Consider the following 46,531-nt stretch of genomic DNA (forward strand, 5'->3'; position numbering starts at 1 on the left):
AGATTTATAAAAACAGAACTCAATTGGGATGTTAACCCAAATACGTTATCAGTGGCATTAAAGAGAATGGACTCGTCGATTCAAATTACGAAAAACCCAGTAAAGGCATCAGGAAACCTATACAAAAAATCACAGTAGTATTGGTAGTGGTATTAAGCTCGACAATATTTATAACATTCGTTGGCAAGCAAGAAAAGCCTTAGCTATATGTTAATTTTCTAGTACAAAGTATCAAATTTATATCTCTTATTAAAAAACTGATTTTTCCATATTGTCATCATTCGATTTTGGATTTATATGATAAAGCTCTAAATTTACTGCCAGATACCAGAAGACTATCAATTGTACCGCGGCACGCCCTTACCCTAGTGCAAATTTTATGGAAAGAATAGAACAACTAAAAACTCAACTTAAGGAAGCGTCAAAATACGCCAGATCAAGAGCTATTTCGAAGCGCCGGTTAGCGGTAATTCTTATGGATAATTTTATAGAATTACAATTATCGAGCTTAATCAGTGAAATTTTCAGTTCTCCATCCTCTTATATAAAATCAAATAAATACACTGACGCTCAAAAAAAAGTGATACCACGAAACTATGATAAGCTATTAGCCGCATCTGTTAAAGAAAACCTAATCACCGCTAAAGATAAAAATGTGTTGACGTTCTGCCACGACGTGCGAAATAACTTATATCACAAGGGGGGGGATGAAAAATTGCTGGTTGAGGTGGCGATGAGATCTTTACATGAAATAATATGCAGGCACCAACCAAAATGGAAATCGGGACGGAGTATGGTTGTTTATAGTTTTTCCAAAAAAGACCTAAAAAAGAGTAATTTCGACTTTTCTCTTAATTGTAACACTACAGATGATCGGCTCGCTTTTTTACGAACCAGTTTTGTTTTAAATAGTCGTACAAAAAGTGTATCATTTACGCTATCCAAGTTTCTATTGGAAAAGTTGAACTATGTGAGATACGCCTTCTCATATTTAAGCAAGAATTATCCACAACTTCATCCTTATACTAAGGATTGGTCGTTCCAAGATTACCTCTCTACATTCTCGCCTTTTGTCGAAAATTCAGGAAGCACTAATACCTATAAAAACAAAGGTGGTCAAGAGGGGCCCAACGGAAATTTCAATACACTGAATCTTGAATATAATGAAATGCGTTTAGACAGCCTTGAAAAAATTTTTTTAGCAATGAGAGCACTACCGACAGAAGATGCTGTCGAGAGGTTTTGGTCATTAAAAAACGAAATTCGAGGTATGTACGTAGCTTTTTCTTATGGGATGAGAGAACTAGAAGACGAAATTCACAACGAAATACGCAGAATAAAAGGCGGTTGAATAAGGCTTTTTCCACATAGGGTATTTATTAGTTCTAGGTGTGGAATCTTATCAATTATAGTTAACTCATAAAGAATGCAATTTCATTGGACAAAAAGATGACCAAAATCAATTATTATAGTTGAATTAATTCGCGTTATGGATTCTTACAATTTCAGAGTATACGTAAGAAAAATCTATTCTTTAGGCCATAAGCGTCGACATTTTGAGCTGGATCTTTTGCAAAGATATATTTTATTTTGTTTCTATCGCGTATTTAGTGCTATATGGACCGTAAAGAGGTTTAATATTTTGGTATGTACCTCTTTCCCATAATTATTCCTTTTTTTTAAAAAACACTGATATAAACCCGTAATTTTCAATTAAATTTTGGTCGCCGCAACTTTATATAACATCATTGTCAATGAAAATGATTCATCCAGCTTTACTGTCACTTTTTTGTTTGTTTACCTTTCCCCAAGTTACTCTCAGTCAAACCGATGAAGAGATTGACGCCTTTATCCCTGAAGGCTATGTCCTTTTCGAGAAGGTCTACGGCGACCTCAACAAAGACGAACAGGAAGATTGTATCTTAATAGTAAAAGGAACAGACAAAGAAAAATTTACAGAAACTAGGTTTGGGGAAATCGTTGATAGGAATCGCCGTGGCATCATTGTACTCTTTCATAAAAATGACGGATACGAACTGGCTGTAAAAAACTTAGATTGTTTTTCGTCTGAGAATGAAGATGGCGGCGTTTATTTCGCCCCCGATTTGTCGGTTTATATCGAAAAAGGAAACCTATATTTCAATTACGGTCATGGCAGATATGGCTATTGGAGGTATACTTTTAAATTCCAATCTAAAGATTTTGAACTGATTGGGTATGACCAATCCGACGATTTCGGTCCGATCGTTAACAAGGAAATCAGTATCAATTTTTTGACCAAGCGGAAACTGGAACGTATAAATACAAACAAAGATACACAAGTATCTGGAGATGAGGTTTTTGAAGAATCGTGGACTGATATTGAAATGGATCAGCGCATCAAACTGTCAGAAATTGAAGATTTCGATAAGTTGGAAATATAATTTAACACAAGATTGAAAATTTCGCAAAAATATAGGTGAAAACATCTAATGCAAATGGTTTCTCTGACAGAAATCGCTTTTCCGGTATTCATTTTAACCCGAAGCATTATTCTATCATCATCCCCAATCCACTATTGTGTATCGCTAATTGTGTCGCTTTTTATTTTTTTAGTTTGTCAATAATCTGGTTTTCAACAACACTATCATATTCAATGATATATTTCCCCGCATGAGTAACTATCATTAAGTGCTCAGCGTTATCTGTTGTAGAAATAATAGTAACCATCTCATTATTAAATAATGTGAATCTTCCTTTGCGTACAGCGCCGAGCTGGAACCCTTCGATTTTCTTTAGGTGCGTTGGCATGGATATCTTTTCAATTCCTACGATATCTTGGTAGCTGATTTTAGTACCATACGGTCCTGAAATGTGTAGTTGCTCGACTTCAACCTTTATATTAGGTTTACTCATCCCTATTCCAATTGATATCATAACCGCCGATATTACCCCACCCCCTATAAAAATCAGAAGGATAGTGGACTTTCTTGTACTGCCATAAAATTTTAACGAGTTAAATATCAATATAAGAAAACCAAATAATGGGTACATCACGGAGAATACTATCAACCCATTTTCACTTCTCACTACATTGTGAAGAATTAACCCGATAATTAAATAAGACAAGGCAAGCAAGAATAGGAAATTCCTAAAAAATTTTAAAAAGCGGACCAAGTCGAACGTACTTTTTTTACTTTCTGGCAAAGTATTATAGCCCGCTAGAAGATAATGAGCATTTTTACTGTTAACGACGACTGCAGAAAACAGCATTATTCCGGCAAGTATATAGATCAACGTCATTTTAAAATCTCTCTTTTTAACAAAGATTGTTTATTTATATTATTGCATAAACATAGAATTAAAATTATCGAAATCAAAATAATAACGCTACCGGCTAAAAGAATAATGTAGGCTTAAAACATTTAATGGCTCGTGCTACAATATTTTACACGAAAAAATCTCTTTAAATAATTCGCTATCATTTTTCGATCACGTTTTGACGGATTCACTTTTCATTATTTTAGTTTGATTCTCTTCTTATCAGATTATGTTTGTCATGTCAAATCAAACCTTGAAGCTAGTCAATATTTAGACACAGGATGATACTTATATACCTTCACTTTGGTGTCAAAAAAAGCAGACTCTCCTATCTCTGGAAAAGTAGGGTTTGCGATATTCCAGTTTTCACTCTTGACCGTCGCTAGGATTTTTCTTTAAAATCCCCTTTTCAACGCTTTCATTTAGCTGTTCCTTAGCATAGTCCCATAGAAAAGAAGATCCCTTATCAATTACCTTTTTCTTCTCATAAACTTTTTCATAGCCGACATTAAACTCGCGCCACGTCCCCCCGTTATTGGATATATTTTGAAGTAATGGTTCGATACGGTCCATTGCTCTGGCAAATTTCGCTTCTTCGGTCAAACCCGCTTCAAATTCCTCCCAAATCATTATAAACTCTTTTGCCTGATTTTCCGGCAAGAGGCCAAACACCCTTTGTGCAGCCAAACGTTCTGTTTCTGTATTTGTGTGATTTTTTACCTCATCGTAAATGAACGTATCTCCAGCGTCGATTTCCACAATGTCATGAATTAACACCATTTTCAATACCTTAAGAACATCAACTTCCAGGTTCGAATGCTCGGCTAAAACCAGCGTCATCATTGCCAAATGCCAACTATGTTCCGCATCGTTCTCGCATCTGTCGCTATTAAAAAGCTTTGTCCTGCGCTGTATATACTTTAGCTTATCGATCTCCTTAATAAAGTCTAGTTGTTGCCTCAATCTTTCTGTTACCATACGGTGTATCCTATTGTAAATGCAAATATCTTAATATAAAATATTTAAGTCCTAAATTCATATATTCCAGCTTTAAAAACCGACGTTATCCGCGAGGACGGACTCGCCTATACCCCGTTATTTTTTGCCATTTTTTTTCTCAACCATTCCCGGACGGGCTCATCGTACCCTTTTAGGCTCACATATGCCAAAAGCAGGCTCCCTAGAAGAAGGCAAAGTGCATATGGCCAGACTTCAACAATTGTAATCCCTTGGTTGTTACTGATCCATGCAACATAAAAATATACAAGGGGATAATGCACCATATAAAGCGGGTAGGAAATATCTCCTAAAAACCGGCACATCCTGTTCTCGGACTCGGTGAGTTTCACGGCACCCGCGCCAAGATAAACAATGAGCGGAAATAAAAATATGATGCAAACGGACTCGTATATTCCGTTCATCCACAGCTTCTCAGCACCACCGAGGCGAGGCATAAACAAAACGAGCAGGAGTAAGAGCCCACACCATAAAAATGCATTTTTGATTCTTGCGGGCTTTGCCACCCTCGCTAGAAGAAGTCCAGCAAAGAAAGGATACATTGTACGGATAAAGCCGATTCTTACCTGCTCTGCATTGAGCGTCCATCCCCCACTCACATCGCCGTTGGGACTAGTTATTGCCATGTGTGCGAGTACCACGGCAGAGAGGGCCACGAATATGGATAAGGCTTTCGTTGAAAATTTTCTTATCCAGATCGCATAGAGGAAATTGGCAATATATTCAAAAAATAATGACCAGCCAACGCTGTTTAGTGGGTGCATTTCTTGCCATCCCCGTATATCAAGCGAAAGAGGAACAGGGAGTATGGTGTACCCGATTAACATTACCAGTAGCATTTTCCATAGGGGCACAGTATGGATCATAGGCCAGATCGCTGAATCTGTGAAATAGAAACCGATAGCCCCAAGGGTCATTCCCAGTATGACCAGCGGTTGTAGCCGTGCAATCCTTCGTTTAATGAAAGTCCCTATGCTCATCCTTTGCCATCTGTCATCATAGGCTGAACTGATCACAAACCCAGAGAGCAGAAAGAAAAAATCCACGGCAAGATAGCCATGATTGACCAATATATCTAGGTGGCCTGTCGCCAGCGGTTCTGACAAATGAAAGGTAACAACTACAATAGCTGCAATACCCCGAAGGCCGTCCAATACCGGAAAATACGGTCTAGGAGTTAGTTGGTTATTCTGCATCTTCGATATAAAATATTTTTCTTTTAATTTGTAATTTCGTTTGCTATTCCTGCCCTATAGCCTGTTTTACTACGGTTGTTTTACTTCGGCTGCTTAAATACCCTCTAATGGGTTCATCAATCCAGCGTAGCACAACGTGTGCAAACACGATAAGCAGTAGCATTCCAAGCGCGATAATAATAGCTACCTGCGGAGTCGGAGGTGCTTCTGTTTCTACATAGCTCATGAATATCCATATAAAAGGATAGTGTATCACGTAGAGAGGATAAGAAATATCTCCGAGCCATTTGCAAAGATTTTTCGTTCCCAAGCCGATATTTTCTTTTCCTGAGCCAAGGGCTATCAGAACAGGGAAATAGAAAATGACCAGCAGAGGATCTATGATTGGGCTTATCGTTTCGGAGTACGGTATAAAGAAAACAAGAGACAAAGCGATAGCCAGCACCCAGAAAGGTGTACGTTGATATACTGCCCACCGTGTACGAAACAATAATACGCCCGCTGTAAACGAAAAAGAAAGACGGATTCCACCTGCCCAAAAATTATCGCCTCCAAAACCAACAGCTAGATAGCCAGACCTGTACGATTCCAAGCAAAGGATTACAGCCGATATGATCACGATTGCCCAGAGCACACGCTTAGAAACTCGAACCAAAAACAGAGCATAAACAATGTTCGCGATGTACTCCCAGAAAAGCGACCATGTCGGGGGATTGAGATGAAACAAATTGAAGTACCGTTGGGGAACAGCTGGATAAGGAATAAGTAGCAATCCACTTAAGAACATGAACAATATCTGCGTCTCATCAAAAGAAAGGGCTAAACTACTGAAAGGGTCAAACAAAAATGCTAGGAGACCGATAATGGCTCCGATAATAACCAAGGGATGAAGGCGTATCAATCTTCTTTTAAAAAACTCCATCCTTGTCATATTTCCCAACCTGTTGTCATAGGCATAGGCGATGACAAATCCAGATAAACAAAAGAAGAAATCGACGGCTAGGTAGCTGTGAGGAATGAAATTATCCCGGTAGTCAGGAGTGGCAATTTCCATAAAATGGAACAGAACAACTCCGATCGCCGCAATTCCGCGGAGTCCGTCCAGAGCGTTAAAATGCATCTTTGTAGTTGGTGTCGCAGAGTTCTCTTCTTTCATTAAGGACGATTAGAATAAATAAAATTTTTAAAAAAAATAGATAGTCGAAAGATACTGCATCTAACATTGCTTATTGTTACAGCATCGTATCAATAAATCGACAATTTGTATCAAAAGTCTGTTAATAATGATTCTTTTCTGGCCGACTTAAACTGATCGGAGCCGTCATTAAATTATTTCCTATTAGTTTTTTCAGTCACAAGAAGTGCCCCTGCGCAGTTGACAAGATAAGAAACCAAATTTTCTTCTGAGAAAGATAACTCTTGTTTGATTTCTTCGTCATTGCGGTGCGAAATAGACGCCTCAGAATTAATAGAAACACAATTGGCCTAGCATTTCTCTTGTTGTCAAATCCGAAATCTGGTTATCGATCTTTGCCATTCATGAATAAACAAAAGACAACTGCAAAAAGCATCATTACAGGTAATTAGAAAGTACGAAAACGAATCGCATCTGTAGAAACTGTTTTTCGAAACTTTTGTATATTGGTTCCACACAAACATTGTTAGTTGCAATTTGAAATAACACCCTGCAAATGATAGACAATATAAAAATTTTAGACTCCCAAATCCTTTCGGACAATTGGTATGTTCTTAGAAAAATAACTTACGAATATTCGAAACCGGACGGTACAAAGTCAGTCCAAAGTAGAGAAGCTTATGATCGAGGAAATGGCGCAACAATTTTACTCTACAACAAAGAGAAAAAGAAGGTAATTCTCACAAGACAATTTCGACTTCCAACATTTGTAAATGGAAATAAAACAGGAATGTTAATTGAAGCTTGCGCCGGTTTGTTGGACCAAGACAATGCGGAAGATTGTATCAGAAGAGAAACCGAAGAAGAAACAGGATATAAAATTAGAGAAGTACGGAAAATATTTGAAGCGTATATGTCGCCAGGTTCCGTAACCGAGATTTTATATTTCTTTATAGCGGAATATGCAAAAGAAATGAAGGTAACCGATGGTGGTGGTGTTGAACACGAAGAAGAAAATATTGAGGTTTTAGAACTTGATATTTCGCAAGCAATGAAAATGATAGAAACGGGAGAAATTAAAGATGGAAAAACAATTATGTTACTTCAATACTTAAAACTTAACAACATACTTTAAATTATGATGATTCTTATTGCAAGTCCTTATCGAGGAGGAATGTACGACGACCCGGTGCTAGTGAAGAAAAATTTAGACAAACTTAAACCGGTTGGTTTACCGTTATTTGGTAAAGGATATATCCCAACAATTGGAGAATAGGTTGCTTTACCGTTAATGCAGCTAGCAGGCTCGAAAGCAACTGGCGTGCTGAAGAAGTTCTCTTAAGTAAAACTAACCAGGATTGTGCTGATTTTCTCGATTTGTCGGTTTATCACCTTATTATTGTATACAATTGAATCAAACCTTAATAAATGGAACCCGAAATATCTGTCATAAACACCGTCATATTCTTTTTATTAGCAGCACTTCACCTTTATTGGGCGGTTGGCGGGAACAGCGGAATAAACGCCACCATCCCCACAGATGTTAACGGACGTAAGTTGTTTCGTCCAAGTAGGGGTATAACACTTGTCATGGCAATGGGCTTGTCTCTGTTTGGCCTATGTAACATAGCATTTGCCGGTATAATGCACACCAATTTGGATCCACTATATTTCCGCTACAGTATCCTGCTTATCGCCGTCATCTTCTTCTTACGCGCTATAGGTGATTTTCGCTACATAGGTCTCACCAAGCGCCACAAGCAAAGCCTTTTCGCGCTATGGGACACCCGCTTGTACACGCCCCTTTGTCTGATCTTAGCCGCTTCGCATTTTTTCCTCTATATGCATTAGAAACGGATATCGGTTAGCGCTTACCGGTATTGATCGGGGTAAGGGAGACCCGTTCCTGTCTCGCATAGAATCTTTAAACTTCTTAGAAACATAGCCCAATCATAGCTACATTCAGCGAATCCTGGAGTATATTCCCTCCAACCCTCGTGTCCAAGCAATAGCCAGCAGCCTTGACAGTGTGGCTCCAGTACAAAATTAATTATGGTTCCTATCCAGGATTCATAACCTTTGAGGCAACGCCATTTAACATTGCTATAAGGTCTGAGTTCCTCGATTTTCATTTCTTTGAAATAGTCGGAGCCGAAGGTAAACCGTGCAATGCTACCTACTTCCGGCTTCGCCTCGGTTTCAGGTGTCCACCAGCCCGCCAGCCCATCCCGGGTGGTCAAAGCTTTATATACGATTTCCACCGGCGCATTAATGAGTAATCGGTGGTGGATACCGCCCGGTATCGGCTGCGTAGCTGATCCGTGCTCATGCAACAACGACGTCTCCGTGCTTTCATTCTTTATATTGGCGGGCGTGGGGCTGCCGACACCAGTGAGAATAAGGCCTTTCAGACTTTCCTGTATGTAGTGCGTCCAGGCATCGCGGCAAATCTGGAAACATTCATACTCGGGCACCAATCCCAAATGCGTAAATACCAATCGCGTCTTACCATCCTCTTCGGAAATGTCAAAAATAACATTCGTTCCGATCCATTCACCCGGTTCTTCGGTAAATTTAAAATAATTGTCGAGTACCTTCCAGACCACTTTTTTACTGGGAAGCAGCTCAGTTATTTTTATTTTACAACGGTGGACATCCTCGTAGTGATAGCAAAACTCGGCATGTTGCCGAGCGGTTTCTCCCTCGATGTTCTCGGACCACCATCCGCGTACATTATTAACGGCATCGAAAACTTCCTGCGGTGTCGCATCAACTAGGAGAGCCGTACTGAAATCTTGATTTTTCATGGTTTTACTTTTTCGTTATATCACAAAATTAGTAGCTTCGGAAGAGTTCTACAGGGTGCAAAATAGACATTATGGTGGGTTGATTTAGACAACTTCCATTGTTACCTTTACTGAAAGAAATGGAAAACAGCTAAATATACAAATCAGATGAAACATGTAACCATTATCGTTCCTGATGGGGAAGGTAACAACCTAAGTAGTATCGTTGGGGCCTACAAAATATTAACTCGGGCCGACGATTATTGGAAACAATCGGGAAGGAAAAGTGTCTTTAAAATCCAACTAGCGGGTATTTCAGAGACTGTTGCGTTTCACGAGGGCTTATTCACCGTCAAGCCGCATACCCACATTTCAGCGGTTACCAAAACCGACCTGATTATTATTCCATCTTTAAACCATGATTATAGGAAAGCAGTCGAGAGAAATGGGATATTAATTGACTGGATTGAACGTCGGTACAAAGAAGGCGCGCAAATCGCGACAATCTGTACTGGCGCTTTTTTACTGGCGTCCTCCGGCTTGTTGGATGGAAGGACATGCTCGACCAATTGGGCGGTTGCGGATGATTTTAGGACTATGTTCCCGAAAGTAAATCTTCTGCCTGATAAACTGATAACGGATGAATACGGTATTTATACCAATGGCGGCGCCTATTCTTTCCTGAATCTAATGATCTACCTAGTGGAGAAATATTACGATCGGGAGACGGCTATACTCTGTTCGAAAGTCTTCCAAATTGAAATAGACAGACAACACCAATCCCCCTTCATCATCTTCAAGGGGCAGAAGCAACATAGTGATGAGACCATAAAACAAGCTCAGGCTTTTATAGAAAACAACCTGCATGAAAAAATATCTATTGAGCAGCTGTCCGGCACATTTGCTGTCGGCAGACGTAACTTCGACAGGAGATTTATTAAGGCTACCGGTAACACCCCGGTAGAATATACACAGCGGGTGAAAATCGAAGCAGCCAAAAAAGCTTTTGAAATTGGCCATAAAACAATAAATGAGGTTATGTACGAAGTAGGTTATTCGGATATGAAAGCATTCCGCGAAGTGTTCCGAAAAATAACAGGAATGTCACCGCTTGAATACCGAACTAAATACAACAAGGAGGCGATGGGGTAGAAAAGAATTTTATTCCCCATCGCCGACCAATTTAATAAAACACTACCAAGAAACTAAAAGGTACAGTATTCAGGATCGAAGTACAAAACACTTTAAAACAAAAAGCCCGTCAGACTCATTTGGCACCTCTAAAACCAAGCGTATCTTGGTGTTGGCAATTCTATAGAAGATTAAATTACACTAATTAATATTGATACCGAGGGGATAGACCACAGCCAACCTTCCCAGAAACCATGATCCTGTGTGAAGATAAAATATTTATATTTGCCTATGTCTAGGAACACAATTAAATGTTTTGAAAAGATGAAGCTGCTCTATATTTTAATTTTTGTATTCCTAGTTACGCCTCGATGTGCCTCATCGCAGTTCTTGGTTTTAAATAAAGATGATTCCGTTTACAACCTGAAGCATTACGTGCTAAATACTAAAGAACTCTACAATACAGATTTCAATATTGAGGTTTTTAACGTGATATATCCGAAGCAACATAATCAACATGAACGCATATTGTTAGTCACAGTTCTTCCTGATGTCCTAACTGGCGAGCTCTGGGAGGAAATAGAAAGTGAAGATGTTGAAAATAAAACAATAGAGCCTCGCGAGTATTGTCGTAAGATCTTTCCCTTAGGGAGTTTTAACAACGATATGCTTGCTCTAAAAACGTTAAACAAGATCAGGCTCCTTAAGAAAGAGAATAACAAAGTATGGGTATCGAAAAACTGTTTAGTTGAAGCGTTTGAAATTATCCAGAAAGAACCCGTATTTTTCACAAGCTTGTATGGGCAGCTTGTATTAAATCAAGCTACACTATCTATAAAAGAATTTGTTGATCATTATTCACCGTCGACTTCAAAAGACATAGATGGTTCCGCATTATCGTCATTAACTGTACCCGGGCAATCCGCAAATTTAAATGACTGGCGCGTATGGAAAGAATTTCTGTCGAGAAAAGTAACGATAAATGATCGAGAAGTGGGATATCAGTTTTGGACAAGTGCAAAAACAAACGTAGCAGATAATTATGATGTTTCACAGGGTATCGGACGGTTCATCTATGTTCCCACTATGGGCATCGTGGGTGGATCATATGATTTTTATTTTCGGAACCCTCCGGGCATCTATCGCGAACTTGTCGGAAAAAAAGTATATACTCATCAATTAACCAATAAGGAATGGTACCAAGCTGTTTTGAACGAGAAAATTATGACAGCAGAGGGAATAGTTATAGATTAGCCGACAGATCGAATCACGCGTGACCCGGCTTATCTTTTCTGGAGTAATGGCTATCGTAGAAATTAGATAGCAGAGGCTTTTCAACGAAACAATTACGTATAAATTTGGATATAAAAGCAAAGCCTTCAGTTACGCCTTAACTCCGTTTATAAATAAATTCTACTATCTCTATTTGCCGTGCATTTGCAAAACCTTTATTAGTACCGACTTTGACGAAACCACAGTTTTCTAAAACCTTTTGCGAGCCAAGATTATCAAAGGCGACCCGAGCAAAAACCGGCCTGTTGGTCTCTATTGCAAGAAACTCGCTTAATGCTTTGGTTGCAATCCCCTGCCCCCAAAATTTTCTATCAATCCAATAAGTGATTTCTGTCTCTCCGTCCATCACAAATTTCGCAATACTTCCGACAATAATATTGTCAATAAAAATCGTCTGATTGTTAACCGTTTGGTCTCTCAGTAGTTTCGTATATTTTGCTATATATGCACCTTTGTCTGCGGGATCCTTTGGCGTAAATGCAGCCAAGTACTGCCCTTCTTTGTCCAATTGAAATTGAAACAATAACTCCAAGTCCTCGATTTCCGTTTGTCTAAGATTAATATCCGGTTTCATGTTCACAATTTAATCTAGGTTAAATTAGGGTAATTTCACGTCGGTCTAAAATGGCTTATAACCATTTCTACAGTTGCGCGCGGATTACCTGCCTAAGTTACTAAAACAAGCTCATCGAAAAGCATAGGCAGACGATGAAAACTAATTCATTACCTAATCTTAGCAGGGAATCTCCCCAGGTTCTGTATTTGTCTCTTCACAAAAAAGCTTCTTGGTTGATCCAACTTGCTCAATTAGCGCATATTTACTACACGTTTTCCCGTTCCCAAGCACCTGCACGCATTTTTAATATGTTGATTGTTATATTTTTAATAAAAAAATAATAATTTTCCCAATTCACATGTAATACTTGAACAGGGATATCTGTCTCTATATTAACTAAGCGATAATTAATGATGAATCAAGAAACCTTTAAAAATACGGTATTTGTCCTAAAGGATAAACTATACCGATTTGCAAACAGGTTTTTAGAATATCAAGAAGACGCTTACGATCTGGTCCAAGAAGTGATGTTAAAACTATGGGAAAAGAGAGCGCAGTTGCAACAAGTTCAAAACATAGAGGCTTTCGCCATGCAAATGGTGAGAAATATGGCATACAATAAGATTGATAAGTTAGGAAGGCAAGCGAAATACTTAGATCAGCTTCCTCCAGATATTCAATCAGAAAAGTACCCAGAATTAACGAAGGAATTAATCTTAAAACTAATCGATGCGCTTCCGGAAAAGCAAAGGTTAGTGATGTATCTAAGAGACGTCGAAGAACATGAGGTTGGAGACATTGCAGAGATGGCAGGTCTGGAGGAAAATGCTGTAAGGGTCAATTTGTCAAGGGCCAGAACAACAGTAAGATCAAACTTAACTAAAGTTTTTGATTATGAAAAAAGAAGAATTGGATAGGCTAAAGGCAAAGTATTGGGAAGGCAAAACTTCGCTGGAAGAAGAGCGTAGGCTAAAAGAGCTGAACGATGAGAAATTCTTCACATCGCTTCAGAAGCCTGAAACGGAGATGAATTGGGAATTTGATGAATTTATGCAACAGGTGGCTGAGCAGGAAGTCCCCAAATTAAAGAAAGTGGTTCCAATCACGCGTCGCATCATCACGATGACAGCCGTTGCTGCTTCCGTAGTAGTGGGCTTCTTCTTGATTCGTCAAATAGCCGAACCGAACGAAGATATAAGTAAGACGATCACAGCGCAAGTGGAGATCAATAATCAACTATTAGATGTTGAAAACCCTAAAACTGATGACAAAGTCCGCTTAACAGAAGACGATACGCCCGAAATTAATACGCCGCTCCTCAGAGCTCGTGAATTAGAAAACTCGTACGCTGTTTCTGATAAAAGAGGGCCTCAGAAAGCAAAGGAAAGCAGCACACCGGAACATGCCATGGAAGAACAACTGTATGTCGAAATAAATGGTGTAAAGATTTACGATGAAGAACAAGCGATAAAAGTAACCGAAACGGCATTGCAACTTGCGACTTCCAATCTCAAAAAGGGAATGGAAGGAGTTGAGAACATCAAGTATTTAAAAATTGAAATTTAAAAAATAAAAGCTATGAAAACGCTCATGTTAATAATCAGTCTGTTTGCCGCTACAATGGCGCAGGCACAGGTCTCCAAATTGGATCAAATATTCGAGCAATATAAGGAGCAAAAAGGAGTCACATCGATTAAAATTGGCAAGCCCATGTTCAAGATGCTCAACAAAATGAATATCGGTGATGCAGATATAGAGGCCGTCCGCCCCCTTTTAAGCAAGGTAAATTCAATCAAAATGTTGGTATTCGAAGATGCCGGTTCAGCAATTCAGGGCGAAGTTGCTTCCGCCATTGGCAATCTAAAATATGAAGAATTGCTGGTGATAAATTCAGATGGAGATAAGATCACCTTCCTCGCTGAAAAGGTAGATGGCGATTTTCTAGACAATCTTCTATTAAGTATAAACTCCGATGAAGAAACTATTTTTATGATTCTAGACGGATCGTTAAAATATGATGACATCAATGCGTTAGTAAACAACAATTAATATAAACCTAAAATATTAAAATTATGAAACGTCTTATTGGAATTATTTGTGTGGCAGTCCTCTTAATCAGCATGCAAAGCTGCGTTGTGAAAAGAGGAGCAAACATGGACTTTGCAAGAAAATCAGATTTCTCAAAAAACGCTGAGATCGTCTCCATCAACGTACCGGGTATTCTTATGAAAAGTTTTATCCGCGGAGAAATAAAAGAGTTAAAAGAAGATGATCCCGCACTAGCTCTCGCTGTTAAGAAAATCAAAAAAATTAAATTAATGGCCGTATCAGGAGACGGTGGCAGTAACCTTTTTGAGAAGTTCAACACCTACCTTGTCGACAATAATTTTGAGGAACTGATGAGTATCTATAGCGATGGCGCTAAAATATCGATTAATACTAAAACTAAAGGAGACAAAATAAAGACCATTCTTTTAGGTATCACGGATGAGGATGACCATGTCTTCGTTGACCTGAAATCTAACATAGATATGAATGAATTGAACACATTGATTGAACACTATCAGGAAACTAAAAAAGGACAATAAACACTACAGCCAAAAATAGGCGTAGATCGTTAATATAGAAACCCAAACATCCATATTGGAATTGCACGGCCAGACTGTTGGACAATATTATCCGTAACAAGCCGTGCATTCTCTATACTTTGTATCTGTTGGGGTGTTTTATGTTTACCGCCGACTTCGAAGGTGAATTGTCCGTCAGAAATCTAAATTAGTTCGGTCAAGCAAAACGCCTGATAAATCCATTAATTCTTCGATTATTGCACTTTTAAAAGTGCAATACACAAAAGAAAATGCACTTTTAAAAGTGCAGAAAAGCGTATTTCCATACACTCCATTCAAATGGGAAAGTCAACAAGATATTCTTTTGGTTTATTAATAAATTAATAATACTGGGTTAATGATCGAGTAAACGCCGATCCATAGTTTTGCCAAAACAAACTAATTAACCGCATGAGAATACCTCTACTACTACTTTTAATTTTTTCTTGCTGCATTTCCTTCGCCCAAACCACTGTTTTGAAAGGAAAAATTATGGATAGCAATGACAGTTTTTCCTTACCAGGAGCGGCCCTTCGAATTGAAGAAGGTAATAAATACACTGTATCCGATGCCAACGGGAATTTTGAATTTCTAAACCTGCCTGACGGCACCTACACATTAAGCATTGATTATTTAGGATACAAACATTACTCTGCGGCAATTAAAACAACAGCCGAAGTGCTGGAGATTTATTTGGAGCCGGCAAGCAATGCCATCGATGAAATTCAGGTTATCGGCGACATCGCTAAAGGACAAGCCAGAGCCTTGAATCAACAGAAGAACAACAGTAATATTTCCAATATTATTTCCTCTGACCAGGTGGGCCGGTTCCCTGACCAAAATATTGGTGACGCCTTAAAACGTGTTCCTGGTATTACCATGCAGAATGACCAAGGTGAAGCAAGAAATATCATCGTCCGCGGACTATCCCCAGAGTTGAATTCAGTCACCCTAAACGGTGACCGTATCCCCTCAGCAGAGGGCGACAACAGGAACGTCCAGATGGACTTAATCCCATCTGATATGATTTCATCCATCGAGGTAAACAAAACGTTGACTCCAGACATGGATGCCGATGCTATCGGTGGGAGCGTAAATCTTGTGACACGTGCTGCGCCTAATAAGCAACGGATTTCCGCCACGCTAGCTGGCGGATATGCTCCAGTCAGAGAAAAGGTAATTTACAATGGTTCCTTCATTTACGGTAACCGGTTTATGGGCAACAAAATGGGACTAGTGCTTAGTGGAACGATGCAGACAAATGACTTTGGATCGAATAATATTGAGGCCGAATGGGACCAAGATGAGGGTGATGTTTTCTTAAAAGAGCTGCAGATCCGTAAGTACGATGTCACCCGCGTTCGTAGAAGTGTTTCTGCAGCTTGGGACTACGACATCAACAGCAAACATCGGATCGCGTTGAATGCAATGCACAATTGGCGTGACGACCGAGAGAATCGGTTTGCAACAACATTCTCCGACTTAGAATATGACCCTGATACAAAAACATACACGGGTGAAATTGAACGTGAAACTAAAGGAGGTATCGATAACAACCGCAACAAAGGACGTCGTCTAGAACGTCAGTCCGTTATGAACTTCTCGATGCAGGGGGAGCATCTGCTGCTACCTACGTTAGACATGGACTGGGCGGCATCGTATTCTCGTGCGTCGGAATGGCGGCCTAATGAGCGGTATATTTCTTATGTCCACGAAGGTGCTTCGTTAAATGTTGACGCCGCAGACACCTACCTGCCTTTTGTCAGTACCTCAGGCAGCGATCTTTCGGCCTTTGAGTTGAAAGAGATTACAGAAAATGAGAACAACACACATGAAGATGAATTCGGAGCGAAATTGAATTTCCGAATCCCTTTATCTGTAATCGATGGTCAGAAAGGTAGAATTCGTTTTGGCGGTCGCCTGCGAACGAAAACCAAAGAAAGAGAAAATAATTTCTTTGAATACAGTCCTTTAACCGGATTTGATAACATGGCGGAGTTACCATTACAGACCTGGGACGCCAAAAATTGGGACCAGGGCGCGAAATACGCTGCCGGTTCGTTTGTCGATAAAAACTATCTGGGCGGCTTAAACCTAACGGATAAATCGAAGTTCGAAGAAGAGGCGAATCCAAAAGAATACCTTTCACAAAACTACCGTGCTAAAGAGCAGATTTTCGCCGGATATGTTCGCTGGGATCAAAATATTACCGAACACACGGCATTGATTCTAGGTGCTCGAATAGAACATACTAAAATTGACTACACGGGTAACAATGTTGTTGATGAAGAGGAACTAGCCGGGGAAATCAATAACAAAAACAACTATACCAATATTCTCCCGGGGATTACTTTAAAACACAATTTTTCAGAGAACTTGGTCCTTCGTGCTGCTGTAACAACCAGTCTAGCCAGACCGAATTACTACGCACTTGCTCCATACGTAAATTCAAACATTGGAGATAAAGAGCTGTTTGCTGGTAACCCAAACCTGAAAGCTACCTACTCCACAAATTACGACATCATGCTGGAGCGATACTTCCAGAACGTAGGTATCCTGTCCGCAGGTGCATTCTATAAGAGACTAAAGAACTTCATCTATATGTACAACGATCGGAGTTTTTCGACAGACCGCTTCAACGAGGTCTTCCCGACGCTGACAAACCCTATTCAGGAAGGCGAGACATGGGACTTTGCACAGTATAGAAATGGAGATAATGTTGATGTATACGGTTTCGAAGTAGCGATCCAACGGCAGCTAGATTTCCTCCCAGGACAATTCCTGCAAGGATTCTCTGTACTTGCCAATTACACCTTCACCGAATCCAAAGCAAAAGGTATTGCGGGCGAAGACGGTGTGTTACGTGAAGGACTTGGTCTTCCTAGGACAGCCCCCCATATGTTGAATGGTTCATTATCATGGGAGAACAACAAGTTTTCAGCACGCATCTCTGCCAACTACACCGCGGCCTACCTGGATGAAATTGGTGATGATGCTTTCACGGACGCTTATTATGATAAACAGTTCTTCTTGGACGCTAATGCATCGTACAAAATCACAAAAATGCTTCGTATTTTTGCTGAAGCCAACAACTTAACTAACCAACCACTGCGTTATTACCAGGGAGAAGTACAGCATATGCGTCAATTAGAATATTATAAACCACGTTATACCTTAGGTCTTAAGTTCGACCTGTAACCAAACAAACCATGAAAAAACAGTTCATTATATTTAGTCTATCAGTAGCGCTTCTCTCTTCTTGCGGAAATAAGTACGCAACCGTTGCGGATAATGCCTTAAAGCCCACTGTTATTACCGAAGTAGTTCCTAACGATACCGATGATCCAGCTATTTGGGTAAACCCAAATGATAGCACTGATGTGATGGTCATCGGTACAGATAAGCATGAAAAAACAGGCGGCCTTTATGCTTACGATATGGAGGGAAAAATACTTAACAAAGTAATCCCTTTGGACCGTCCAAACAATGTCGATATCGCTTACGGATTTGATTTGGACGGCGAGAAGACGGATATCGCTGTTGTTACGGAGCGTGGCACCGATAAAATCAGGGTGTTTAGCCTGCCCGACTTAGCTCCACTCGATAACGGAGGGATCCCCGTATTTGAAGGGGAAACAGAAAAGTCTCCCATGGGTATTGCTTTATATACACGGGCCGATACTTCAGGCAATAAAATCTATGCAGTTGTAGGACGGAAAACAGGGCCTAGCGGGACATACCTTTTCCAATACGAACTTCAAGATAAGGACGGTGTCGTAGTCGGTACCAAGGTACGTGAATTCGGAAATTTTAATGGCGGCAAGGAAATAGAAGCTATTGCGATCGACAACGAGTTAGGTTACATTTACTATTCCGACGAAGGCTTCGGTATTCATAAGTATTATGCTGACCCATCCAAGGGAAATGAGGAGCTAGCAATCTTTGGACAAAAAGATTTCAAAGAAGACCACGAAGGGATAGCTATTTATAAAGCCTCTGACAGCACGGGGTACATTGTAGCATCTAATCAACAAAATAACTCATTCAACATCTACCCTAGAGAAGGAGATACAGAAAGCGCAAATCAACATACGCTTATGGCGGAGGTTCCTGTATCCGCTATTGAATGCGATGGAGCAGATGCAATCGCCATGCCTATCGGGTCGAAATTCCCTAAAGGAATGCTAATCGCAATGAGTAACGGGATGGTATTCCACTATTACGATTGGCAAATATTTCAAGATATAATCGACGGGAAATAAAGGTTTAAATTTAGCTTTAGTAAACTGAATGCCTCAAAAGCTAGTAGCATTTTTAGGTATTTTTATGGGTTAGCCATGTGTTCGCGACGGGAATTACATACCAAATAGCTAAATTGACCAATATGTAGATCATGGGAATGAATATATAGAATGTTCTCTGCGTGGCACTTTTTTGTAATTTTGTTACTGATGAGAAGCGGCGGTTATTTACCATAAACTTCAGATCCTCTTTTTATATTTAGTCATAAAAATGACGGGAGTTCCTGTTCCTTATGAAGGTTATTGGCTCAAATGATTAAGTATTACGCAATAATTCGCATGTTAAAATTTAGTTTATTTCCTTAAAGTTAATCACGATTCCCGGAACAGCATCTACACTATTTTTACCTAACAACTGAAAATACTTTTAGCGGGTCTCATCGCGAAATTGACGAGAAAAAAGATTGAGTAAAATCACCTTCTCAAAGTAGTATGTTATTTTGGATATTCAAGACAACCCAGTATACAGACTATCTCTAATAAACTATTGACGAGAACATCACGAGCCATAATCTTTTTGAAATATTTTATTTTATTTTATATATTCATTCAAATATTAATTATTTTCGAGTGAATATATATTATTGTTAATAATTATTTTTATGCTCGAGTACCTAAGCTATTATAACTAATCTATTTATGAGGTTATTGACGAAGTCTTTCCATATTAAAAGGCAAGCAGCACTCATTCTGATTCTACTTTTACTTTCAACATATGGACATATGTTTGTTGTTCCCTACCCTTATCAAAATACTTATTTTAATTACTTATGTTCTGGATTAATTCTATTGACTCTCCTTGGGGCCTCATTTCTAATGCGACAAAAAACGTTGAAATGGACTACCATTGACACTATCATTTGTTTATACTACTTTTACATCCTTGCCAACTCTCTAGTTATTGGAATTGAGCCGACCGAACACTGGAAGTCAACGCTTTTATTTAGCGCCTTTTTTATCATCAAATTTATTAGGGATTATATAGATACAGATATGTTTTTCCGCTCGTTACTTCTTGTAACGTTGTTTTATATCGTCCAATTAGCTTACATAGAGTGGCAAATCCCTTCACTTAATTACAACAAATTTGGAGCGTTTCAAAATCAAACCTCCCTTGCTTTGTATTTATCGTTAGTATTCCCGTTTAACGTTTATGTCCTGCGGAAAACAGTACTAAAATATTTATTTATTTTGGTTGTTTGTCCTATCATACTTTACTATTCTAGAACAGCATTTTTAGGACTTTGCGTGTCCATAAGTTTAACGTATTTTGATAAGAAATATGACAAAAGCACCCTAATTCTGAGTATAGTATCTTTAGGAATAATTCTAGCGCTTATTAATATTCAATCAATTTTCGGAAGATTTCTTATTTGGAAAATTGGGATATACTCCTTAAGTTTTCAAGACCTGGTTTTGGGCAGAGGTAGCGGTTTCGTTTTTAATCATTTCTTATCCCTACAAGCGGCATACTTTTCCGTAGAACGGCCACTCTCAGAACAACTAATCGCAGGGCAAGTCCATACTGTTCTTAATGAATTTTTGAGAATTTTTATCGAAAATGGAATTGTGGGATTGTCGTTGTTTGTATATGGTCTCATTATGATTCACGGTAAAATTCAAGCCCTTTTAAAATATCGAAAAGCTTACGTTATGTTTTTTTGCACCTTCGTTCTTATATCCTTTTCATCATACCCCCTGTCATCGATGACAATTTGCATGCTTTTAGTTATTTTAATATCTACCTGTTACCAATACGAGGTTAAACAAGTTAAGCAGTATAAATTATTGACGTTGAAAATGTGTTTGTTGATTTTAACTTCTACTTTACTAATACACGTCACATGCATCCAAGTTGCCTTGGGCAAATGGTCTAGGTTAATGAAAAGTCGTTATAATAAATACAATGAGATCGCATTTATTGAAAAAGCTAACATACTCCTCGAAACTTTGGATTCGTTTCCCATTATCCTAAACGAATACTCCCGAGTACTTTTTAGTATGGGAATGTTTAGAGAAGCGTTAGAAAAAAGTCTCGAATCCGATAGTCAAATGACGGTTTTATCAACAAATTTAATGACTGCCTTATTATATGAGAAAATAGGAGATGACGAGCGCGCAGAAACCTACTATTTAAGAAGTATTCAAATGGCACCAAAAGTTCTGTCCTCCAAATTACTGTTATTTAACTTCTATAGGGAATCTGGCGACGTGCAACAATCCTTAGAAATGGCAAAAGCTATTAGAGACTACCCTGTAAAAGTAAAATCCTCAGAATCTGAGCAAATTAAACTATACATTTCTGATTATTTATCTAACACCTTAAAAAATGAAAAACTACTTTAGAGGACTTTTTCTCTGCACAATATTGGCATTGCTTTCTATTTCCTGTGAAAAGGATACGTCGAGGGAGCTACAGCCTTGGCCGTCGGATTATCTTGAATTAACTCGAGCATGGTACCGCGAAAATGGTAACCTAGTCTCAGATTCACGTTCAGGTATCGATCCACAACAATTTATAATTTCTTGGGATGAACACGGATATATTTTTAACAGGGACGGAGACTCCGTAATATATATCCCAATTAAGAGTGAAAACGATTCCTTTTACCGCGAAATTAATCTAGTGAAAAATGAATTTGGGGAACCATTTGGCGTGATTAAAGAATATGTTGGCAATCCGTCAATTGAGAACACGCTATTAAACATATACAGTGGATCCGGTTTTTTATTAGAGCGAGCGAAATATAACTACAAATCTGGACGAATGCAGTACATCTTGGCCAAAAAGCATAGCGCAGATATTTTGGCAAATATTAAGAACAAAATTTCATGCAGTGGATGTACTGGTAGCTTTGCAGACGGATATGAAATTGAAGAGGTTGTGGTGACAGGTTATACAAACGGAAACAATTATGACGATCAATACAATAGTGCTCCCGAAATACCTAGTATACCTGGTGTTTCGGGAGGCGGAGGGGGGAATGGTTCTGCTTCAAGCAGCGCTGCCGCGATTTCAGAGTTAAAAAACAAGCTTTTTAATAAACCCTTTGCTCTGATTGCTGATATTCCTTGTGAATTAATAAAGGAATGGGTACAGACAGCAAAGCACAGGCCGCATCAGCAACAAATAGATAAATTGAAAACTATTAAAGCGACGCCAAATATTGTACCCTGGTTAAATGATCCCATCATTGCTCGTGTCCAAGCGATTGAAGACGCTTATAGTACGGTAGTTAACATGGACTATTTCCCGGTTACAATCGATCAGCTACCCATTATAAATGGTGTTCGTCAAACACCTGAGCAAATGTTAAATTATATACGAAAAAATTTAAACGATTTCGTAGATACGAATCGATCCAAATTTACGCCTTATCAATATTATGGTATTGACGACGTTAGCCTTTGGAATTCTTCCAATCCGATAAATGCAGTTATCGGGATTGATATTGGAGGCTGGTTACCAGATAATGGTGCGGTTATCGTATCGAATTATACTCCCACCTCTTGGACATTCACAACGGTTAACGATCCAAAATTTAATGATCATCCAGTTAGCGGCAACCGCGACTTTGGATATCAACGTAACGCTGATGGTTCTTTCACTTTTTATACACGAGGCGTTGATCGGCTCACAAACTACGATGCTTCGTGGATACAAGACAGTGAACTTTTACAATTTATGATGGGAGGAAGTCCGTTTGGGCAAGCAGATGCGTTGTGGAGATCCTTCCAAGATAAAATATCTAACTTTGTTAATAAAAACAAAGGAAAAGCTAAAATCGACATGGAACAAATCCATAGACCCGATTGGGAACTTTTGGAGAAAATAATCAAGGGTAAAGCATCTTTAATTTTGCTCTCCAATGATTGTTAGTTTTTGTCAAATAATATTTTAGTCAATACGTAAATCTTAATACAGGATATGAAGAAAAAGATTATTGTAAATCTAATCCTCGCTTTTATTGTAATTCCGGTTTTATCATTATATCAGTATTTTGATAATATCGTCTTTGGAAACTATACAATACAGGATGCGGAATATAGTAGCCTCTCTGTGTATTTATCAAAATTACTTCATCAGATGGGATTTCCGATGTCTAGTCTGTTGTTCCTGTTCTGTGTGTTAATGCCATTTGAATTGGTTAAAAGGTTTTTTATTTCCGGTATTAAAAAGCACTATTTTATTATAACCACAATATGTCTGCTGTCTATAATACTCTTATGGCTCGTGGTTTGGGGAGGGCCGAGGGTATTTGCTCCAAGTTCATTATCCGTAACGGTGCTGGTATCGTTTTTTTTAAACGGTTTTATTTATCTATTTTCTGAAAGGAAGAGTAGAACTAAAGTCATTTAAAGAAATATAATTACGGTGTGAGCAATCATTCAATGAAATCTTCGGTTACCACGAGGAAGGCTGCCAGCTCAGAATCGGAGTTGGCAGAACCAATATGTTTAAAATACCCTTTAGCGTCATATGTTGATAGGGCGGATACACTAAGCCTTTTTATAAGAAGTACAAAAGTGCAGAGAATCCGTTAATGCTTCTTGTTGCCAATTTCGTTTCATTCCAAGCGCATTAAGATCTACATTGGGATGTCGTAGAAATAGATCTTCTAATCTCGCTATAAAGTTTTTTCAGGACAAACTATATGCTTCGGTTTATTAATAAATTAATAATACTGTGTTAACGACCGAGTAAACGCCTATCAATAGTCTTGCCAAAATAAATACGATATTCCCGGAAATCAGTGCATTCAGAATTGGTCGCGAAAATATTATAAATTAGCCTACTGGAGATCACATTAACTTAGCGACCTTCTGAACGATTAGAAAAATCATTTTTTACTAAATCACTTTTCTTATTACCAAAATATCGTTAGGAGGAAATTGGAATTAAAACAGGTTGTTTGGGCGAGCTTTCGTCCCAAACAACCCATCTATCTAAAAAATTCAAACTACTATAAAGGAAGATTTTCAAAATCAATGTTGGGTGCCGCAGCTGTATTATCAAAATTGAATTTAGTATTCGGGGCAACGATTTCACTAAAGAACCCTCCATTTTTCAGGAAGAAACCTGTTTGGTTTGCTCCCCCCGAGGCATCGATTCTTTGGTTTGCTCGATACGTATTATCGACCGTAAAATTGGCTTCCGCAATTTTCTTCCACTGCCCGTTACTTGTAATCACCCATTGATTTTTATAATTGGCTGTTCTTGCCAATGCTCCTTTTTCTGGATTAAAATTTTCAAGGAAACTATGAAACCCAGTTAAGTATTTATCCGTTTTAGGTCTCTTAAAACTTGCTATTAATTTCCAATTATCTTCCTCAGGAGAATAGAACCATGCGGTAAAATCTGTCTTTCCATTCCCGTCAGGTTGACCTTTTAAAAGGAATTTATAGGTATTACCTGCCTTCCAATTATATTTAAGATAACTTTGTCCACCAGAACCTTCATTTCCGAATTCACCCGTATAAACTCCCGGTCCTTTTTTATTTAAAATAATTTTTTCATCTTCAGGAATCGCATTTGGATCATCAGTAGAATACGGACTCCAAACAGAAAATAGGATTCTTCTTTCCGATTCACTGTTCACCTGAAAACCAAAATAACCCTCACTAAATCCATTTGCCATAAAATAAGATCCAATTGGATCTGAACCTTCGGGAACCTCCACCTCGGAATAATAGTAACTTACATCTTCAGTAGTTGGAATGGTATAACCTAAGTGACAAGATGGACCCCTTCTTGCCCAATAGTAATATTCAGGGTCATTGCTATAAATCACGCCTTCATTAATTGCATTTCCCGTAACAGAATAACTTTCCACATCACCAAAGTACCCGCCAGATTTATTTACTCCTTGAAGATCAATTTTAATATAGCCGGCCTGCACATCAAAATCACCAATGGGATATTCCTTAAGGTCTGCACCAGAAAGCTCTACTGTGCGACGCTCACCGTTAATTGAAATTTGCACCTGACTTGTATTACCGGAAGGAAGGACCTTGGCTTTAAGTCCAAGATTTAATTTCCCATCTTTATTAACTCGAATATAAGTACTCGTAACTGTATTCTCGTTGTTCCAATTTGCTAATCCATTCTTTGTAATTATTTCAGAAAATGTTCCGCTCTCTGATGAGAGGAAAGCATTCCCTGCTAAGGGAAGCTTATAAATTGTATCTAAAGACTCTTCTTCTTTTGAAGATTCAATTTGGAAGTCTTGAGAACAGGATGTAAAGCTGATAAATCCAAGTACTGTTACAAGTAAAATTTTATTTGATAAATTTTTAAATTTCATAAGGGTCTATTTTAAGGATTATTTAAATCTAGCGATACCAATTCTCATTTTAAAGTATTTAGCAAAAGCAAACGTTTGTCTAAAATTTTAATGCACGAATACTTATCATTATATGATGTAGGTTTCATGATCGGATACCCATACCGCTAACAGATGACATGGTGAAAAAGACCTTATACAGAAAATTCGGCTTGTATTAATATTAGCCACAAAAACATTAAGTCCTCCTTGAAGAAGCAATGAACCTTAGCAGCCTTTTGTTGACGGGATCAAATCGGATATTAAATACACAAATTAATGTCTCACTAAAATAGGGCTGTATAATCATGATACAGCCCCATTACGTTTTTTAACACTATATTTTATTCAACCAAAATAATAACAACATTGCCAACTGGCAAAAAACAGAATATTTAGAAAAGAACATAAAAAAGGGATCGTACCATTTTATTTTTGATACGAACCCACGACATCTACATTATTTTTGCTGTGCTAGAAAAGCAACAAGTGAAGCAAATTCTTCCACAGTTAGGGAATTTCCTAATCCTGCTGGCATCATCGAGTTAGGCATTTCTTTTCGGGAGGCAATATTGTTCTTTTTTATGGTTGTCACCGAACCAGCAATATCTCTTAATACAACGCTAGCTGCAGTTTCTTGGGTCACGAATCCCATATAACTCTTTTTATCTTTTGTACTAATCAGCACCGTTGCAAAGCCCTGAGAAATAGAAGCATTCGGTCTCAAAATAGATTCTGCAATTTGTTCACGATTCATAATCGCTCCAACCTGGCCCATGAATGGTCCTTTCATCGGCTCATTTTTGCTAATGCTATGACAGGCAACACAGCCTTGTTTAGCAAAAAGCGCCTTACCTTTAGTCGGATTACCTTTTATTTTGCTTACCGCTAATAAAACATCCTCTATGGAGGTTTTTCCGACCTGTCCTTTTTGATTCTTAATTTTCTCCAAATCTACTTTTTTCTCTGGTACTTGTTTTGCAACCACTTCTTTCTTTACCACGTTGAAAGCCGCAATTTCCATACGGAATTTATCATTCAAACGAGCAAAAAATGGTTGCTTTGTTGCCCCTGCTTTTAACGCTTGTGCTGTTAAGAATTTTTCTATGACAGGCGATGACTCCCAATCGATGCCTTTATAGTATGGTCCGTGAGAATCAGGACGAGTACCCCACCACCATGAGGCGTCATAGGCCGTTTCCTTTTTATATAAGCGCGCTAAAGTAACCAAGATTTTATCCTTCAATTTTTGATCCTTAGTTTTCCCATAAGCCGTTATTAACCCCTCAACGGCTATCGGGTCATGCATATAACGCAGGGCCCACAACGCCAAATCAGGACTTTCTGTCCCTAAGAAACCTATACTCGCATTTACTGCGTTTAAACGAACTAAAGCTTGCACAGCCAAATGCGCTGGAATAATTTCTGCATTTGGTTTATCATGTGGACCTTCAGTACCTTTGACCGGGGCAACAAACGAAGCGGGCACAGGTGTTTGTAACAAAGCATTGGCAACTTCGACACGTCCAAGCCGGCCTAAGGCCACTATTGAAGCCGTTTGGACGCGCACGGATGGATCTTTCAATCCCGCAATAAACGGATCAACTGGAACCTTTTCTAATCTACCTTTACGATCAGCCAGTGCACGCAAAGCAAATTCACGCAGTTGATCTTCTTTTACAAGGTCGAGTAAGGCGGGAATCGCTTTTTCTTTTGCCACCTGTGCATACGTATAGACTGCGGCAACACGCGTGCTTAAAGGTAAATCCTTGTTCTTTGCCAAACTCAAAACAGTAGCAGCTGCTTCATCAGCCGGTCTGGAAAGTAGCTCCTGAGAAGCATACAACCTAGTTGTTGCGCTAGCCGATTTTAATAAGTCAGCCAATTCAGAAACTGATGCCTTTTTAATATCAGGGAACGCGGCGTAGGTCCATCCCTTAGGAACGACCCTTACGACATACCCTTTATCTGGATTACCTGAATAACCAGCCCCATCCCAAGCTGATAAATATAACCTGCCCGAACCATCCACGTCCAAATCCGTAATTTGCGGTAACTTAATAAACTCTTCTTCTTTTTGCGTAAAGCTTGGTCCATCTGGAAGCACATGATGCAAGTAAAGGAAACTTCTCCCCCAGTCGGCCATCATGGGCACCTTATTATATTTCGCAGGCCAAGTACCCTCGTCCATATAAAGTGAACCGGTGCCCGATCCTCCGCCTAGCATCGCTAACGCTGGAATGATTTCTTCCGTAAAATTCTGGAATAATAAAGGATATCCATACTCACCCGACTGAATCTGATGGGAGAAACGGATGTCCCAACCACCACCGTCATTGGTATTATCTCTTGTAAAAATATTCATAAAAGGATCGATAGCAACATCATAAATATTACGTAACCCATGCGTATAGACCTCTAGTTCTGTCCCATCTGGGCGAACGCGTAGAATGCCACCACCGTACATGGACAGTCTTTTTCCATCCGTGCCTTTAGCATCATGAAATCCAAAATCACCTACCGCAATGTAGACCCAACCGTCGATTCCCATGCGAATGCCATTGGTTGCGTGGTCAGTTCCCCTTTCCTGGATGTATTTGGCATTGCTCAATCCAACCACCAGCGATTTGGGGGACCCATCGGCGATACCATCTTGATCCTTATCTTCAAACACAACTAAGTCCATACCTGTCGCTATGCCTGTTGTCGCATCGAAAGTAGTATGTAAGACAAAAACCTGATCACCTAAGATAAAAATACCGCGCGGATTGTCTACTCGCGCAAAATCAGTATGTTTATCCATTTTACCGTCGTTATCCAAATCAACAAATCGTCGGATAAACCCCTTGCCCATATCTTTCCCTAACGAACCTATCATATCCACCCCCACAAATACTTCGCCTGTCGGTGCTACCGCTAAACAAGCCGGGCTTGGTGTTAGATCTGGCCCTGTAAAGGATGTCATCAACAAGTCTTCCGGTGCGCCAGATACGGTATCCAAACTATCTTGCAGCATTGCTACAGTATCAACATAGGCAAGTGTGGTTATTCTTGCTGATGATTTGGGGTTTTCGGCCGTTTGGGTCAAGCCCAACAATAGTGGGAAGAGGATTAAGTTTAATGTTTTTTTCATAGGTATAGTAGGTATTTGTAGAATAGATAACAGATCCTTTTATCAGAGTAGTATCTATTTATACAGCTTATATATTATAATTGTTATTCTCTAGTTGTTTTCATTTTCGGTTTAGAGGCAGCTAGTCAAAAATGTGGTAAAAGGCTTCTGACGCGTGGGCACAAGTTCGTGTTCATAACGGGCACTAGTTAAAAGTGCCGCACTACGCAAACACTTTCTACAACCAAAGATAAAAAATCACATCACAAAAAACCATAATCTAACTCAATTCTTTTGAATCTAATTCAAAACCTGAAAATCCTGCATTAACAAAGATCCAAACGAGTAACTTAGTTATAAAAGGGGTATTTAAATGAGGTGAAAATTTTGTTTTGCAACAGGGAAATCAATGAAGTAATTAAAGAAAGTCAAGATTATAAAACTGACATTATCTTTTATATCTTAGATACAATCGAGCAATTTACCGGCAATTTATAAAGCATCTGACAGCGCTGGGTACATTGTAGCATCTAATCAACAAAACAATTCATTCAACATCTACCCTAGAGAAGGAGATACAGGAAACACTAATCAACATACGTTTATGGCCGGAGGTGCCTGCATCCGCTATTGAATGCGACGGGGCAGATGCCATCGCCATGCCGAATGGATCGATGTTCCCTAAAGGAATGCTCGTAGCGATGAGTAAAGGAGTGGTATACCACTATTAGGATTGGGAGATATTCCAAGACGTAATCGACTGTAAATAAAAGCTTAAATTTAGCTTTAGTAAACTGAATGCCTCAAAACCTAATAGCTTTTGAGGCATTCTCATTTGTAAATAAAGCAGATTACTCCGGCTGCTAAGGACTCCTCTTTACGGGGCTTCCATACCAAATTGCCAATCTAAGCCATTTGTAGATCATGAGGCATGAATATAACTAATCTCGTCTGCATTGGAATTTCTTTAATTTAGTTGCTGAAGAGAAGCTTATGGCTATTGAGCATAAACTTTATACCGCCCTTCCCTTCGTTCCAATGTAAGCACTACGAGAAAAATGATCCTTTAAATACGAAGATATATTATTTAACATCGAAGTAGAACTCATTAACCGTATTAAAACTATCCAAAAAAGAAAAGAGATTTTTTTCTAAAACAGGGACAAAATAAGTCAAGTTATTGGTTTTCCAACAACGTTCTATATGGGCTTTTCTAAAAAAAGAAGATAGCGAAGTAATGAATTCGTTTTCAATGGAAATGACATCGTGGGTTCTATATGACTAAAAATAAAACATGCATATGATGATAAAAGGATATTATTTTTACCGTTGTAGTATCAAGTCTTTTCTTTGAAGAAGAGATCCAAATAAGACCGTTAGATACTAAAAATAATACACCCTCCATGCCTCTCCTCGATGCACACTTGGGGGGTCTTCTCTTTTTACAGCCTATGGCAAAGAAATCATATGATAAACCTCCGTTAGCTTTTGTCGATCAGTTACAAAACTGAAAGAACCGCGGGTTGGAAATACTAGATGATCAACGTTCTATTTCTTATTTACAACAAATTAGTTATTATCAGGTGACAATAATAGCCTGAGTAACAAACTAGGCCATCTCTTCAACAAATATCCCTCGGTACCTATTAAATATTTGGGTATTCCCTCAGACGGTCACGGAAATTTACTAAACTGGAAAGAAGAGCCCTTATTCAACAATTAATATTGCACTTTAAAACACCGTACATATTACGACGGAATTTTCACAACGTGAATTAGAAAACTCGGTTTACATTTTCGTTTAACGGATACTATACTTGTACAGTTCTCAATCAGCGGCTTTTTCATAAGGCTTTATCGACAACATCTCACTTGTCGAAACCGAATAGGCATAAATACGATTTACGGAATCATCCTTGATAAAATAATAGTTCGCCGTTTTATAAATAAGGAATTTGTGTTTATCGTCGTTACGCAAAATAGGTGTTTCTTGATGTTGCTTGAGCACAATATCATATCTCGGTCTTGAAGTTTGAATTTGTGAAGCTTCACTTCTCGCCATTGAATAAGTACATAAAAACACGAAAGCGACTAATAATATGTGACCAGCGAAATTATTTTTAAAGAAAATTATAAAAAGAAATATAGCAGTCAAAGATATTAAGGCGGCAATAGTAATTTTAGGAAGTCCATAAATATGTAACAAAATTCCTAACACTAAAAGGACGGCGATTATAATTAACACAATGATAAATTTAGTAACTTGGAAATTATACCCGTTTTTATGCATAATACTAAGAAGAATCGCTATTGTTCCGGGAAACATTAAAATAGAAAGTAGAACTACATGCATTAATTTCTCATATAACACGGGAAGTGCGTCTGCGATGTCAAAAAAAGCCAAAAAATAATTAAACCCAAATTCATCAAGGTAAATCCATAGATAAAAGAACCCTACAGTTGTAACGAATGACGTTACAATTGCGAAATCGATAACAGTTATGTCTTTAGCTAGTCGAAATGGTTCGTTGAGTCTCGATGTAATGCGGGACACATTCGAAAAAATATGACGTTTAAGATTTTTCATAGTATATGTTAATTCATTTTATTAATAAATATATAAAACATCTTTTATATCTACGAAGCAAAGAAAGTGTTTATTAATATCTTTGGTAAGAATTATACGCAAATTAATTTAACATCCTTTAAAAGCCTTTTTCTCATTTTTTTTTCAATCGTACAAAAATTTGATTTCACAGAACCGAGTCTATTTGACCTCGAACACCGCTTTGTTGTACACTAGGATTAGTAACTACTATTGCATACTGGCGCTTTACACTGTCCCCGATCACGCTCAAAAGTTCTATACATTTTTAAAAATACTATCTTTAGCTAACGCGTTTACGCTAAGATTTCCCCCTCTTTTTCGCCTCCACTGAAAAAGGGGGATAGAATTCCCCCTTTGGCGCTGTATTACTATTGCAAACGCTTCTTTCTTAACTAGCACTCAGGTCATTTAATAACCCTTATTTTGTGTAAGAAGGTTGTTTAACTGCAACTCTAAATATGGTATGGGAAAAATGAGCCTTTCCGCAGTCAGTTTATAGGCATTTGCCGCTATGTGCCCATATTTAGCCTTCATTTGCTCGCCATGTGCATTCATTACTTCAATTGCATTATCCGTCCTTATCAAATCATGCCACCGATGATTTTCAAATGCCATTTCTACACGTCTTTCTTTCAAAATCAACCTTGCTAGTCGAGATTTATCAGTACTATTGATGGCGGGCAATTGGCCTCCTGCTCGTTTACGAACCATATTTAACGGGGCTAGCGCCTCGGTAGCTTTACCGGTCTCATTCAAGCACTCAGCAAGCATCAAAAGCACATTAGAATACCTATAAATGGGCCAGTTGTCGTCGGTGTTTCGCTCTCGGTTATGGCTATGCAAATATTTTTTCACAAAAGGCTTAGCCGTCTTTCCAGTAGGTTTAACATATCCATCGCTTTGTTTTACCGCTTGAATTACAAAACTTCCATCCGCGGCGATAATTCCTTCTGCAATTCCAATTGACCCATTTTCTCTCGTATCTCCTTCTTCATAAGCACTTATCATATCCTCTGTCGGCACGTTGAAACCTCCATAGTTAAGCGTGTTCGACTCAATACCAGTTATTAGTGCCACGTTATTCGATTTGGGAATAAACCAATAGCTAAACATACTATGCTGTCCCTGGTCCCCCATCATAAATTGTATCTCAAAGATTGACTCTGTATTATTCTTTCTACTGGGTTCAAATACATCAGCATAATTAGGAAGTAAACTATAGCCCATCTCTTGCACTTGCTTTAACAAGGGTAAAGCGGCAGCAAAATCTTTTTTAGTCATATATACATCTGCTAACAGCGTACTCGCTGCGCCCTTCGTTATTTTACCGTCTTGTGGAAAATTAGGCTTTGCTAGTTTTTCAATCGCCTGTTTAAGATCTTCAATAATCACTTCATAAATCTCCGGAATAGCGGATTTTGGAAGAAAGGCTTGCTGCTCGTTTGTGACCTCATTCAAATAAAGAGGAACCTCCCCAAAATACCGCACAAGGTTAAAATAAAAGTACGCCCTTAAAAACTTTGCCTGGCCAATAATCGTGTTTTTAGCTGCTTCATCAATTTGCGCCATTTCAATTCTATCGATGATCGTATTGGCCCGGGCAATACCGATATAGGATGCGTTAAAATATTCATTGGTCCATTGATTTTGTGAGTCATCGAGCATATCATCTATGTTTTCACGACGAACAATATGAATCCCCCGATCCGGAGCATAATAATCGTAATGCGTGTTATCCGAACGCATTTCACCCATTAAGTAGCCACTCTCACCAACGGTACTGCGAAGAGCCTGATACACGCCAGCTAAGGCCTGCGTAAACTGCTCCTCGGTTTGATAAAAGTCATCTGCGCCCAGTTCTGAATCAGGGGTCAGACTTAGAAAGTTCTCTTGACAAGAGGTTAATAATAACGCCCAAGCAAACATAATATATTTAAGTTTCATCTGTCAATTTTTAAAATCCAACATTTATTCCGACCGTATACGTCCTAGGGATAGGGTAAGCGGTTTGATCAACACCTAAAGCCAAAGGGTTATATCCGCTAGTGCTTACTTCTGGGTTTGCGTACGGATATTTCGTCCACATGAACGCTTCCTGTACACTGCCATATATTCGTACTGATTTGATGTACTCGGAATGTAAATCAAACCTCTTACCTAACGTAATATTCTTAAGAGATAAATAATCCGCATCGTGTACCCACCGGGAGTTCGTAAAACGGTAGAGACCGGTGGTACCTGTCAAGGTTCGAGGCACCTGACCATTTCCTGGATTCTCTTCGGATCGCCATACATTAAGCATTTCTTTTCTCATGTTAAACACGCCATCGATATTTTCTGTATTCTCGAAAACCGCGGCCATTGTCTGCGCGCCCACAGAACCGGTAAATAGTATATTTAGGTCCCAGGTTTTATATCGAAATGTGTTATTAAATCCATAAATGAAATCCGGATTCGGATCGCCTAAGAATGTTCTGTCATTGTTATCGATGACACTATCACCGTTGATATCTTTCATCCTCACGGTGCCTACTTGTGAGGAAATATGTTTAGGGGCAGCATCGAACTCCGCTTGATTCATATACACACCGTCAAAAACATATCCGTAAAACTGGCCTATTGGTTTGCCCACTTCTGTGCGATTAAAATCCGCTTGATCACTGTAACCCCCGATTGGTGTGTTGTTTGTTCCGAGCTTCACAACTTCATTTCTGTTGAACGAGATATTGAAATCTGCATTCCACTGAAAATCTTCCCTGTCCATAATATTTGCATCAATTCCAATTTCATGACCCCAGAATTTAAAGGAACCAATGTTAGTAGAGATGGAAGAAAATCCCGAGGCTCGAGGCAACTCGATGGGGTAGAGCATTCCGTCTGTTACCTTATGATAATAATCGTAATGGAAATTAACTTTGTTTTCAAATAAGGACACATCTAATCCTAGATCCCACTGCTTTGTTTTTTCCCAGCTGAGTAAGGTATTCCCAAGCGAGGTGATAGACAATCCCTGGTTCAAAATATTCCCAAAAGTATAGTTTGTTGTCCCCATCATCGCAATCGACGTATAGTTCCCAATATTATTGTTTCCGACGACTCCGTAGCTAGCGCGAAGCTTCAAAAAAGAAATAAGCGAATTATCCATCAAAAAATCTTCGGAGGAAAGCAACCAACCGGCAGAAATCGAAGGGAAAGTACCCCATTTTTTATCACTGCCGAACCGAGAGGAACCGTCACGGCGGACGGCCGCTGATAGCAGATATTTACCTTTATAATCGTAGTTTAACCGACCGATTACCGACTCCAAAGTCCAAGAAGCGGTACTGCTACCCGAGCTGGTCACAGTCGCCCCGGCGTTTAGCCAGGGGATGTCATCATTTGGAAAATCAGTTTTACTAAGCCGTCCACTTTGGATCATATACCGCTGAGTGGTATAACCTAACAGCACGTCAAAATTGTGATCGTCTAAGGACTTATTATAGGTAAGTAGATTCTCGTTTAACCAGGAATAATAATTGTCGGTATTGTAGGCACCAGTGGCACGTTGCGGCGGCGCGACGAACAGTCCTCCGCCGGCAGTTGATGGCGTAAAATTCTGCTGCACAAGGTCTCCTAAATCATAATCTGCTCTAACGGCAAGATTCAGATTATCCCAGATATTATACTTAGCAGAAACATTACCAAGCAAACGCAGTCGCTTAAAATTATCTTGCTTTTCAAGTAGTACACGAAGCCAATTTGGATTGGCAAACATCCCGTATGTATTTGTTGTCAGCGGCATCGATCCATCTTCCAGTACAGCTGCAGAAATCGGGCTGGTTATAAAAGCGCCATCGATCACCTGCCGCTGGCCGTCGGTATTAATGAGTGTGTTATGATCTAACTGCAGTGAGGGAGCAACGTTGAACCCTAGGGTCAACCGTTTATTGGGCCGGTACTCCGTATTCGCGCGAAAGCTATACCGCTGATAACCGGTGTTAAGCAATATACCCTGCTGATTAAAATAACCAGCCGACACGGCCGTACTTATTTTTTCGTTTGCACCAAGCACCGAGAGCGAGTAGCTCTGGATGGGAGCACCTTTATCAAAAAGTACATCGTACCAGTCCGTTCCTTCACCATATTGATCGGGATTACGGTAGTCTTCTGGTATTTCCGCCAGGCCAGTTGCTGGAAGAACCCAATTTTCGTACTTGATCTTGTCTTGATAGAACATGTTTTGCCAATGTGCGAATTCATTCGCATTCATCACATCTGGGCGTCCTCGCTGTGGTAAATATTGCGCTCCGTAATAGGTATTAAAGTCAATGGAGACCCCATCAGCTTTCCCTTTTTTTGTTGTTATCAACACGACACCATTCGCAGCGCGCGAACCATACAAAGCCGTTGCCGAGGCATCTTTTAGAACAGAAAAACTTTCGATTTCATCGGGATTAATATTGTTAATATCACCGGTTATTGCTTGTCCATCGACAACATATAAAGGATTATTTCCCGCGTTCATAGATGCCGAACCTCGAATTCTAACAGCCATACCTTGGCCTGGCTTACCGTTTATCTGTGTTATTTGCACACCAGGAATTCTGCCCTGCATTTTTTGGGTGAATTGGCCGACGGGTACGTCCTTAGCTTTTGACGCTTTCATCTCAGAAATCGCGCCTGTTACCTTCGCTTTTTGTTGGGTACCGTAACTCACGACAATTACTTCTTCAATATCCTGAGTGTGCTTAGAAAGCATAACTTCCATAGGTGTTGTACCTGCTATAACGACCGTATCCTTATAGCCAACTAGCGAAAACTTAAGTGGACTACTTGCGGCCGCATTAATGATAAAGTTGCCTGAAGCATCCGTTTTCGTCGATTGGCCGCTGGAAATTACCGTTACTGTTACGGCTATTAAAGGGCCAGCTCCATCAGAAACTGATCCCCTCACGCTAGTTGACTCTTGGGCAAACACCCTAGCAGAGACAATACCTAGTAATAGTAACACCATCATCAATGGCTTACTCAGATTTCTTTTTTTCATAATTTTCTATCGTTTAGTTGGTTTACTTTAAATAGTTTATAATTTATCCGGCAACGAATAATAGCTGAGCTGTCCTGTCGGCAGCACAGCTCAGCTACAACCATCTAGTTATTCGGAGAGCTCTAAAAGCTTAAAATCTTGGAGCAACCCAAAGTCATGGGTTTGGTAGGATTCTCCTGATTTTTTTCCAGAGATATTTCTAAAATGCCATGGCGAAACCATCCCCGGTGCGGGGTTGTTATGAAACGGTCCGAGTGTGTTTTTCAGCGCGCCCACAACGATAACTTCAATCTCATTTTCACCCGGTGTTAGTTCAGACAGCTCTAGCTGAAACGGTGGGTAGCTGATATCTCCGACCAGTCTACCATTCACTTTCACCACGGCGGCTGTACCTTTCCACTCCTGCAACTGTAACAGGTATTTCTTGGAAGGTTGCACATCAAGTTTCTTTACGTAGCCAGCCGAGAATCCATACATTGGACGTCCATTTTCTTTCCAGGAGCCAAGAGCTGGCGCTATAGCTTTTGTTATTCTCCATCCGTCGGAAGTAGGCTGAGTGGCAAAATCACCTAGAACATATACCGGTTCAATTTCAGCGTAGATACTCATTCCCTTGCGCCTGAGTGATAGTGTATTTGCTCCAGGACGAACATTTGGAATCTTGTATGTCTTAATATCTTTGTCAATGAACCATCCCTGAGCGTCCCGATCGATAGGTTTATCGTTAAAATAGATTTCCCACAAACTGTCTCTTTCAATGGCGATTTGTAGGTCATCAGCAGTGAAGTCCGCACTAACCTGGATGTGGTAGTCAATCTGTAAAGACTTGTCTTTTGCAAAAGTATCTCTCCTTACCGTTTCATCTTTAAACTGAACAGAAGTATTCCATGGGTTTCCATCTTCAAAGCCAAAATATTTAAAAAGAGTATCGTTTGCTTCAAATACATATTTAGATACCTGCTTTTGCCCGTCAATAATTAGGTCGCAAAAGTCAACTGTTAACACATTAGGTTGATAATAAACGACTTCAGTCGCCGTATTTATCACCTTGCCATCGTGCGCTTTCGGTGATCCATCGCTAGTCGGGAACGAATATTTTTCGTTAGATAAAAAGTACATGGAGCTCTCCACAGGGGCTAAAGAAAGCGATAGGTTCTTCCCCCCGGTTCCATCAAAATCTGAAACCTTTTTCACCGTTCCTGTGAATAAATCCATTTTATAAACATGTTTGAATTCCACCGGTACTCTTAGGGAGATCGGGTCATCAAGGCTCGTATTTGTTAGAAATAAAATCTCGCCTGTCGCCAGTTCTCGCCTGTGATGGTATAAGGAAACCGGGTTAGAATCGGTCTGAGTAATTAGCGGTGAAGCATTTATCTGCTCAAACTTAAATGACTCAGGTTCTTGAAATTTTGCATTAATCCGCTCAAGATCTTCTTTATTCTCCTTTCCGTCAACATATTTAATCCTCGAAAGAACAACGAGGTTCCCTCCTTGATCCAAAAATTTATTCAGCAAAGCGAGCGTCGGTCGATCCAGATTTTCCATTTTCGGAGGAAGGATCACGTTTGCATACTGCCTATGCCCTATTTGAAATTTATCTGCTTGTATCCCACCTTTATCTTTAATAATATTCTCTGATCCTAAATCATATTCAATTTGTGCATTTTCTAACCTGCGAACAAATTGCTGGAAGACTCTGCCGATCGAATCTCGAACGATGTTATCTCCTTCAAACTTACTGTACATCCATGTAGTTGAGGTGGGTTCAATAATGCAGATGTCATTGACCTGTTTTCCAAGTGAAAGTGTTAACGATAATCGGGCAAAATAATCGTTCAGATTTTTGTAGTACGACCACCATGGCGAGTGGTAAGAAAATGATGGTGGATAATCGTACTTTCTAGCACCGACTATAGTCATAAAAGAAAGGTGTTGGTTCAACGTGTTGACACCTAAAGCATATTGCCAATCCCCCAATCTTTTCATATCCTTAAAGGTAAGCTCCCATCCCCCACCTCCGTAAGTTTCACTCAAGGTTCTCTTTGCGCCCGTCTGGTTGGCGACGCTAGAGAGCTCCTTCACGGCGCGAATATTTCCGAACTGTGCATTTGGGCTACTTTCATCAAACTGATTGAATAGCATATCAATTCCGGGGCGTTGGTGCCAGGCATACATTGCCATATTGTCTCCACCATGATTAGGATTAGGCCAGCCATGTTCCCAGTAATGCCCGGTCCATTCCAGCCCCTTCTTCTCGGTGTATGCATACCAAGGTTTGCTCCACCTGTCAATAAACATTTGAAGCAGCGTTTGGTAATAATTATGCCGAACCCGCTTCCAATCGCCTAATTCTAAATATAAACTAGGCAAATTCTCTGCAAGTGAGTAACCCCATTTCTCCTTAAAAACTTGAAATAGATCTGGTGTCCAGCGGATATTACCACGGCCCTGCACCTCGATATTAGGCTCATCGGTAAAAATTCCCGGAATAGTGCTACCCAATTCATCACCTAAGTGTTTCTCATATCCTCGCATTGTTACCTCGATAAATTTTTCGGTTACCCCTTTGGCAAGAAGGTCCACATAAGAATACCCCCCATACCAAGGTGTTTGTTCATAATTTTGCTTTCTGAAAATATAAAAGCTCGAGTCACTATGTTGGGATGAACTTTTTACTTGGGTGAACTTACCTTCGTTATCCTTTTGAACAACTACAAAGACAGCTGAATCAGTAGCAGGAAAAACATCGCTTACTTCCATATGAAGCATCTGCCCTTGATTATATGAGCTTGGCATTTCCGCGGGGACATGTCCTCCGGCAAAACCACTTGGATAGGAGTTCTCATCGTATATCCAAACGTCCAGTCCTATACTTTTACCCTGCTGGACAGTGTACTTATACAGCTCGAACCACTCTTCGGACAAATAAGGGGTAATAAGCCCTGGCCGCGGATGGACAAACACACCACCAAAACCCTTTTCCTTGAGTTCCAGAAGCTCAAATTTAATGCTTTGCTTATCGACTCTAGTGTTCCAAACCCACAGGGGAGCGCTTCTAAATTCCTTATCAGGGTTTTCAAATTTTTTAACTATAGCCAAGAAATCATCTGGGCTATTCTCCTGCGCCCTACTCAGCCCCAATTGAAAGGTCGCGATTAGTAAAAAGTAAAGTAGGTGTCTCATAAATGTTCTCATTAGTATTGATTAGTTTCTTTTTCCGTTAACAAACTCTCACCGACCGGATCCCAAGTATTTTCCCAAATTTCTCAATCTTTGACCATACATGTCCCACCCCAACAGCACAGTGGTGGGCCGGGCCGTAGCTGTTCCAAGTCTCCATAAATTCTTTAGCTCCTATAGCAAACCGGTACCGGGAATTCGTATTGCCAATTTCTAGAATCTGTCCCGGTACAGATTCTCCATGAGCGACCAATAAAAGTAGATTACCATCAGATCCTTCCACCACGGACAGCAGGGTCACAGGACCTAACTGTACCTGCATTTCAACAGCTAGCCCTTTGCCGATTTTACCGTGATAAACCTCCAGTGGTCTGACCTTAGTTTTTCCCACACCAATCTTAAGGTGCCCCGGTCCGTCATGCCCCATCAAGATTACATCGTCGTTAAAATCCATTGCGTAATACTCTGTAAAGGATCCGCCTACCCCAAAAGCATCTAAAATTTTCATCGCCTGAGCATTTTTAATTTCATATTCACCAGCTACGGGTACATTTTGGGAAGTAAGAAAAGAGGTTCCGAGTATAATAGAGGTTATTGTATCTTCGTTTTCCGTGCCCGGAATTCCTTTATGGTAATAGGCAATGGAGCCGAGTTTATACTTTTCCACTAGGCGTTCCAGAGCAATAGAGGTTATCGCCGCCCGCAACAGTTCGGTTTCCTCGCAACCGCTTTGTATCTCAAAGACGTCCCGGAAGACTGACACGCGCCCCTCAGCCTCTTGGCTGGTCACATTTTTTCGCATAGCCGTCAGTTCATCGATCTCTAATATTTCAATATGACCTCCAAATGTTCTGACCTGCTTTGTAAGGTCCGTGTAGATATCCATCATACCAGAATAATAGGTCCCGATAGCTCCTAAACGGTTGTGAGCCATAATTTTTGCCACATGTGCTGCCATCATCCATTCTGCTAATTCCCGCCAACACGGATCTGACTTATCAAGCCTTCCAGTGATCTGGAAAAAAGGGATTCCCACACGGCGAAAAACATTTGCTATTTCTGGAACTGGACAAGCTCCACAATGACGCAGCCATTCGCCCGTCATTGCTCGACGGCTAGAAAGCTGGTTAAAACGTGAATAATCGATCGCATTATCTGGCGATAGGTTTAAGATAATGATCGGCACTTTGGCTAATTGTGCGGCAGGTACAACGCTTGCTGAAAGTGCGTACGTTGCTGAATGTATTAAAAGTAGGTCGATCTGCTGCTGCCTACATGCATGCCCAGTGTCAAAGGCTCCATCAACAGTATCTATCAGACCATAGTTTATGCAGTGAACGAAATCAGCATTGATTTGTGCATGTACAGTGGATAAATAATTTTTTAACTGCGCGTTTAAATCTTCAAATTGCTCCCAATAGGTATTGAGTCCAATACCAAAAAGTCCGACGTTCAGCGTTATTTTTTCTGCCATAAATAATTATCTCAGGTTTAATCCTTCGGTGTTTATAATATTGTATGACACAAATTTAGCGCGTGAGGCTGCGACAGGACATAGACATTTTGATAATTATCCTGTAAATTTTGGCAAAAGTTTAAAATTACGCCTGCATAGAATAGCGTTTTTTGAAAGCTATAGGTGAGAACCCTGTCCGTTCCTTAAAAAATTTAGAAAAATAATATTCCGATTCAAAGTTTAATTCATACGCAATCTCTTTGATAAGTTTATCAGTATATAGTAAGAGATTTTTCGCACGGTCTACTTTCAATTGAATCAAGTATTGACCAGGAGCGAGTCCAGTATGTCTTTTGAAAATTTTTCTAAACGTCGAATAGCTGGTTTGTAGCTCATTTGCAACATCATTCAAGTTTAGCGTGCTCCCTGCATTTTCTCGAATCATGACCATAGCCTTCTGAACGAGCTGCTGGTGATCTTTGTTGGCTCTTATTAAGTTCTGCTGCTTTTCAAGGGAATTGACAAGTCCGAGTAAATGCAGAATCATTCCTCCGGCCAATGATTGATAACCGGGTAATTCAGCCTCGGCCTGAGCCAAAAGACTCTCATATAAGCATATAATTTCTGGCCGCACGCCTGTATAAATCAATGCATTTGCAGGTTGAAAAATGTAACTTTTGACTAAGGAATCGATAACAAAGCCCTCGAAGCCAATCCAATATTCCACCCAACCTGTCTGCGTATCGGGTTTGTATCGATGCCACTCACCTGGAAACAGTAAAATGAATGAACCTTCCCCGACTTTAATTTCACCTATGGTTTTAGACTCAAACACCCCATTGCCTCTAGAAATATAAATGAGTTGATACTCTTGAAGAATGCGCCCCTGTAGCCATTTAAATTCATAGGCCTCGGGATGCTGATTGTTGGGATAGCCCACATTGTTAGCAACCTCACCGCATCCTGTATTCAGTAGGGTTAATCCCCATTTATTATCTTGGCCACTAGTAGGTAGATATTTGTAGTAACTTTCCATCACCTGAAGGTTTATAAAAAACTAACATAATCATTTTTGCACTAAAACTAAAGAACGATATTTCCAGAGCGGCTCGTTGACATAATTCCAAAAACAAAATGGCCCTTCACAAAACTTGGACTCTTGTTCTAAAAGGACGAACTTGTCCCCCTCTAGCAGCATAATTAGTAAAAAACAACCCGTTCTTCCACCAAGGGAAAATACTTCACAGGCGTTAATTAAAATAATAGACTAACCAATAGGAGACAGATAATGCTGTGGGCATCATCAGATTTACTAACAATTAACCCTCGTCGCTCTAATTGCTTTATTTGTTCATCAATAGTAAATGCTTGTTTTTTATACATAAAAATTAAGACATAAAGGATTAAGATCTGGTTATAAAACAAAAGACACGCCCTGGGACGCTGTTCTTACGGGTAGCGTGGCGTGTACTGTTGATACAAACAAACATAATTACCTTTGCATTAACAAATATCATTTGTAAAGCGCACTGTCACGGAGTCACTTTACACTACCCCATAAACTAAAATTATGTTTCATCGTGCAAGTGATTGTATGCTTTGCCTGACCTGCTAGGCCCTGGGCGCACTACCGGTTTTGTACAGCTTCCGAAACACGTATTGAGCATCCAGAATTCTTGCAAAGACATCTTGGTCTGTGGACGGAACAACTATATAAATCAACTTATTCCTTGTTATTTTTTTCTTCTTCCTTGACAGGAGGCATTGGTTTACGAAATCTATTTTGGATAAAAACTTCATGGCCATCTGCAAAGGTAAAAATTAGGTCGTTAAATCGACCGCGCATTCTTATCTGCAAATTATCCCTGTCTGTATCGCTAATATGAAAGCTTTGTATGCTTTGAATGGCCATCTGTTTACGTTCACGATCACCTTCCGTTAGACGGTAAACACCCGATCGGTCGACCTTAATCTTCATTTCGCGCCCCTCATTATCTGAAATATCATAATTTCCATTAATTTTTTGATTGACGCTAATTTCATACCCCTTCTCGTCTTTTATACTTTTCTTTCCTCCCAGACTGAATTTAAAGGTCATCGTATACTCTTTCCCGTTATCGTTACTGAAATAGGTTTTGTTAAAACCGTTCGATCTTGATTTTACCCAGTTACCGCTCGCTGTTTCAAGCGAATAATTGCCCTGAAGATCCGGCGCAATGGAGACGAAATTGTTGTCCTCATCATAGATTTCAAATCCCCCCGACCTGTTATTTTCAAGCATTAGATAATCACTTTTGCTAAAATTTGATAACGCCTCATCGCTAAAGACATTCAACCAGAGAACTGTGCTGCCCAAATATTCACCAAAGATCTGATTATATACCAATTCTAATAGTTGATGTTCCCCTATCCGGTAAAACAAATCTTCATTTTCGCTATGAACAGAATCCTTAAGTATTACATCAAAACGATCAGACAACGGCCGAGCGTTTGCCCTTAGGGAAATACCAGATATGAACAAAACTAAAAGACAGAGATAATGTAAGGCTTTCATAACGATAGTTTTTAAATAGAAACAAGATAAGGTCGACGGCACCCTCTAAATTTAAAGACTATGAAGAAAAAAAATAGTTTAACTAAATCAAAAATAACGTGCTGATATGCGCAATAATGTTTTTAAGGTCGCACTAAAATTTATACCCTAACGTAATACCATTTTCACGGGTATAACCTATTATAACCATAGAACTGAGCGTATGTTAGGTATACCTCGTATTGGAAAGATATTCTACCCCAAGACTCACCCCCTATGGCATCTATTGGTATTAATTGATGTATAATCCAAAATGATTTCACTATCAATTCCATTTGTTCTTCATTCCCCAATATGAATGTAGAATCGCCTTTGTATACAACAACAAATCAATTCGTTAAGGTCCGGACCGATTTGAATTCAATTCCTGAATAATCTTCCGAGCTTGCGAGGCGACGTATGGATTCTCATGCTTGGCTAGTAGTTCAATTTCTGACCTTATCTCTGGATTATCAGCCGCGTAATTCTTTAGGCATTTTAAGGATACATTTAAAAGTGCCCCGTTAAATTCCTTTAGCCTCCTTGCCAGTTCCGTGAGTACCGTTTTATCAGGACTTTCACTTGTTGAAATCTTTTGGATCAAATTAGATTTAAGCGCATATTCTACATCGTCCAGTTTAGCCCAAAGTTTTTTCTGAAAATCTACATCGTTAAACCATTGAACAGGAATACAAGCAATTGCCTTTGAAGCCAAATTGTAAGAATCGCTTACTACCAGTTCAAGAACCCTTTGTTTTAATTCCGTCGGAGCTTCCGGGAAAAAACTCAATCGATCCAGTCCCCAAGTCCAGTCCCAAGGAATCGGGCTGTTCAAAATGTCTAATAATAATTCGGCAGATAAGTCGGAATCAGTAGCTTTGACCACGTCCTCCTGCATTTGTCCATATATCAAATGCCACATCGAATATGTCGTAAATACTGCTCCTGGAACAACATGCGCCAAGACATCTTTGGATGTTGGTCTTGTCACTGCATCGGCCGGTTCTAGGAGACTCGGTTTTGGTAATAATTCTTCATAGCGCAAATTACCTAGCGCAGAAAGACTATCCGCCAATATCCGATGCAACTGCTCATACTCTCGACCAATAAACGGTGTATGTTCTGCTTTGCTCAAGAATTCATTCGGTGGCAGTTCGAACCCCAGGTATCTGCCTGTGAGGTTCCAGTAAAGATTTACATTCAACATCCGGCAATTTCCATCAAAACAGATTTCTTTGAGAATTTTTCTATAGTATGAAAGTGGTGCATTTCCCATGTCCATCAACCGGTATAAAGTATCTGTCCCACGTACATTAGTTCCTGTATCAATTGGAATTCGGTCAATATAGGCAATATTTTGGGGTACCGTAGCCGTTCTGAAATATCCAATGGTATCTTGAAATGAAGGCTTGGCAAATAAGCTCATACACGCCCCAAATAGTAGAAAACATAAGAAAACAATAATGATCGGCTTTTTCACCATCCCGTTGCCCTTTAAGCTTCTTTAACTGGAACTATCGCACCGTGCTCAGTCAATAACTGATGAATATCAGAAATCTTAACCTTGTCTGGTGTGGTCCTTTGTGTGTTGGCAAGTACTGCTGCAGCCGCCGCAGCTTGTCCCATCCCCATACAGGATGCCTGGACTCGCAGTGCTGAATTCGCTAGTCGGTCACTCCCGACGCAACGACCGGCAACAATTAAATTACGACTTCCAGCAGGTATAAGGGCACGCAATGGCACCGTAGCGACCATGCCTTGTTCTAGATGCTTTGGAACCACCCCATTTGCGTCATGCAGATCAATGGGATAATAGGAGTAAGAAACCGCATCCTCAAAAACGCGCCCTGTTACATAGTCCTCGTGGGTAATTTTATAAATACTATCTATTCTAAAACTTTCCCTTGTTGCCGTCTCATTTTGCATATCCATAATTTTCAGCTTTTCCAACCCTGGGAGTCCTCGAAGAAATTTAAATGTCCTAAAAAGGGAAGCACGCCCTTTCACATTGGCCAAAGTATGAGATATCGAGGTGGTCGCATCTGCTCCATGGATATGTTGCACATTATCTCCCGCATTGCGAAGCAGGGACTGTACGCTTAGAAATTCTCCTTTAATTAAATCCCCCCGTTCCACTGCTTGATTGAACTCTGCAGTTATCATTTTCATATCAAGCTGATCCATTTGGTAGCCTCCAATACGAAACATCAAAGTTCCCGGCTGTATTTCTTCTTCTCGAAGAAGGTTATAGCCTGCTAACGAGACTACATTTGCATTGCCTGTACAATCGATCAACTGGTTACAAAATATCTCGGTTTGAGAACTTTTGCCGACCGTGATCACTTTCCAGCCATCCTTGGTTTCTACGGCCGAGACGGGGCTTTCATAAAACCGCAAGCCGACACCCGCCTCTACGCATTTATCTTCGATGACCATACTGTATAATGGCCCATTTAGTCGCACTTGGTGTTTCCAATGTTGCCTCCCATGTGGAATAGAAAAATCCGGAAGCTGATCGTTATTAAGCGCGACAGCCTCTTGAACCATCTCCCAGCCAATACCTCCAATAACTTGCTTCCCCCAGGCAAAGAATATTCCCGGAAAATTCACTCCTCCGGTGGTGGTGGTCCCCCCCAACATGCTTCCATTTTCAACCAAAACCGTTTTTTTACCGGCTCTAGCCGCTTGAATTGCGGCAACGACGCCCGCTGTTCCACCCCCAACAACTAATATATCGGTATTTACCGTTTCTTTTTTCAGCGAACGAGGCTTTTGCAAAACCTCACCCTTCAACAAATTTGTCGACGTCAAGCCTAATGATATGGCGCCCATAGCCGCCAAAGCTGATCTCCTTTTCATATGCTCTAATATTTTTTTTCAAGGTCAATAACCTGAGTTTTGATCCGCAACTGGATCGATTGCGTTGTTAT

General features: G+C 39.7%; 34 protein-coding genes. 17 read left to right on the forward strand and 17 right to left on the reverse strand.

From position 1 onward, the window contains the following. The first annotated feature begins 379 nt into the window (after positions 1-379). Both HP439_RS02750 and HP439_RS02755 read left to right on the forward strand, forming a co-directional pair. The gene (locus HP439_RS02750) at positions 380-1,351 is read left to right on the forward strand and encodes a hypothetical protein (RefSeq protein WP_172388820.1); all 972 of its coding nucleotides are present in this window, start codon (positions 380-382) and stop codon (positions 1,349-1,351) included. A gap of 403 nt (positions 1,352-1,754) precedes the next feature. Next, the gene (locus HP439_RS02755) at positions 1,755-2,423 is read left to right on the forward strand and encodes a hypothetical protein (RefSeq protein WP_216657748.1); all 669 of its coding nucleotides are present in this window, start codon (positions 1,755-1,757) and stop codon (positions 2,421-2,423) included. 160 nt (positions 2,424-2,583) lie between these two features. Here HP439_RS02755 and HP439_RS02760 read toward each other — a convergent pair whose 3' ends face one another. The 4 genes from HP439_RS02760 to HP439_RS02775 form a co-directional block, all read right to left on the reverse strand. After that, complete coding sequence (locus HP439_RS02760; RefSeq protein WP_172388821.1) at positions 2,584-3,282, reverse strand: DUF3784 domain-containing protein; 699 nt, start codon at positions 3,280-3,282, stop codon at positions 2,584-2,586. Between the two features lie 384 nt (positions 3,283-3,666). Continuing rightward, positions 3,667-4,278 (reverse strand): HD domain-containing protein, encoded by a 612-nt coding sequence (locus HP439_RS02765; protein WP_172388822.1) that lies wholly within the window; start codon positions 4,276-4,278, stop codon positions 3,667-3,669. 107 nt (positions 4,279-4,385) lie between these two features. Further along, positions 4,386-5,513, reverse strand: a complete 1,128-nt coding sequence (locus tag HP439_RS02770; protein ID WP_172388823.1) for an acyltransferase family protein — start codon at positions 5,511-5,513, stop codon at positions 4,386-4,388. A gap of 43 nt (positions 5,514-5,556) precedes the next feature. Further along, positions 5,557-6,669, reverse strand: a complete 1,113-nt coding sequence (locus tag HP439_RS02775) for an acyltransferase family protein (RefSeq protein WP_172388824.1) — start codon at positions 6,667-6,669, stop codon at positions 5,557-5,559. A 535-nt stretch (positions 6,670-7,204) separates the two neighbouring features. On the opposite strand from HP439_RS02775, the gene nudK reads away from it, so the two are divergent. From nudK to HP439_RS19690, 3 genes are all read left to right on the forward strand, one after another. Beyond that, positions 7,205-7,783, forward strand: a complete 579-nt coding sequence (gene nudK, locus HP439_RS02780) for a GDP-mannose pyrophosphatase NudK (protein ID WP_172388825.1) — start codon at positions 7,205-7,207, stop codon at positions 7,781-7,783. Between the two features lie 3 nt (positions 7,784-7,786). Beyond that, on the forward strand, positions 7,787-7,924 hold the full coding sequence (locus HP439_RS02785) for a hypothetical protein (protein ID WP_172388826.1): 138 nt from the start codon (positions 7,787-7,789) through the stop codon (positions 7,922-7,924). Positions 7,925-8,076: 152 nt separating this feature from the next. Beyond that, positions 8,077-8,499 carry a DUF3995 domain-containing protein gene (locus HP439_RS19690; RefSeq protein ID WP_172388827.1) on the forward strand — a complete coding sequence of 141 codons (423 nt, stop codon included), beginning with the start codon at positions 8,077-8,079 and terminating at the stop codon, positions 8,497-8,499. A gap of 20 nt (positions 8,500-8,519) precedes the next feature. Here the strand turns inward: HP439_RS19690 and HP439_RS02795 are convergent, their stop codons facing one another. Further along, entirely contained in the window at positions 8,520-9,254 is a 735-nt protein-coding gene (locus HP439_RS02795; protein WP_343043503.1) for an SRPBCC family protein, read from the reverse strand. A gap of 348 nt (positions 9,255-9,602) precedes the next feature. Here HP439_RS02795 and HP439_RS02800 point away from each other — a divergent pair, with 348 nt between their 5' ends. After that, complete coding sequence (locus tag HP439_RS02800; protein WP_172388829.1) at positions 9,603-10,586, forward strand: GlxA family transcriptional regulator; 984 nt, start codon at positions 9,603-9,605, stop codon at positions 10,584-10,586. A gap of 303 nt (positions 10,587-10,889) precedes the next feature. Then, positions 10,890-11,819 carry a hypothetical protein gene (locus tag HP439_RS02805; protein ID WP_172388830.1) on the forward strand — a complete coding sequence of 310 codons (930 nt, stop codon included), beginning with the start codon at positions 10,890-10,892 and terminating at the stop codon, positions 11,817-11,819. 136 nt (positions 11,820-11,955) lie between these two features. Here HP439_RS02805 and HP439_RS02810 read toward each other — a convergent pair whose 3' ends face one another. After that, positions 11,956-12,432, reverse strand: a complete 477-nt coding sequence (locus tag HP439_RS02810) for a GNAT family N-acetyltransferase (protein ID WP_172388831.1) — start codon at positions 12,430-12,432, stop codon at positions 11,956-11,958. Positions 12,433-12,824: 392 nt separating this feature from the next. On the opposite strand from HP439_RS02810, the gene HP439_RS02815 reads away from it, so the two are divergent. The 9 genes from HP439_RS02815 to HP439_RS02855 all read left to right on the forward strand — a co-directional run bounded on the left by HP439_RS02815 (position 12,825) and on the right by HP439_RS02855 (position 23,681). Then, entirely contained in the window at positions 12,825-13,331 is a 507-nt protein-coding gene (locus HP439_RS02815; protein WP_216657749.1) for an RNA polymerase sigma factor, read from the forward strand. Continuing rightward, positions 13,309-13,980: a hypothetical protein gene (locus HP439_RS02820; RefSeq protein WP_172388832.1), complete on the forward strand. Its 672-nt coding sequence runs from the start codon at positions 13,309-13,311 to the stop codon at positions 13,978-13,980. Before HP439_RS02815 ends, HP439_RS02820 begins: the two co-directional genes overlap by 23 nt. A gap of 12 nt (positions 13,981-13,992) precedes the next feature. Next, positions 13,993-14,463 carry a DUF4252 domain-containing protein gene (locus HP439_RS02825; RefSeq protein WP_172388833.1) on the forward strand — a complete coding sequence of 157 codons (471 nt, stop codon included), beginning with the start codon at positions 13,993-13,995 and terminating at the stop codon, positions 14,461-14,463. Between the two features lie 23 nt (positions 14,464-14,486). After that, positions 14,487-15,002 carry a DUF4252 domain-containing protein gene (locus HP439_RS02830; protein WP_172388834.1) on the forward strand — a complete coding sequence of 172 codons (516 nt, stop codon included), beginning with the start codon at positions 14,487-14,489 and terminating at the stop codon, positions 15,000-15,002. A gap of 429 nt (positions 15,003-15,431) precedes the next feature. Then, positions 15,432-18,218 (forward strand): TonB-dependent receptor, encoded by a 2,787-nt coding sequence (locus tag HP439_RS02835; RefSeq protein ID WP_172388835.1) that lies wholly within the window; start codon positions 15,432-15,434, stop codon positions 18,216-18,218. Between the two features lie 11 nt (positions 18,219-18,229). Continuing rightward, positions 18,230-19,282, forward strand: a complete 1,053-nt coding sequence (locus tag HP439_RS02840; RefSeq protein WP_172388836.1) for a phytase — start codon at positions 18,230-18,232, stop codon at positions 19,280-19,282. A 1,920-nt stretch (positions 19,283-21,202) separates the two neighbouring features. Beyond that, the gene (locus HP439_RS02845) at positions 21,203-21,667 is read left to right on the forward strand and encodes a tetratricopeptide repeat protein (protein WP_172388837.1); all 465 of its coding nucleotides are present in this window, start codon (positions 21,203-21,205) and stop codon (positions 21,665-21,667) included. Beyond that, on the forward strand, positions 21,651-23,201 hold the full coding sequence (locus HP439_RS02850) for a hypothetical protein (protein WP_172388838.1): 1,551 nt from the start codon (positions 21,651-21,653) through the stop codon (positions 23,199-23,201). The genes HP439_RS02845 and HP439_RS02850 overlap by 17 nt, the downstream gene beginning before the upstream one ends. A 48-nt stretch (positions 23,202-23,249) precedes the next feature. Further along, on the forward strand, positions 23,250-23,681 hold the full coding sequence (locus HP439_RS02855; protein WP_172388839.1) for a hypothetical protein: 432 nt from the start codon (positions 23,250-23,252) through the stop codon (positions 23,679-23,681). A gap of 604 nt (positions 23,682-24,285) precedes the next feature. On the opposite strand, the gene HP439_RS02860 is transcribed toward HP439_RS02855, so the two are convergent. Next, a complete protein-coding gene (locus tag HP439_RS02860) occupies positions 24,286-25,626 on the reverse strand; it encodes a DUF3472 domain-containing protein (RefSeq protein WP_172388840.1) in 1,341 nt (446 codons plus the stop codon). A gap of 478 nt (positions 25,627-26,104) precedes the next feature. After that, a complete protein-coding gene (locus HP439_RS02865; protein ID WP_172388841.1) occupies positions 26,105-28,777 on the reverse strand; it encodes a DUF7133 domain-containing protein in 2,673 nt (890 codons plus the stop codon). A 469-nt stretch (positions 28,778-29,246) separates the two neighbouring features. Between HP439_RS02865 and HP439_RS19695 the strand changes: the two genes are divergently transcribed. Continuing rightward, positions 29,247-29,390 carry a phytase gene (locus HP439_RS19695; RefSeq protein WP_425501302.1) on the forward strand — a complete coding sequence of 48 codons (144 nt, stop codon included), beginning with the start codon at positions 29,247-29,249 and terminating at the stop codon, positions 29,388-29,390. A 1,194-nt stretch (positions 29,391-30,584) separates the two neighbouring features. On the opposite strand, the gene HP439_RS02875 is transcribed toward HP439_RS19695, so the two are convergent. From HP439_RS02875 to HP439_RS02915, 9 genes are all read right to left on the reverse strand, one after another. Further along, positions 30,585-31,343, reverse strand: a complete 759-nt coding sequence (locus tag HP439_RS02875) for a hypothetical protein (protein WP_172388842.1) — start codon at positions 31,341-31,343, stop codon at positions 30,585-30,587. A gap of 429 nt (positions 31,344-31,772) precedes the next feature. Then, the gene (locus tag HP439_RS02880; RefSeq protein WP_172388843.1) at positions 31,773-33,308 is read right to left on the reverse strand and encodes a RagB/SusD family nutrient uptake outer membrane protein; all 1,536 of its coding nucleotides are present in this window, start codon (positions 33,306-33,308) and stop codon (positions 31,773-31,775) included. Positions 33,309-33,318: 10 nt separating this feature from the next. Next, positions 33,319-36,390 carry a SusC/RagA family TonB-linked outer membrane protein gene (locus HP439_RS02885; protein WP_172388844.1) on the reverse strand — a complete coding sequence of 1,024 codons (3,072 nt, stop codon included), beginning with the start codon at positions 36,388-36,390 and terminating at the stop codon, positions 33,319-33,321. Between the two features lie 108 nt (positions 36,391-36,498). Beyond that, positions 36,499-39,576 (reverse strand): glycosyl hydrolase, encoded by a 3,078-nt coding sequence (locus tag HP439_RS02890; RefSeq protein ID WP_172388845.1) that lies wholly within the window; start codon positions 39,574-39,576, stop codon positions 36,499-36,501. Positions 39,577-39,613: 37 nt separating this feature from the next. Then, a complete protein-coding gene (locus HP439_RS02895; protein ID WP_172388846.1) occupies positions 39,614-41,047 on the reverse strand; it encodes an arabinose isomerase in 1,434 nt (477 codons plus the stop codon). Positions 41,048-41,174: 127 nt separating this feature from the next. Next, positions 41,175-42,065, reverse strand: coding sequence for an AraC family transcriptional regulator (locus HP439_RS02900; protein ID WP_172388847.1), 891 nt, complete (start codon positions 42,063-42,065; stop codon positions 41,175-41,177). 687 nt (positions 42,066-42,752) lie between these two features. Next, on the reverse strand, positions 42,753-43,583 hold the full coding sequence (locus tag HP439_RS02905) for a hypothetical protein (protein ID WP_172388848.1): 831 nt from the start codon (positions 43,581-43,583) through the stop codon (positions 42,753-42,755). 376 nt (positions 43,584-43,959) lie between these two features. After that, positions 43,960-45,027, reverse strand: coding sequence for a hypothetical protein (locus HP439_RS02910; RefSeq protein ID WP_172388849.1), 1,068 nt, complete (start codon positions 45,025-45,027; stop codon positions 43,960-43,962). Between the two features lie 68 nt (positions 45,028-45,095). Next, positions 45,096-46,460, reverse strand: a complete 1,365-nt coding sequence (locus tag HP439_RS02915) for an FAD-dependent oxidoreductase (protein ID WP_172388850.1) — start codon at positions 46,458-46,460, stop codon at positions 45,096-45,098. Between the last annotated feature and the right edge of the window lie 71 nt (positions 46,461-46,531).

The organism is Sphingobacterium shayense (assembly GCF_013179575.1).
GTDB lineage: Bacteria > Bacteroidota > Bacteroidia > Sphingobacteriales > Sphingobacteriaceae > Sphingobacterium > Sphingobacterium shayense.

Coding starts and splice junctions, on each gene's coding strand:
- HP439_RS02905 (WP_172388848.1), bottom strand. CDS start 43,583: ATGAAAGCCTTACATTATCTCTGTCTTTTAGTTTTGTTCATATCTGGT.
- HP439_RS02860 (WP_172388840.1), bottom strand. CDS start 25,626: ATGAAATTTAAAAATTTATCAAATAAAATTTTACTTGTAACAGTACTT.
- HP439_RS02875 (WP_172388842.1), bottom strand. CDS start 31,343: ATGAAAAATCTTAAACGTCATATTTTTTCGAATGTGTCCCGCATTACA.
- HP439_RS02895 (WP_172388846.1), bottom strand. CDS start 41,047: ATGGCAGAAAAAATAACGCTGAACGTCGGACTTTTTGGTATTGGACTC.
- HP439_RS02760 (WP_172388821.1), bottom strand. CDS start 3,282: ATGACGTTGATCTATATACTTGCCGGAATAATGCTGTTTTCTGCAGTC.
- HP439_RS02880 (WP_172388843.1), bottom strand. CDS start 33,308: ATGAAACTTAAATATATTATGTTTGCTTGGGCGTTATTATTAACCTCT.
- HP439_RS02810 (WP_172388831.1), bottom strand. CDS start 12,432: ATGAAACCGGATATTAATCTTAGACAAACGGAAATCGAGGACTTGGAG.
- HP439_RS02845 (WP_172388837.1), top strand. CDS start 21,203: ATGAAAAGTCGTTATAATAAATACAATGAGATCGCATTTATTGAAAAA.
- HP439_RS02885 (WP_172388844.1), bottom strand. CDS start 36,390: ATGAAAAAAAGAAATCTGAGTAAGCCATTGATGATGGTGTTACTATTA.
- HP439_RS02815 (WP_216657749.1), top strand. CDS start 12,825: ATGATGAATCAAGAAACCTTTAAAAATACGGTATTTGTCCTAAAGGAT.
- HP439_RS02770 (WP_172388823.1), bottom strand. CDS start 5,513: ATGCAGAATAACCAACTAACTCCTAGACCGTATTTTCCGGTATTGGAC.
- HP439_RS02890 (WP_172388845.1), bottom strand. CDS start 39,576: ATGAGACACCTACTTTACTTTTTACTAATCGCGACCTTTCAATTGGGG.
- HP439_RS02785 (WP_172388826.1), top strand. CDS start 7,787: ATGATGATTCTTATTGCAAGTCCTTATCGAGGAGGAATGTACGACGAC.
- HP439_RS19690 (WP_172388827.1), top strand. CDS start 8,077: ATGGAACCCGAAATATCTGTCATAAACACCGTCATATTCTTTTTATTA.
- HP439_RS02850 (WP_172388838.1), top strand. CDS start 21,651: ATGAAAAACTACTTTAGAGGACTTTTTCTCTGCACAATATTGGCATTG.
- HP439_RS02825 (WP_172388833.1), top strand. CDS start 13,993: ATGAAAACGCTCATGTTAATAATCAGTCTGTTTGCCGCTACAATGGCG.
- HP439_RS02835 (WP_172388835.1), top strand. CDS start 15,432: ATGAGAATACCTCTACTACTACTTTTAATTTTTTCTTGCTGCATTTCC.
- HP439_RS02775 (WP_172388824.1), bottom strand. CDS start 6,669: ATGAAAGAAGAGAACTCTGCGACACCAACTACAAAGATGCATTTTAAC.
- nudK (WP_172388825.1), top strand. CDS start 7,205: ATGATAGACAATATAAAAATTTTAGACTCCCAAATCCTTTCGGACAAT.
- HP439_RS02805 (WP_172388830.1), top strand. CDS start 10,890: ATGAAGCTGCTCTATATTTTAATTTTTGTATTCCTAGTTACGCCTCGA.
- HP439_RS02915 (WP_172388850.1), bottom strand. CDS start 46,460: ATGAAAAGGAGATCAGCTTTGGCGGCTATGGGCGCCATATCATTAGGC.
- HP439_RS02750 (WP_172388820.1), top strand. CDS start 380: ATGGAAAGAATAGAACAACTAAAAACTCAACTTAAGGAAGCGTCAAAA.
- HP439_RS02755 (WP_216657748.1), top strand. CDS start 1,755: ATGAAAATGATTCATCCAGCTTTACTGTCACTTTTTTGTTTGTTTACC.
- HP439_RS02830 (WP_172388834.1), top strand. CDS start 14,487: ATGAAACGTCTTATTGGAATTATTTGTGTGGCAGTCCTCTTAATCAGC.
- HP439_RS02900 (WP_172388847.1), bottom strand. CDS start 42,065: ATGGAAAGTTACTACAAATATCTACCTACTAGTGGCCAAGATAATAAA.
- HP439_RS02840 (WP_172388836.1), top strand. CDS start 18,230: ATGAAAAAACAGTTCATTATATTTAGTCTATCAGTAGCGCTTCTCTCT.
- HP439_RS02855 (WP_172388839.1), top strand. CDS start 23,250: ATGAAGAAAAAGATTATTGTAAATCTAATCCTCGCTTTTATTGTAATT.
- HP439_RS02800 (WP_172388829.1), top strand. CDS start 9,603: ATGAAACATGTAACCATTATCGTTCCTGATGGGGAAGGTAACAACCTA.
- HP439_RS02865 (WP_172388841.1), bottom strand. CDS start 28,777: ATGAAAAAAACATTAAACTTAATCCTCTTCCCACTATTGTTGGGCTTG.
- HP439_RS02910 (WP_172388849.1), bottom strand. CDS start 45,027: ATGAGCTTATTTGCCAAGCCTTCATTTCAAGATACCATTGGATATTTC.
- HP439_RS02820 (WP_172388832.1), top strand. CDS start 13,309: ATGAAAAAAGAAGAATTGGATAGGCTAAAGGCAAAGTATTGGGAAGGC.
- HP439_RS02765 (WP_172388822.1), bottom strand. CDS start 4,278: ATGGTAACAGAAAGATTGAGGCAACAACTAGACTTTATTAAGGAGATC.